This window comes from Streptomyces sp. NPDC101160 (assembly GCF_044768205.1).
Classification (GTDB): Bacteria; Actinomycetota; Actinomycetes; order Streptomycetales; family Streptomycetaceae; genus Streptomyces.
The window spans coordinates 259,798-314,354 of the sequence record NZ_JBIWPJ010000010.1 but is presented as its reverse complement, the minus strand read 5'-3'; the positions used below and the strand labels follow the sequence as shown (position 1 = coordinate 314,354).

General features: G+C 72.3%; 44 protein-coding genes (1 of these 44 running past the window's edge). 28 read left to right on the top strand and 16 right to left on the bottom strand.

Going from position 1 to position 54,557, the window contains the following annotated elements; genetic code table 11:
- The first annotated feature begins 250 nt into the window (after positions 1-250).
- Together ACIRSU_RS31145 and ACIRSU_RS31140 are read left to right on the top strand one after the other, a co-directional pair.
- Positions 251-2,383 (top strand): LamG-like jellyroll fold domain-containing protein, encoded by a 2,133-nt coding sequence (locus tag ACIRSU_RS31145; RefSeq protein ID WP_403799206.1) that lies wholly within the window; start codon positions 251-253, stop codon positions 2,381-2,383.
- A gap of 92 nt (positions 2,384-2,475) precedes the next feature.
- Entirely contained in the window at positions 2,476-2,832 is a 357-nt protein-coding gene (locus ACIRSU_RS31140; protein WP_403799203.1) for a hypothetical protein, read from the top strand.
- Between the two features lie 19 nt (positions 2,833-2,851).
- Here the strand turns inward: ACIRSU_RS31140 and ACIRSU_RS31135 are convergent, their stop codons facing one another.
- Positions 2,852-3,607: an SDR family oxidoreductase gene (locus ACIRSU_RS31135; RefSeq protein WP_403799200.1), complete on the bottom strand. Its 756-nt coding sequence runs from the start codon at positions 3,605-3,607 to the stop codon at positions 2,852-2,854.
- A gap of 152 nt (positions 3,608-3,759) precedes the next feature.
- On the opposite strand from ACIRSU_RS31135, the gene ACIRSU_RS31130 reads away from it, so the two are divergent.
- A complete protein-coding gene (locus tag ACIRSU_RS31130; RefSeq protein ID WP_403799197.1) occupies positions 3,760-4,533 on the top strand; it encodes an SDR family NAD(P)-dependent oxidoreductase in 774 nt (257 codons plus the stop codon).
- A 71-nt stretch (positions 4,534-4,604) separates the two neighbouring features.
- Here the strand turns inward: ACIRSU_RS31130 and ACIRSU_RS31125 are convergent, their stop codons facing one another.
- On the bottom strand, positions 4,605-5,657 hold the full coding sequence (locus tag ACIRSU_RS31125; RefSeq protein ID WP_403799194.1) for a GlxA family transcriptional regulator: 1,053 nt from the start codon (positions 5,655-5,657) through the stop codon (positions 4,605-4,607).
- A 218-nt stretch (positions 5,658-5,875) separates the two neighbouring features.
- On the opposite strand from ACIRSU_RS31125, the gene ACIRSU_RS31120 reads away from it, so the two are divergent.
- The gene (locus ACIRSU_RS31120) at positions 5,876-6,799 is read left to right on the top strand and encodes an NADP-dependent oxidoreductase (RefSeq protein ID WP_403799191.1); all 924 of its coding nucleotides are present in this window, start codon (positions 5,876-5,878) and stop codon (positions 6,797-6,799) included.
- Positions 6,800-6,915: 116 nt separating this feature from the next.
- Here the strand turns inward: ACIRSU_RS31120 and katG are convergent, their stop codons facing one another.
- Positions 6,916-9,147: a catalase/peroxidase HPI gene (katG, locus tag ACIRSU_RS31115; RefSeq protein ID WP_403799188.1), complete on the bottom strand. Its 2,232-nt coding sequence runs from the start codon at positions 9,145-9,147 to the stop codon at positions 6,916-6,918.
- A gap of 174 nt (positions 9,148-9,321) precedes the next feature.
- On the opposite strand from katG, the gene ACIRSU_RS31110 reads away from it, so the two are divergent.
- Positions 9,322-9,759 (top strand): Fur family transcriptional regulator, encoded by a 438-nt coding sequence (locus ACIRSU_RS31110; protein WP_403799184.1) that lies wholly within the window; start codon positions 9,322-9,324, stop codon positions 9,757-9,759.
- A gap of 50 nt (positions 9,760-9,809) precedes the next feature.
- Here ACIRSU_RS31110 and msrB read toward each other — a convergent pair whose 3' ends face one another.
- From msrB to ACIRSU_RS31090, 4 genes are all read right to left on the bottom strand, one after another.
- The gene (gene msrB, locus ACIRSU_RS31105) at positions 9,810-10,217 is read right to left on the bottom strand and encodes a peptide-methionine (R)-S-oxide reductase MsrB (RefSeq protein ID WP_403799181.1); all 408 of its coding nucleotides are present in this window, start codon (positions 10,215-10,217) and stop codon (positions 9,810-9,812) included.
- 10 nt (positions 10,218-10,227) lie between these two features.
- Positions 10,228-11,619 carry a UDP-N-acetylmuramate--L-alanine ligase gene (gene murC, locus ACIRSU_RS31100; protein WP_403799178.1) on the bottom strand — a complete coding sequence of 464 codons (1,392 nt, stop codon included), beginning with the start codon at positions 11,617-11,619 and terminating at the stop codon, positions 10,228-10,230.
- A gap of 127 nt (positions 11,620-11,746) precedes the next feature.
- Entirely contained in the window at positions 11,747-12,217 is a 471-nt protein-coding gene (locus ACIRSU_RS31095; protein ID WP_403799175.1) for an indole-3-glycerol phosphate synthase, read from the bottom strand.
- A gap of 104 nt (positions 12,218-12,321) precedes the next feature.
- A complete protein-coding gene (locus tag ACIRSU_RS31090; protein WP_403799172.1) occupies positions 12,322-13,092 on the bottom strand; it encodes a pyrimidine reductase family protein in 771 nt (256 codons plus the stop codon).
- A 36-nt stretch (positions 13,093-13,128) separates the two neighbouring features.
- On the opposite strand from ACIRSU_RS31090, the gene zapE reads away from it, so the two are divergent.
- Positions 13,129-14,223, top strand: coding sequence for a cell division protein ZapE (zapE, locus tag ACIRSU_RS31085; protein ID WP_403799170.1), 1,095 nt, complete (start codon positions 13,129-13,131; stop codon positions 14,221-14,223).
- A 31-nt stretch (positions 14,224-14,254) separates the two neighbouring features.
- Positions 14,255-14,680, top strand: a complete 426-nt coding sequence (locus ACIRSU_RS31080; protein ID WP_403799168.1) for an OsmC family protein — start codon at positions 14,255-14,257, stop codon at positions 14,678-14,680.
- A gap of 19 nt (positions 14,681-14,699) precedes the next feature.
- Here ACIRSU_RS31080 and ACIRSU_RS31075 read toward each other — a convergent pair whose 3' ends face one another.
- Positions 14,700-15,638: an oxidoreductase gene (locus tag ACIRSU_RS31075; protein ID WP_403799166.1), complete on the bottom strand. Its 939-nt coding sequence runs from the start codon at positions 15,636-15,638 to the stop codon at positions 14,700-14,702.
- Positions 15,639-15,715: 77 nt separating this feature from the next.
- Here ACIRSU_RS31075 and ACIRSU_RS31070 point away from each other — a divergent pair, with 77 nt between their 5' ends.
- From ACIRSU_RS31070 to ACIRSU_RS31060, 3 genes are read left to right on the top strand one after another with little or no spacing between them, the layout of a single operon-like run.
- Complete coding sequence (locus ACIRSU_RS31070) at positions 15,716-16,321, top strand: TetR family transcriptional regulator (protein ID WP_403799163.1); 606 nt, start codon at positions 15,716-15,718, stop codon at positions 16,319-16,321.
- A 23-nt stretch (positions 16,322-16,344) separates the two neighbouring features.
- Positions 16,345-17,292 carry a PPK2 family polyphosphate kinase gene (locus tag ACIRSU_RS31065; protein WP_403799161.1) on the top strand — a complete coding sequence of 316 codons (948 nt, stop codon included), beginning with the start codon at positions 16,345-16,347 and terminating at the stop codon, positions 17,290-17,292.
- Between the two features lie 17 nt (positions 17,293-17,309).
- On the top strand, positions 17,310-18,203 hold the full coding sequence (locus ACIRSU_RS31060; RefSeq protein WP_403799158.1) for a polysaccharide deacetylase family protein: 894 nt from the start codon (positions 17,310-17,312) through the stop codon (positions 18,201-18,203).
- A gap of 23 nt (positions 18,204-18,226) precedes the next feature.
- On the opposite strand, the gene ACIRSU_RS31055 is transcribed toward ACIRSU_RS31060, so the two are convergent.
- The 5 genes from ACIRSU_RS31055 to ACIRSU_RS31035 all read right to left on the bottom strand — a co-directional run bounded on the left by ACIRSU_RS31055 (position 18,227) and on the right by ACIRSU_RS31035 (position 24,082).
- A complete protein-coding gene (locus ACIRSU_RS31055; protein WP_403799156.1) occupies positions 18,227-19,819 on the bottom strand; it encodes a hypothetical protein in 1,593 nt (530 codons plus the stop codon).
- A gap of 236 nt (positions 19,820-20,055) precedes the next feature.
- The gene (locus ACIRSU_RS31050; RefSeq protein WP_403799155.1) at positions 20,056-21,678 is read right to left on the bottom strand and encodes a glycosyltransferase family 2 protein; all 1,623 of its coding nucleotides are present in this window, start codon (positions 21,676-21,678) and stop codon (positions 20,056-20,058) included.
- 180 nt (positions 21,679-21,858) lie between these two features.
- Positions 21,859-22,500, bottom strand: a complete 642-nt coding sequence (locus ACIRSU_RS31045; RefSeq protein WP_403799152.1) for an ABC transporter — start codon at positions 22,498-22,500, stop codon at positions 21,859-21,861.
- Positions 22,497-23,309, bottom strand: a complete 813-nt coding sequence (locus tag ACIRSU_RS31040) for an ATP-binding cassette domain-containing protein (protein WP_403799149.1) — start codon at positions 23,307-23,309, stop codon at positions 22,497-22,499. Before ACIRSU_RS31040 ends, ACIRSU_RS31045 begins: the two co-directional genes overlap by 4 nt.
- Positions 23,310-23,407: 98 nt before the next feature.
- Entirely contained in the window at positions 23,408-24,082 is a 675-nt protein-coding gene (locus ACIRSU_RS31035) for an AIM24 family protein (protein ID WP_403799147.1), read from the bottom strand.
- A 94-nt stretch (positions 24,083-24,176) separates the two neighbouring features.
- Between ACIRSU_RS31035 and ACIRSU_RS31030 the strand changes: the two genes are divergently transcribed.
- The 5 genes from ACIRSU_RS31030 to ACIRSU_RS31010 all read left to right on the top strand — a co-directional run bounded on the left by ACIRSU_RS31030 (position 24,177) and on the right by ACIRSU_RS31010 (position 30,397).
- Positions 24,177-24,878, top strand: coding sequence for an aminoacyl-tRNA hydrolase (locus ACIRSU_RS31030; protein WP_403799144.1), 702 nt, complete (start codon positions 24,177-24,179; stop codon positions 24,876-24,878).
- Between the two features lie 128 nt (positions 24,879-25,006).
- Positions 25,007-26,650 carry a DUF692 domain-containing protein gene (locus ACIRSU_RS31025; RefSeq protein ID WP_403799141.1) on the top strand — a complete coding sequence of 548 codons (1,644 nt, stop codon included), beginning with the start codon at positions 25,007-25,009 and terminating at the stop codon, positions 26,648-26,650.
- Positions 26,647-27,756 carry a TIGR04222 domain-containing membrane protein gene (locus ACIRSU_RS31020; protein WP_403799139.1) on the top strand — a complete coding sequence of 370 codons (1,110 nt, stop codon included), beginning with the start codon at positions 26,647-26,649 and terminating at the stop codon, positions 27,754-27,756. The genes ACIRSU_RS31025 and ACIRSU_RS31020 overlap by 4 nt, the downstream gene beginning before the upstream one ends.
- Positions 27,757-27,815: 59 nt before the next feature.
- Positions 27,816-28,562: a TIGR04222 domain-containing membrane protein gene (locus tag ACIRSU_RS31015; RefSeq protein ID WP_403799311.1), complete on the top strand. Its 747-nt coding sequence runs from the start codon at positions 27,816-27,818 to the stop codon at positions 28,560-28,562.
- Positions 28,563-28,672: 110 nt separating this feature from the next.
- Positions 28,673-30,397: an alpha/beta hydrolase gene (locus ACIRSU_RS31010; protein ID WP_403799138.1), complete on the top strand. Its 1,725-nt coding sequence runs from the start codon at positions 28,673-28,675 to the stop codon at positions 30,395-30,397.
- A 25-nt stretch (positions 30,398-30,422) separates the two neighbouring features.
- Here ACIRSU_RS31010 and hemQ read toward each other — a convergent pair whose 3' ends face one another.
- Positions 30,423-31,136: a hydrogen peroxide-dependent heme synthase gene (hemQ, locus tag ACIRSU_RS31005; RefSeq protein ID WP_403799135.1), complete on the bottom strand. Its 714-nt coding sequence runs from the start codon at positions 31,134-31,136 to the stop codon at positions 30,423-30,425.
- 17 nt (positions 31,137-31,153) lie between these two features.
- Positions 31,154-32,641 (bottom strand): protoporphyrinogen oxidase, encoded by a 1,488-nt coding sequence (hemG, locus tag ACIRSU_RS31000; RefSeq protein ID WP_403799133.1) that lies wholly within the window; start codon positions 32,639-32,641, stop codon positions 31,154-31,156.
- Between the two features lie 138 nt (positions 32,642-32,779).
- On the opposite strand from hemG, the gene ACIRSU_RS30995 reads away from it, so the two are divergent.
- The 3 genes from ACIRSU_RS30995 to ACIRSU_RS30985 all read left to right on the top strand — a co-directional run bounded on the left by ACIRSU_RS30995 (position 32,780) and on the right by ACIRSU_RS30985 (position 35,813).
- On the top strand, positions 32,780-33,835 hold the full coding sequence (locus ACIRSU_RS30995) for a DUF4349 domain-containing protein (protein ID WP_403799130.1): 1,056 nt from the start codon (positions 32,780-32,782) through the stop codon (positions 33,833-33,835).
- A 40-nt stretch (positions 33,836-33,875) separates the two neighbouring features.
- The gene (locus ACIRSU_RS30990) at positions 33,876-35,252 is read left to right on the top strand and encodes an FAD-dependent oxidoreductase (RefSeq protein WP_403799128.1); all 1,377 of its coding nucleotides are present in this window, start codon (positions 33,876-33,878) and stop codon (positions 35,250-35,252) included.
- A gap of 66 nt (positions 35,253-35,318) precedes the next feature.
- Positions 35,319-35,813, top strand: coding sequence for a hypothetical protein (locus ACIRSU_RS30985; RefSeq protein WP_403799125.1), 495 nt, complete (start codon positions 35,319-35,321; stop codon positions 35,811-35,813).
- Positions 35,814-35,850: 37 nt separating this feature from the next.
- On the opposite strand, the gene hemE is transcribed toward ACIRSU_RS30985, so the two are convergent.
- On the bottom strand, positions 35,851-36,936 hold the full coding sequence (hemE, locus tag ACIRSU_RS30980; RefSeq protein ID WP_403799122.1) for a uroporphyrinogen decarboxylase: 1,086 nt from the start codon (positions 36,934-36,936) through the stop codon (positions 35,851-35,853).
- 91 nt (positions 36,937-37,027) lie between these two features.
- On the opposite strand from hemE, the gene ACIRSU_RS30975 reads away from it, so the two are divergent.
- The 10 genes from ACIRSU_RS30975 to ACIRSU_RS30930 form a co-directional block, all read left to right on the top strand.
- Positions 37,028-37,744 carry a DUF3000 domain-containing protein gene (locus ACIRSU_RS30975; protein ID WP_403799120.1) on the top strand — a complete coding sequence of 239 codons (717 nt, stop codon included), beginning with the start codon at positions 37,028-37,030 and terminating at the stop codon, positions 37,742-37,744.
- Between the two features lie 282 nt (positions 37,745-38,026).
- The gene (locus ACIRSU_RS30970; RefSeq protein ID WP_017242457.1) at positions 38,027-38,692 is read left to right on the top strand and encodes a response regulator transcription factor; all 666 of its coding nucleotides are present in this window, start codon (positions 38,027-38,029) and stop codon (positions 38,690-38,692) included.
- Positions 38,693-38,848: 156 nt separating this feature from the next.
- Positions 38,849-40,132 carry a ribonuclease D gene (locus ACIRSU_RS30965; RefSeq protein WP_403799117.1) on the top strand — a complete coding sequence of 428 codons (1,284 nt, stop codon included), beginning with the start codon at positions 38,849-38,851 and terminating at the stop codon, positions 40,130-40,132.
- 725 nt (positions 40,133-40,857) lie between these two features.
- Positions 40,858-44,544, top strand: coding sequence for a helix-turn-helix domain-containing protein (locus tag ACIRSU_RS30960; protein WP_403799114.1), 3,687 nt, complete (start codon positions 40,858-40,860; stop codon positions 44,542-44,544).
- Positions 44,545-44,714: 170 nt separating this feature from the next.
- Positions 44,715-45,941 carry a thiolase family protein gene (locus tag ACIRSU_RS30955; RefSeq protein ID WP_403799111.1) on the top strand — a complete coding sequence of 409 codons (1,227 nt, stop codon included), beginning with the start codon at positions 44,715-44,717 and terminating at the stop codon, positions 45,939-45,941.
- A complete protein-coding gene (locus ACIRSU_RS30950) occupies positions 45,938-48,076 on the top strand; it encodes a 3-hydroxyacyl-CoA dehydrogenase NAD-binding domain-containing protein (RefSeq protein ID WP_403799108.1) in 2,139 nt (712 codons plus the stop codon). The genes ACIRSU_RS30955 and ACIRSU_RS30950 overlap by 4 nt, the downstream gene beginning before the upstream one ends.
- A gap of 169 nt (positions 48,077-48,245) precedes the next feature.
- Entirely contained in the window at positions 48,246-49,292 is a 1,047-nt protein-coding gene (locus ACIRSU_RS30945) for a signaling protein (protein WP_403799105.1), read from the top strand.
- Positions 49,293-49,553: 261 nt separating this feature from the next.
- On the top strand, positions 49,554-51,575 hold the full coding sequence (locus ACIRSU_RS30940) for a hypothetical protein (RefSeq protein ID WP_403799102.1): 2,022 nt from the start codon (positions 49,554-49,556) through the stop codon (positions 51,573-51,575).
- Positions 51,572-53,065, top strand: a complete 1,494-nt coding sequence (locus ACIRSU_RS30935) for an SDR family NAD(P)-dependent oxidoreductase (protein WP_403799099.1) — start codon at positions 51,572-51,574, stop codon at positions 53,063-53,065. The genes ACIRSU_RS30940 and ACIRSU_RS30935 overlap by 4 nt, the downstream gene beginning before the upstream one ends.
- Positions 53,066-53,168: 103 nt before the next feature.
- Positions 53,169-54,557, top strand: the 5' portion of a protein-coding gene (locus tag ACIRSU_RS30930; RefSeq protein ID WP_403799096.1) for a glycosyltransferase. Its footprint extends 618 nt past the window's final position; only the first 1,389 of its 2,007 coding nucleotides appear in the window; it begins with the start codon at positions 53,169-53,171; the stop codon falls past the right edge of the window.

The following is a 54,557-nucleotide window of genomic DNA, read 5'->3' as shown; positions in this document are numbered from 1 at the left end:
CGCCGGCCCGCCCCGGGCCGGCGGGCCCCCCCCCCCCCCCAGCCCCGCCCGCTGGCCCTGCCCCCCCCCCCCCCGGGCGGGGCGCCCCCCCCCCCGGGGGGGGGCCCCCCCCCCGCGGCTCGGCCCGGGCGGGGGCGCCCAGAACTGCCTCGACCTGCGCCGATGCGGATGGCAGAGTCGTGACCGCTGCCCCGGACTCGGGGCGGGGGGAGGCGCGGACCCCCACAGGTCCGCCGGTAAGTGACGACACATGAGAAGAATCGCGGCCCGTGGGCTGCACCTCCTGACGGCCCTCCTCGCGGCCGTCGTCCTGCTCGGGGGACAGACGGCACCCGCCGCGGCGGTCACGACGACACCGGGGGACGCGGCGGGCACGGCCCACACCCGGGAGTCGGTCCGGGCGATGACCTGGAACCTGTGCGGCGAGGCGGGCGGCCGGGTGGCCTCGGACGCCGGCTACTGCCCGTACCGCAACGTGCCCGGCAAGAAGATCGAGGGCATCGCCCAGCTGGTCAAGGACCGTGACCTCAACGTGGTCATGCTCCAGGAGGTGTGCTCGGTCAGCCACCTGGCCCCGCTGGAGGCGAAGCTGGAGGCCGACGATCCCGGCTCCGACTGGACGTTCGCGCTCGCCGGCGTGACGCGCCCCGGGGACGCGTACCAGACCGAGCAGCCGGGAATCGAGTTCATCGACTCGCAGGGCTCGAAGTGCCGCGGCTCGCTGACCGGCACGCTGGGTGTGGCCATCGGCGTCAAGGGCCGGATGACGTGGAAGACCGAGACGGACTTCACCACTCCGCTCGGTCTGTCGATGGACCGCGGCACCGTGCTGTGCGTGGAGGTGGCCGGATGGGAGAACCACGTGTGCACGACGCACGTCTCCAACTTCGGCGCGGACGTCCCGGCGAAACTGACCCAGGCGCAGGCCGACCAGTACTACAGCGACCAGATCGCGACGATCGCGGGCGTGGTCGGGAAGTTCCCGTCCGTCGTGCTCGGCGGTGACTTCAACACCCGGCTCCAGGACCGGCTCCAGCCGCTCTACAGCCTGATGTCGGAGTGCGACCAGCGGTCGTACTACCCCGGCGACGCCTCCAACGAGCCCACGAAGTTCACGCTCGACGGCGTGACGACCGACGCGAACGGCGGGATCCTGTCGTACGCCGGATACCTCACCTCGAAGATCGACTACCTCTTCGCCACCGACGGCTTCACCGGCTGTGACTCCCGGACCGACTTCTCCGACCAGACGGACTACCGTCTCTCGGTCCAGCCGACCTGTACGAACGCGACACCGACGACCGTCACCAACCCCTGCACGCCCGGCGCGACCGGCTACTCCGACCACACCCCGCTGTACGGCTACACGCAGGGCGGCGCCGCGCTGTCGTGGCGGCTCGACGGCAGCCCGGAAGGATCCGGCGGCGGGGCGCTGTCGGGCGGTGCCTCCTGGGCGCCGGGCGAGCACGGCGGGGCGCTGGCGCTGGACGGTTCGACCGGCGCCGTGACCGCGTCCGGCCCCGCCGTGGACACCACCCGCGGCTTCACCGTCTCCGCCTGGGCGAAGGTGAACCCGGGCGCGGGCACGGGGGTCGTGCTGTCCCAGGACGGGACGACGATCAGCGGGATGATGCTCTTCTACAACGCGGGCGACGGCACCTGGCGCTTCGCCCTGCCGAAGGCCGACAGCGCCACCTGGAGCGTCGACCAGGCCATCGCCCCCGCCGCCGCGACCGGCACGTGGACGCAGCTCACGGGCGTGTACGACGCGACCGCGGGCACGGTCGCCCTCTACGTCGACGGCGTGAAGAAGGCCACGGCCGTCCACGCCGAAGCCGACCGCTGGGCCGCCACGGGCCCGTTCGTCGTGGGCCGCGACAAGGTGAAGGGGGCGGGCAACGCGTTCTTCAACGGTTTCGTGCAGCGCGCGGCGGCGTTCGACCACCCGCTGCGCGACGACCAGATCGCCTCGTACGCCGTCGGGCTGACGGCCCCCACCGGCCGGAACACGGCGCTGCGGGGCGTCCCCGGCGAGCCGTCCTCGCAGGGCTGCCACCAGAACGTCGACCCCTTCGGCGCCGACTACGGCACGGCGACCACGCTCACCCCGACACTGACGGCCACGGTCAGGCACCCGGACCCGTCGAAGGAGGTCTGGGCCGAGTTCTCGATCTGGGACAACACGGACAGCACCCGGCCGCAGCCCATCACCATGGGCGAGGCGGGCTCGGCCAGCACGAAGGTCCGCGGCCAGGGCACCGTCTCCGTCCCGGTCCCCCAGCTCGTCCCGGGCCACGACTACGGCTGGCGCGTCCGCACCACGGACGGCACGACCACGTCTCCGATCTCGACGAACTGCCACTTCAGGGCGCCGGCGGCGTAAGCGTGAAACCCGGTGGCCGCCACGCCGACCCCAGGGGTACGGTCGGCGGCCACCGCCTTCACAGGCACACGGACCCGAGAGAGAGCGAAACCATGACCAGCCGCCGACGCGCGACCACCACCCTCTGGCGCCCCACGGGCCCTGAGGAGCTGGAGCTCGTGCGCGCGTCGGGATGGCGGGCGTGGCCGCCGCGGCTGCCGGAGCAGCCGATCTTCTACCCCGTCCTGAACGAGGACTACGCGATCCGCATCGCGCGGGACTGGAACGTCCCGCACAGCGGCGTCGGTTACGTGACGCGGTTCGAGGTCGACAGCGACTTCCTGGCCCGCTACCCGGTCCGGCAGGCCGGGGGCGAGACGATCCTGGAGCTGTGGGTGCCGGCGGAGGAGCTGGAGGAGTTCAACGCGCACATCGTGGGCGCGATCGAGGTCGTACGCGAGTTCCGCTGAGGCCGGGGCCCGGTCCGCGCTAGCGGGCCGTCTTCGCGCCCGGTCGCGTCGCCAGGAACTCCTCGAAGGTGACGCGGCCGTCGGCCCGGTCGGGCGCGAGGTGGCCGCCGGCCCGGAAGGCGCGGTAGGTCCGGCCCGCGAGCGGGGCGTTCAGGACGGTACGGCGCTTGCCGCTCGCGCGCAGGTAGGCGGCGGCCAGGTCGCGGAAGGTACGCACCTCGGGGCCGCCCATGTCCGGGACGCGGCCCGCGGGCTCGGCTTCCGCCAGCGCGGCGAGGCGGTCGGCGACCTCGGCCACCTCGATGGGCTGGTCGGGGACGTCCGCCGGGAGCAGCATCACGGGAAGCTTGGCCGACATCTCCAGGACTCGCAGGACGAGGTCGTGGAACTGGGTCGTGCGCAGGATCGTGTACCCGAGCCCGGACTCCTCGACGATCCGTTCGACGGCGAGCTTGGCCTTGTAGTACCGGAACGGCACCCGGTCGACGCCGACGATCGAGATGTAGAGCAGGTGCCGCACCCCGGCCCGCCGCGCCGCGTCGACGAGATGCCGCGCGGCCTTCTCGTCGCCACCCGTCTGGGTGCTGGCACAGTGCACGACGGTGTCCACGCCCGTGAGCGCCGCGTCCAGACCGGGCCCGCCCTCGCGCAGGTCGACGGCGTACGGCTGGGAGCGGCGACTCAGTACGCGCACCTCGTGGCCCTCGGCGCGCAGCCGCGCGGTGACGAGCCGCCCGAGGGTACCGGTCCCGCCGGTCACCAGGATCGTGGTCATGGCCGTGCCTTTCGTTCGTGTCGGCCTTCCGACATGTCGTCCGACATCTAGAGGACGGACCACCGTTCGGGAACGTGACATCGCCGCGAACACCTCGGACGGCGGCATCATGCGGTGTGCCAGGATGCGAACATCACTGCGAGGAGATCCGAATGACGTACCTGGACGACCTGTTCTCCCTCTCCGGCCGCACCGCCCTTGTCACCGGCGGCAGTTCCGGCATCGGCAAGGCCATGGCGCGGGCCCTCGCGGGCGCCGGTGCGCATGTCGTGATCGTGGCGCGGCGCGAGGCGGAGCTGAAGGCGGCCGTCGACGAGCTGACGGCCCTGGGCGGCCGGGCGGACTGGGTGAGCGGGGATCTCGGCACGCGCGAGGGCGTGCGGGCGGCGGCCGAGGATGCCGTACGGGCGCTGGGCGCCGAGCCGGACATCGTCGTCAACTCGGCCGGGATCAACCTGCGTCCGCCGCTGTCGGAGCTGAGCGACGAGGTCTGGGACCGGACCATGGCGGTGAACCTGGACGCGCCGTTCCTGCTCGGGCAGCGCTTCGGTCCCGGCATGGCCGAGCGCGGCTTCGGGCGGTTCATCCACATCACGTCCCAGCAGGCGCACAGGGCCTTCGTGAACTCGGGCGCGTACGGGGTGTCGAAGGGCGGCCTGGAGGCGCTCGCGCGTTCGCAGGCCGAGGCGTGGTCCCCGTACGGCGTGACCGCCAACACCCTGGTCCCGGGCTTCGTGATGACGCCGCTGAACCAGCGGCTCTCCTCCGACCCGGAGAAGGTCGCGGCGCTGGCCGCCCGCACGATGGTCGGCCGCAACGGGCTGGCCGAGGACTTCGAGGGCGCGGCCGTGTTCCTGGCGAGCCGGGCCTCCGCCTACGTGACCGGGCAGGCGATCTTCGTGGACGGCGGCTTCTCCGTCCACTGACCCGCACCCGTAACGCGTCACGCGTACCCGCAACCCGTACCCGTCCCCGTACCCCTGCCCCCCTGGCCGGATCAGGCGCTCTCTGGCGCCTCGGCGACGTCATGGGGGCTGAAGGTACGACGGTAGGCGGCGGGTGAGACGCCGAAGGCCGTTCTCATGTGGGCGCGCAGGGAGTTCGCGGAGCCGAAACCGGCTCGGTGCGCGACCAGGTCGATCGGCAGGTCGGTGGTCTCAAGCAGCTGCTTGGCCAGTTCCAGGCGTTGCGCGGTGAGCCACTGCACCGGCGTCATGCCGACCTCGTCGCGGAATCGCCTGGTGAAGGACCGCAGACTCATCCGGGCGTGCTCGGCGAGCTGGGCGAGGGAGAGCGGTTCGCCCAGGTGTTCCAGGGCCCAGGCGCGGGTGGCCGTGGTGCTGGCCACCGTGGGGTCGGGGACCGGACGGTCGATGTACTGGGCCTGCCCGCCGTCCCGCCAGGGCGGCACGACGCACATGCGGGCGGCCCGGTTCGCGGCCGCCGCTCCGTGGTCACGGCGGATCATGTGCAGGCACAGATCGACGCCGGCGGCCACGCCCGCGGAGGTGAGCACGTCGCCGTCGTCGACGAAGAGGACGTCCTCGTCGACCTTGACCTCGGGGTAGGCGCGGCGGAACTCGGGGGCCAGGTTCCAGTGGGTGGTGGCCGGCCGGCCGTCGAGCAGCCCCGCCGCGGCGAGCACGTAGGACCCGGTGCAGATGGAGACCAGGCGGGCGCCGGGCCGGACGCCGGCGATGGCCGCGGCGACGTCGGGGGGCAGGGGTCCGCCACGGCCCAGCTCGGGCATGGCGTGCGTGGGCGGGACGATCACGGTGTCGGCGGAGGCCAGGGCCTCGGGGCCGGCCGCGGGCTGCACGGTGAAGCCGGCGTCGCTGAGCACGGGGCCGCCGTCCGCGGTGCAGACGGTGACGTCGTAGAGCGGACGGCCCTCGGCGTCCTCCACGCTGGCGAAGACCCGGGAGGGGATGCCGAGCTCGAAGGGCGGCACCCCGGGCAGGGCGAGCACGGCGATCCGGTGCCGCCGGGGTGTCCCCGGGGTCCGGTCCCGGCCGTCGTCGGCCGCCGGGCGCCGTCGCCTGCCGGTCATGCCCAGATCCTCATCACCCAGATCCTCACGCCCAGATCGTCATGGCCACATCCTCATGGCCGACATCCCCCTGGCCAGATCCTGACACATCCTGGCCAGACGGCCAACACCGTCGTGGGCGCGGATGCCGCACCGTGGACTGCGTCGCGCCGGAACTCCCGGCGACGAGCTGATCGAGATGATCCAGCCGATCGAGACGAAGGACTTGGCGGAACAGCATGCGTGCGATGGTCGTGGAGCAGTGGGGCGGACCCGAAAACCTCGTCGAGCGTGAGGTCGAGCGCCCGCAGCCGGGACTGAACGAGGTCCTGGTGCGGGTGCACGCGGCCGGGGTGAACCCGGTGGACTGGAAGACCCGCGCCGGCGGAGCGCTCATCGAGTGGGGCACCGTGCCCGCGGTGGGCTGGGACGTGTCCGGCACGGTCGAGGCCGTCGGGCCGGGGGTGGGAGTGTTCCGTCCCGGCGACGAGGTCTTCGGGATGCCGCTGTTCCCGCGCCAGGCGGGCGGCTACGCCGAGTACGTCGTGGCGCCGGCCCGGCACCTCGCGCCGAAGCCGGCGGGCCTGACGCACGTGGAGGCGGCGGCGCTGCCGCTCGCGGCGCTGACCGCCTGGCAGGCCCTGGTGGACACGGCGGCCGTGCGGCCCGGCGAGCGGGTGCTGGTGCACGCGGCGGCCGGCGGAGTCGGCCACTTCGCGGTGCAGATCGCCAAGGCCCGCGGCGCGTACGTCATCGGCACGGCCAGCGCCGGCAAGCACGACCTGGTGCGGCGGCTGGGCGCGGACGAGGTGATCGACTACCGCTCGGTGCGGTTCGAGGACGTCGTGACCGACGTCGACGTCGTCCTGGACGGACTCGGCGGCGAGACGGCCGAGCGTTCCCTGAAGGTGCTCCGGGACGGCGGCCGGCTGATCACCCTGCCCGGCCCGGACGACGTGCCCGCCGCGCAGGACGGGGTGCGGGCGGTGTGGGTGCTGGTCGAGCCGGATCACCTGGGCCTGCGTGAGATCGCCCGGCTGGTGGAGCAGGGCGCGCTGAGGCCTGTCGTGGAGACGGTCCTTCCGCTGGCCGAGGCCGCGCGCGCTCACGAGATCGGCGAGCAGGGCCGTACCACCGGCAAGATCGTCCTGACGGTCGGCTGATCCGGGGCCGGGCCCGCACGGGGGGCGAAGGAGTTGGCTGCCCGCAGCGCCGAAGGCCCCAGGCGGTTTCCCGCCCGGGGCCTTCTCATGCACTGGTCAGGCGATCAAACAGGCGATCAGCGCAGGTCGAACCGGTCCAGGTCCATGACCTTGGTCCATGCCGCGACGAAGTCCTTCACGAACTTCTCCTTCGCGTCGTCCGAGGCGTAGACCTCGGCCACCGCGCGCAGCTCGGCGTTGGCGCCGAAGACCAGGTCGGCGCGGGTGCCGGTCCACTTGACGGTGCCGGCCGCGTCGCGGGCCTCGAACGTGGTCTGGTCGTCGGAGGTGGACGTCCAGTTCGTGTCGAGGTCCAGCAGGTTGACGAAGAAGTCGTTCGTCAGCTTGCCCGGCGTCTCGGTGAGGACACCGTGCTGCGTCTGCGGCTGGGTCACGCCGAGGACGCGCAGGCCGCCGACGAGGACCGTCATCTCCGGGGCGGAGAGGTTCAGCAGGTTCGCCTTGTCGACGAGGAGGTACTCGGCGGGGAGGCGCTGGCCCTTGCCCACGTAGTTGCGGAAGCCGTCCGCCTTCGGCTCCAGGGCGGCGAAGGACTCGACGTCCGTCTGCTCGGCGGTGGCGTCGACACGGCCGGCCGAGAACGGGACCTCGACGGCGAAGCCGGCGTCCTTGGCGGCCTTCTCGACGGCCGCGGTGCCCGCGAGGACGACCAGGTCGGCGATGGAGACCTTCTTGCCGCCGGTCTGGGCGGAGTTGAAGGACTCCTGCACGCCCTCCAGGACGCGGAGGACCTGGGCGAGCTCGTCGGGGTTGTTGACCTCCCAGTTGCGCTGCGGCTCCAGGCGGATACGGCCACCGTTGGCGCCACCACGCTTGTCGCTGCCGCGGAAGGAGCTGGCGGCGGCCCAGGCGGCACCCACGAGCTGGGTGACGGTCAGGCCGGAGCCGAGGATCTGCTCCTTGAGGGAGGCCAGGTCGGCGGCGTCGACCAGCTCGCCGTCACGCGCCGGCAGCGGGTCCTGCCAGAGCAGCTCCTCGCTCGGGACCTCGGGGCCGAGGTAGCGCACGACGGGGCCCATGTCGCGGTGGGTGAGCTTGTACCAGGCGCGGGCGAAGGCGTCCTGGAACTGCTCCGGGTTCTCGTAGAAACGGCGCGAGATCGGCCCGTAGATCGGGTCGAGCTTGAGCGACAGGTCGGTGGTGAGCATCGTCGGGCGGTGCTTCTTCGACGAGTCGAACGCGTCCGGGATGACCTCCGGGGCGTCCTTGGCGATCCACTGGTGGGCGCCGGCCGGGCTCTTGCTGAGCTCGTACTCGTACTCGAAGAGGTTCTTGAAGAACCCGTTGCCCCACTGGGTCGGGGTCTCGGTCCAGGTGACCTCGAGGCCGGACGTGATGGCGTCCTTGCCGACGCCCGTGCCGTAGCTGCTCTTCCAGCCGAGGCCGAGCTGCTCGATCGGCGCGGCCTCGGGGTCGGCGCCGACGTGGTCGGCCGGGCCGGCACCGTGGGTCTTGCCGAAGGTGTGGCCACCCGCGATGAGGGCGACGGTCTCCTCGTCGTTCATCGCCATCCGGCCGAAGGTCTCGCGGATGTCGCGGGCCGCGGCGATCGGGTCCGGGTTGCCGTTGGGGCCCTCGGGGTTGACGTAGATGAGGCCCATCTGGACCGCGGCGAGCGGGTTCTCCAGCTCGCGGTCGCCGCTGTAGCGCTCGTCGGCGAGCCACTCGGTCTCGGGGCCCCAGTAGACGTCCTCGTCCGGCTCCCACTCGTCGACGCGGCCGCCGCCGAAGCCGAAGGTCTTGAAGCCCATCGTCTCCAGGGCCACGTTGCCGGTGAGGATCATCAGGTCGGCCCAGGAGATGGCCTTGCCGTACTTCTTCTTGACCGGCCACAGCAGACGGCGGGCCTTGTCCAGGCTCGCGTTGTCCGGCCAGCTGTTCAGCGGCGCGAAGCGCTGCTGGCCGCCGCCGGCGCCGCCGCGGCCGTCGCTGATGCGGTAGGTGCCGGCGCTGTGCCAGGCCATGCGGATCATCAGCGGGCCGTAGTTGCCGAAGTCGGCCGGCCACCACTCCTGCGAGGTGGTGAGCACCTCGGCGATGTCCCGCTTCACGGCCGCGAGGTCGAGGGCCTCGAACGCGGCGGCGTAGTCGAACTCCTCACCGAGCGGGTTCGCCACGGCGGGGTTCTTGGCGAGGATCTTCAGATTGAGCCGGTCCGGCCACCACTGGCGGTTGCCGCCGCCCTGCGTCGGGTGCGGGGCGCGGCCGTGCGCGACCGGGCAGCCGCCGGTGCTCTCCGTCGCCGCCTCGTCCTCGGTGACAAGTGGATCGTGCTTCTGCTCAGACATCGGTGTTTCCTTCCGAACCATTCGGATCACGGAGCTCGGGAACTGCTGAGGCGTCGGTGCGGACGCACCCTCTTGCTCTTGGCTACTACTGGAGTCGATCCTATTGTGGACACAGTCCAAGTCAATATGACAGCCGGACTCATACGGATTACTCACACAGCAAGGCTGGTGACCATGAGCAACCTGCTGGAACGGCTTCGCGGTCGTGGCTGGCGGATGACCGCCCAGCGGCGCGTGGTCGCCGAGGTCCTCGACGGCGAGCACATCCACCTCACCGCGGACGAGGTGCTCGCGCGCGCCACCGAGAGACTGCCGGAGATCTCGCGCGCGACGGTGTACAACACGCTGGGCGAACTCGTCGCGCTCGGCGAGGTGATCGAGGTCTCCGGCGTCGGCCGGGCCAAGCGCTACGACCCCAACGCGCACCGCGAGCACCAGCACCTGGTCTGCGCCGGCTGCGGGACCGTACGGGACGTGCATCCGGCGGGCGACCCGCTGGACGGACTGCCGGAGGCGGAGCGGTTCGGCTTCACGGTGACGGAGGCCGAGGTCACCTACCGCGGGCTGTGCCCGGAGTGCGAGGCCGCCGGCGCCGTGGCTGAAAACAGCTGAGCCGACCGGCGCGCGTGGCGCCGGTCGGCTCAGGTGATGGGGCATGGTTGTCAGCTCTCGTCCGGCTCCAGCCGGAGCGAGATCGAGTTGATGCAGTACCGCTGGTCGGTCGGGGTCGGATACCCCTCGCCCTCGAAGACATGGCCCAGATGGGACCCGCAGCGGGCGCAGCGCACCTCGGTGCGGATCATGCCGTGGGACGTGTCGGCGAGCAGCTCGACGGCGTCGCTGTCCTTCGGGTCGTAGAAGGACGGCCAGCCGCAGTGCGACTCGAACTTCTCGTTCGACGTGAAGAGCTCCGCGCCGCAGGCCCGGCAGGAGTAGACGCCCTTGGTCTTGGTGTCCGTGTACTCCCCGCGGAACGCCGGCTCGGTGCCGGCGAGCCGGAGCACCTGGTATTCCGACGGAGTCAGCTCGGCCTGCCACTCCTCGTCGGTCTTCTCGACCTCGTACGCCATGAGTCGCTCCCTACTGCGAAAGCCGGTCCAGGATCCTCGGGCCCAGGTCGGTGACGTCACCCGCGCCCATGGTCAGAACCAGGTCGCCCGGCTTCGCCATTCCCGCGATCACGTCCGGCACGGTGGCCTTGTCGTGCACGGCGGTGACGTCGGCGCCCGCCGCACGGGCCGCGGCGATGATCAGCTCGCTGGTGACGCCGGGGATCGGGTCCTCGCGGGCCGGGTAGATGTCCAGGACCACGGACGCGTCGGCGAGCGCGAGCGCGTCGCCCATCTCGCGGCCCAGCTCCTGGGTGCGCGAGAAGAGGTGCGGCTGGAAGACGACCAGCAGGCGGGAGGCCCCGGCGGCGCCGCGCATGGCCTCCAGGTCGGCGGTCATCTCGGTGGGGTGGTGCGCGTACGAGTCGATGACCTGGACGCCCGCGGCCTCGCCCTTGAGCTGGAGGCGGCGGCCGACGCCGGTGTAGGCGGTGAGCGCCTGGGCCAGCCCGGCCGGGTCGATGCCCACGCGGGAACCGGCGGCGAGGGCGGCGGCGGCGTTGTGCGCGTAGTGGCGGCCCGGGACGGAGACGGTGAAGGTGTGCTCGGTGCCGTCGAGGGCGACGGTGACCTCGCTCTTCATCCCGTTCGGGACGATCTTCAGGATGCGGGCGTCGGAGTCCGCGGACTCGCCGACCGTGAGCACGGTCAGACCCTCGCGGCCGGCGACCCGGCGGGCCAGCTCGCGCGCGCCCTGGTGCTCGCCGACGACCAGCGTGCCGCCGGGGCGGATCTTGGCGGCGAACGCCTCGAAGGACTCGTAGATCTCGTCCATGTTCGCGTAGTTGGCGTGGTGGTCCAGCTCGACGTTGAGGACGATCGCCACGGTCGGGTCGTACTTCTGGAAGCTGCGGTCGCTTTCGTCGGCCTCGGCGACGAAGACCTCGCCCTCGCCGTGCCGGGCGTTGGTGCCCGGGCCGGCCAGGTCGCCGCCGATGGCGTACGAGGGGTCGAGGCCCAGCTCGGTGAGGGCGACGGCCAGCATGGAGGTGGTCGTGGTCTTGCCGTGCGTGCCGGCGACGGCGATCGCGCTCAGGCCGTCCATGAGGGAGGCGAGCGCGTCGGAGCGGTGCACGACCGGGATGCCCAGCTCGGCGGCGCGGGCCAGCTCGGGGTTGTCGGCGCGGATGGCGCTGGAGACGACGACGGCGGAGGCGTCGTCGGCGAGGTGCTCGGCGGCGTGGCCGATGTGCACGGTGGCACCCAGGGCGCGCAGCGCCTCGGCCGTCGCGGACTCCTTGGCATCGCTGCCGGCGACCTTGGCGCCGCGCTGGGCGAGGATCTTCGCGATGCCCGACATTCCGGCACCGCCGATGCCGATGAAGTGCGGCCGTTCCATGGCGGCAGGGATGGCGGGTGCCATGCGGTTCTCTCCCCTGGGTGTAACGGATGCGTGTGACGGATGCGTGCAACCTGGAAGTGCCAAGCCTAGTGGTTCGGGCCGGCCGGCCCGGGCGGGGCCGCCCGGGCCGGCCGTCGCCTCGCGGCCCCTACTCGCTGTGCGCGAAGAGCTTGAGGACGGGGACCCCGACCTTGTGCCGGGCACGGGAGGCCCAGTCGCGGTGGAAGAACTCCTCCACGTAGTGCGGGGCGGTCAGCACGATCACCTCGTCGGCAGCGGACTCCTCGACCACGGTCTTCATCTTGTCCAGGGGGTGGTTCTCGACCACCTGTCCGACCGCCTCGCAGCCGGCCGCTCTCAGCGCCTGCAGCGAGACCTCCAGGGCCTGCTCGGCCACCGGCCGCGCCTCCTTGCCCTCCGGCTTGTCGCCCTCGCGGGTCGCCTCCTTGAGCTCACCCATGGCGACGTCGTCGATGGCGCGCAGCAGTACATCGGCCTGGTCACCACGCGGCTGCATCAGAACGATGAACGACACGCCCTCGTCGCCGTGCAGGGTGGTGACGAAATCCACGTCGACGGACGTGAGGGGCTTCTCGATCATCAGAACGCTTGTGAACACCTCAGGAGCCCTTCTGCGGAAACCATCCTTCCCCGTGCCCGCACGGGGACTGCGAAGTGATTGTGCCCAGCGAACGCTAAGCGGAACGACAAATTCCGCGATTGTCAGATCCGAAGGTAGCGGGTGAAGAGGAAGCCGTCCTGCTCCAGCACCGCCGCCACGGCGAAGCGTTTCGGAACGGCGACCGGGGGCCCTCCGGCGATCCGCTGCGCGGTGCCGGCGGTCATGGTCGGCGAGACGCTCAGGCACAGCTCGTCGAGCACCCCGGCGGCCACGAACTGGCCGAGCAGGCGCGGGCCGCCCTCGGTCAGCTGGCGCCGCAGCCCGCGCTCCGCGAGCGCCGCGACCACCCGCTCCGGCTCGACCCCGGGCCCGTCGCCCGCGATCACCACCTCGGCGCCCGCCCGCTCGGCCTCGGCCCGGCGCTCCGCCGAGGACTCGGCACCGGTCAGGATCAGGGTCGGGACGAGGGGCTCGGTGAAAAGCGGAAGCGAGAAATCCAGGTCCAGGGAGGCCGTCACGACGGCGATCACCGGGGCCGGACCCTGCCCGGCCGCCGCCCGGCGGGCCGCGAAGACCTCCCGCGCCCGGGCCGGCCGGTAACCCTCGGACCGTACGGTCTCGGCGCCGACCACCACGACGTCGGCGAGGCCGCGCAGCGTCCCGAAGATCTGCATGTCGGTCTCGGAGGAGAGCGGCTGGGAGCGCCCTTCGTGCTGGCCGGCCCCGTCGAGCGAGGAGACCATGTTGGCGCGCAGCCAGGGGCGGGCGGCGGCTTCCGCCGGATACGCGTAGGCGTCGGCGAGCTCGTCGAGGGACCACTCCCTGTCCGACTCGCTGGCTGTCATGTCCGTCACAGGGAACAGGCGTCGCATCCTCGCAGTCTGACATGGCGCTTACAGTGGAGAACTGTGTCGACCCGTGCCATAACCGAAGCCTCTTCCACCACAGCGGCCCCGCTCTCGCTGTGCTCGCGAGAGCCGCATGTCCCCGCCGACCGCCTGGTGGCGGAGATGGTGCCGCCGCCGCGGTTCGACTCGGTGCGCTTCGACACGTACATACCGGACCCGAACCAGCCCAGCCAGATCGAGGCGGTCAAGGTCCTCGCCGACTTCGCCGAGGGGCTCGGCGGCGCCCACGCCTCCGGCGCCGGCAAGCGCCGCTGGTTCTCCAGGGCGCCGAAGAAGCAGGCCCCGGCGGCCGGCTCGCGCGGGGTCTATCTGGACGGCGGCTACGGCGTCGGCAAGACGCACCTGCTCGCCTCCCTCTGGCACGCCACCCCGGCCGAGCCGGCGCTCAAGGCGTTCGGCACCTTCGTGGAGCTGACGAACCTGGTGGGCGCGCTCGGCTTCCAGCAGACCGTGCAGACGCTTAGCGGACACCGGCTGCTGTGCATCGACGAGTTCGAGCTGGACGACCCGGGCGACACGGTCCTGGTCTCCTCGCTCCTCAGCCGCCTCGTGGAGCACGGCGTGGCGCTCGCCGCCACCTCCAACACCCTGCCCGGCAAGCTCGGCGAGGGCCGCTTCGCCGCCGCCGACTTCCTGCGCGAGATCCAGGGCCTGTCGGCGCACTTCCGCCCGCTGCGGATCGACGGCGAGGACTACCGCCACCGCGGCCTGCCCGAGGCCCCCGCCCCGTACTCCGACGAGGTCGTCACGAAGACCGCGTACGCGACCCCGGGCGCCTCCCTCGACGACTTCCCCCACCTGCTCGAACACCTGGCCAGGGTTCACCCGAGCCGGTACGGCGCGCTGACCGACGAGCTCACGGCCGTCTGCCTCACCGACGTCCAGCCGGTCCCCGACCAGTCGACCGCGCTGCGGCTCGTGGTCCTGGCCGACCGGCTCTACGACCGCGAGATACCCGTGCTCGCCTCCGGACTCCCCTTCGACAAGCTGTTCAGCGACGACATGCTGAACGGCGGGTACAAGAAGAAGTACTTCCGGGCGATCTCCCGGCTCACCGCGCTCGCGCGGGACGCGAAGGGGCTCGTGGCGCAGTAGCTTGGGGCCATACCCCAGCGAAAGGGATCACATGGCCACCGTGCGTCACGCCCACACCGTCTGGCAGGGCGACCTCCTCAAGGGTTCCGGTGTCGTCACCCTCGACTCCTCCAAGCTCGGCTCGTACGACGTCACCTGGGCGTCCCGTGCCGAACAGCCGGACGGCCGGACCAGCCCCGAGGAGCTGATCGCCGCCGCGCACTCGTCCTGCTTCTCGATGGCCTTCTCCAACGGCCTGGCCAAGGCCGGCAACCCACCGACCCGCCTGGAGACCAAGGCGGACGTCACCTTCCAGCCCGGCGAGGGCATCACGGGCATCCATCTGACCGTGCGCGGCGAGGTGCCGGGCCTGGACGAGGAGAAGTTCCAGGCGCTGGCGGAGGACGCGAAGAAGAACTGCCCGGTGAGCCAGGCGCTGACCGGGACGACGATCACACTGACGGCGGAGCTGGCGTAACCCCTGCGGACAACGGGGCTCAGCCCAGCCCGTAGCGCACCTCGGTGAGGCGCTCCGACAACTCCCACAGACGGCGACCGGTCTCCTGATCGGTCGCCGTCGGCGCGAGCGCGACCCGCTTGGGCGCGCCGCGCAGCTCACCGGGTCCGTCCGGCCCGACGAACGCGCCCCCCTCGACGCCGGGCGCGGTCGCCGCGTAGAGCTGCGGCAGGGCGCCGGTCTCGGGCGACTGGGCGAGCAGCGGCCCGAGGATCCGGCCGAAGACGAGCCGTACGAGGGCCACCGGGGTGTCGTTCTGGAGGTTGGTGGCGGTGTAGCCGGGGTGAGCGAGGACGCTGCGCACGGGGCTGCCGGCGGCGGTCAGGCGGCGGTGCAGCTCGTGGCCGAAGACGGCGTTGGCGAGCTTGGACTGGTTGTAGAAGCCCATGGGCGAGTAGCCGCGCTCACCGTCGATGTCGTCGAAGTGGATGGTCCCCTTGCGGTGCTGGAGCGAGCTGACCGTGACGACCCGGGGCTCGCGCCCGGCGGCCAGGCGGTCGAGCAGCAGCCCGGTGAGGGCGAAGTGACCCAGGTGGTTGGCGGCGAACTGGAGCTCGTGGCCCTGGGCGCTGAGGGTGCGCGGCGGCGCCATCACGCCCGCGTTGTTGACCAGCACGTCGAGGTGCCGGTGGTCCGCGCGGAGCTTCGCGGCGAACTCCCGTACGGAGGCGAGGTCGGCCAGGTCGACCCGCCGCACGTCGAGGCGGGCGCCCGGCACGCGGCCGGCGATGTCGAGCGCGGCGTCGCGGCCCTTGCGCTCGTCGCGGACGGCGAGGACGACATGGGCGCCGTGGCGGGCGAGGGCGCGGGTGGTGGCGAGGCCGAGGCCGCTGTTGGCGCCGGTGACGACGAAGACGCGTCCACTGAGGTCGGGGATGTGGTCGGCGTTCCACTTCTGGGTGTCCAGCTGCGTATCCATGTGACACACGCTGCCTCTGGTGTCACTCGGTGTCAAGTTTTTCATTCGGTGCCACTTCTCGGACTACGATGGGCGGCATGAGCCTCGCCGCACGCAAACGCCAGCTCGTCGCCACCGAACTCACCGAGTCCGCCCTCCAGCTCCTCGCCCTGAGGGGCTTCGACGGGGTCACGGTGGACGAGATCGCGGCCGCCGCCGGGGTGTCGAAGCGGACCTTCTTCCGCTACTTCGCGTCCAAGGAGGACGTGGTCGTCCAGTTCCTGTCCGGCATGGGCACCGACATCGCCTCGGCGCTCGCCGCCCGGCCGGCCGGCGAGCCGGCCTCCGTCTCGCTCCGCCACGCCGTCGCCGTGCCGCTCGCCGCCTGCACCGACGAGCACCCCGACCACGCGGCCCGCGCGCTGCGCGTGGTCCAGCTGGTCCTCCGCACCCCGGCCCTCCTCGCCCGCCTGCTGGAGCGGCAGGCGGAGTGGCGCGAAGCGCTCGCGGCGGAGCTGGCCCGGCGCCGGGACGTGGACCCGGTGGCCGACCTGTACCCGCGGCTCGCCGCCGGCACGGCGCTGGTCGCCTTCCACACGGCGCTCGAGCGGTGGAGCGACAGCGAGGCGGCGGAGGACCCGCTGGAGCTGCTCGACCGGGCGTTCGGGGTGGTGGCACCGGCGCTGGACGCGCAGGATCGGTAGGAGGCGGGCCGCCGGAAGGAAGGATGGACGGACGAGTGCCGAAGAGGAAGACGAGCGCGGAGTCGAAGGCGGAGTCGAGGGCAGAGTCGGAGGCAGAGGGGGCAGAGACGAGGGCGGGGTCGAGGGCGGAGACGAAGAGGCCGGGTGCCGTACTGAGGCTGCCGGTGGGCGAGCGGATCGACCTCTCCTCGTACGACGCCTCCGCGACCCCGGTCGGCCCCGCCGACAAGAGGGCCGGCCGCACTGCCACCGCCGCCCTCGCCCCGCGCCTCGCCGAACTCCAGGAACGCCTCTACGCGGCGAGCACCGCCGGCGACCGGCGGCGCCTCCTCCTCGTCCTCCAGGGCATGGACACCAGCGGCAAGGGCGGCACGCTCAAGCACGTCATCAGCCACTTCAACCCCGCCGGCTGCCGCGTCCACGCCTTCAAGGCCCCCACCCCGGAGGAAAGCGCCCACCCCTTCCTCTGGCGCGTCACCCAGGCCCTCCCCCACCCCGGCGAGATCGGCATCTTCGACCGCTCCCACTACGAGGACGTCCTCGTCGCCCGCGTCCGCGCCCTGGCCCCGCCGGCGGAGATCGACGACCGCTATGCCGACATCGCCGGCTTCGAGAAGTCCCTCGTCGACAACGGCGTCACCCTCGTCAAGGTCTTCCTGCACATCTCCTACGAGGAACAGCGCGCCCGCCTCCTCGCCCGCCTCGACAACCCCGCCAAGCACTGGAAGTTCAGCCCCGGCGACATCGACGACCGCGCCCTCTGGCCGGCCTACCAGAAGGCGTACGAGGTCGCGATGGAGCGCTGCGCCACCGACCGCACACCGTGGTACCTGGTCCCGGCGGACCGCAAGTGGTACCGCAACTGGGCGATCAGCAGGCTGCTCCTGGAGCATCTGGAGGAACTGGACCCGCAGTATCCGAAGGGGGACTTCGACATGGCGGAGTGCCGGAGGCGCCTGCTCACCGAATGATCGGTTAATTTCCGTAGGTGACCATTTCTGCACGAAAGCTGTCGGCGCTGGCTCTTCTGGGCGCCGTACTCGTCGGCTGCGGCGGGGGCGCGGCCGACTCCCCCGCGCACCCCGCGCATGCCGCGCCGCCCTCGCGCCCCACGGCGGCGTCCCCCGGCACCAAGGCCGCGGCGCCCGCTCCCGACCACCCCGCCGCGCCCGTCCGCAAGGTGCCGCCCACGCTCCCGCCGGCGGCCGGCGGGCTCACGCCCGTCTACACGCACCGGGCCAAGAGCACGGAGAAGGTCGTCGCGCTCACCTTCGACGCGGACATGACGGCCGACCAGGGGCCGCGGGCGGCCCGGGGCGAGCACTTCGACAACCCGGAGCTGATCGCGACCCTGCGCCGGCTCAAGGTGGACTCGACCGTGTTCATGACGGGGCGCTGGGCCGAGGAGTACCCGGACGAGGCGAAGTCGATCGGCAACGATCCGCGCTTCGAGATCGCCAACCACTCCTTCAGCCACTACGCCTTCGCGAGCCCCTGCTACGGCCTGCCGACCGTCGCCGGGCCCGACATGGCCTCCGACGTCCAGCGCGCCTTCGACGCCTTCCGCGACGCCGGCGCCACCAACGTCGTCCCGTACTTCCGCTTCCCCGGCGGCTGTTACGACGACGAGGCACTCCGCGCCCTCGCCCCGCTCGGCGTCACCGCCATCCAGTGGGACGTCGTCAGCGGCGACGCCTTCGCCAAGGACGCCGACGCCGTCGCCGAGCAGGTGCTCTCGGGGGTGAAGCCGGGCTCGCTGGTCGTCATGCACTGCACCCGCAGCGCGGCCCCGGTCACCGAGCAGGCGGTCCGCCGGATCGTGCCGGAGCTGCGGGCGAAGGGCTACCGCTTCGTGAAGGTGTCGGAGCTGATGAGCCGTTAGCGCTCCCGTAGGGCGCAACGCCGTCAGGGCCGGCTCAGCAGCTTCACCATGATCGAGCCGTCGCGGCGGACCTTGCGCCAGGGGTACTCGCAGTTCATGTGCTTCACCTCGACCGGCTGCTCCACGAACGTCCGCGCCGGGAACGGCTTGCACGTGCCGCGGTCGGCGTACTTCGGGCAGTGGCCGTCCGGCTTGGTGAACTGGTGGGCGCGCCAGGCCAGGGTGCCCGCGAGCTTCTCGTCGGGGTGGGTCGGCAGGTACTGGTTGGTGAAGAACGAGCCGATCATGCCGCCCGCAAGGGCCATGGCGAGCAGCACGCCCACCGCCGTGAAGCGCTGCTGCCGCTGCCCCGTCCCCTCCCCCTGCCCTTCGCGGAGCCGCTTCAGCAGCGGGACGAGCCGCTGGGCCGCCACGACGCAGGCGAGGACGGTGAGTGCGGTGAGGGTGACCTGGATCTGGATCATGGTGCGGGGGAAGAGCTGCACCTGCTGGTCGGCCTCCATGCGGCCGGCCAGATAGAAGCGGATCAGCCACGCGCTGCCGAAGCAGGCGAGCGGCGCGACCACGATCGCCTTGCGCAGGCCGAGCGCCACGGCGATGCCGAGGCCGATGAGCACGACGACCGCGTACACGTGCAGTCCGGAGAACTCGCCAACGCCCGGGTACTCGCCCGGCTCGTCCCAGGCCAGGCTGGTCAGCGGGGTGGTGCCGATGTACGCGGGTTCGGTGAGCGTGTAGCCCGAGCACCACTGGTCACGGGTGCCGGTCGCGCCGAGCAGCACCCGCAGGTACACGCCTGCCACCAGCAGGAAGCCGAGCAGCGAGCTGCCGAGGAAGAGCAGGCCGCGCAGCCGACCCGTACGGCCCGTACGCCACGGATAGAAGAAGAGGACGGCGACGAGCACCCCGGGCAGCGACCACAGGTGCCAGCCCGAGTAGACGAGGAACAGCAGCCCGAACAGCAGCCCGAGGAAGCCGCCGCGCAGCACGGTGCCGCGCGCGCTGAAGGCCGGCGAGGCGCGCAGCCACATCAGCAGCTTCGCGATCAGCGGCAGGAGCAGGACGAGGACGAAGGGGCTGTACGGCTTGTGCGGCAGCGTCTGCTGAAGCGCGGGCAGCAGGCCGACGGCGAGGGCGGGCAGCGGCCTCAGACACATCCGCCAGAAGAGATACGCCGCGGGCCCGGTCAGCGCCACGAAGGCGATGAACACCCACTTGATGGCAAGCGCCGGCTCACCGCCGAAGAAGCCCAGCTTGGCCAGATACCCGAGGGTGTACGGCACGGCCGGCGGGTAGAAGGCGTCCATCGCACCGTTGTGCAGCACCTCCTCGCCCCAGCCGATGATGCGGTTGTTGTCGCCGTAGGGCCCGTTGAGTACCCAGGGCGTGCCACGCAGCGCGAAGACCTGCCCCGCGCCGAGGAAACCGGTGGACAGACCGGCGACGGCCGCCGCGGCGAGCCGCGTCGTGAGACTCCGTACGCGCACGGTGCCACGGACGTTCGCCCAGCCGACCACCGCCAGCACGATCAAGGCGATGCAGGCGAACCGGAGCTGGAGGTCCGACAGGCCGCTGATCTGGCCGACCCGGGTGATCGGACTGTGGTCGACGCTCAAGCCCCACACGGTGAAGCCCAGCGCGGTCACGACTGACACAAGGATCTCGCCACTGGTCGGGGAACAGCGGCTCAACTCCCGCAGGAGGAGTTCACGGGGCCCTCTCGGCCCTACCTTCGGAACAGGGGTGGCGATTGTCGTCAACTGTCTGTCTCTTCCGGAAAGCGGAACGCCTGGGAAGATTCAGATGCGCCAGCACCGGCCTGAGGTTGGCCGCCACCAGAGTGAAGCCGTTCTCAGCGTGCCAGACGGCGGAGCTTGCGCTTGACCCGGGTGAGGAACGAGGGCGGGACCGGCGGCGCCGGCGGGGCCGGCTGCTGCTTCAGACGGAGAGTCAGCTGAGGGCCTTCGGGACCGAGGCTCACGTCGTACGGGCGGCTGCCCTCGGGGCCGAGGGGGAGCGTACGGCGTTCAATACGGCGGGGGATGTCCGGGGCGAGCGGGCCGCCGAGCCGTCCTTCGGCGGTGAGGTCACGGGCCGAGCAGCGCAGACTGATGTCCCAGGCACCCTCGGCAAGGGTGGCGACGTCGATTCGGATCCGGAATCCGGCGCGCCCGTAGTCGTACGTCTCTCGGCCGCGGCTCACCGTGAGGTGCGGGGTCGTCTCGTACGTCACCGGGAGCACCGTCTCACGCCCGCTGTCGCGGTGGCGCAGCACGGTCTCGATGGTCAGCTCGTCGGTGTCGATCTGGTCGAGGTAGGCGTAGCCGGCGAGTTCGACGACGTTCCCCTCCCAGCTCAGCTCGTCGACGCGGCGGCGCGGGCTGGCGCCGAGGGCCTCGTCGGTGACGTCGCACAACTCCGGCGCCCCGGTGTACGGCGCCGCCGCGTACAGGCGCCCGTCGCGGACGACCGTCTTGCCGGGCCGGCCCGCCAGGTCCCACTCCACGACGGCCGCCAGCTCGTCGAGCAGGCCCTCCTTGATGCAGTGGACGCGCAGCCGCTCGGACACGTCGAGGCGGGCGAGGACGCCCGGGGTCACCCAGCGTTCGGCGTGCGGGCGGGCGAGTTCGGCGACCGTCTTGCGTTCGGCCTCGGAGTCGTTCAGGAAGCGGCGGTCGAAGCGGCGCAGCAGCTCGACCTTGACGTGCCGGGTGATCAGCCGGTCGCGCAGCTCGCCGGGTTCGGTGAGCTCCTCGACGATGTCGACCAGCTCGTCCGCCTGCGCCACCATCGTCGCGTAGTCGAGGCCGCCGTGGGTGATGTTGCCCTGGTCCTGGCGGCCCACGAGGTAGTAGCAGTCGTAGTCGCCGACGACGGATATCACCGAGCTGTGCAGATAGGCGCGGGCGACGAAGTGCTGGTCCTCGCTGATCCGCATGTGCTCGGGGAAGCGCAGTCCGTGCGCCTCGATCATCGCGCGGCGGAACAGCTTGAACGGCATCAGCGTCCAGTACACGACCGCCGGGTCGGCGCGGTCGACGTTCTTCGCGAAGACGTCCCTGGCCGTCGGTGAGATGGCCCGGCCGGCTCCGACGAGCTTGGCGAGCACGGTGTCCGCGCCGTTCTTCTCGGCCATCGCCACCAGGCGCTCCAGCGCCTGCGGCCCGAGGCAGTCGTCCCCGTCCAGGAAGAAGACGTACGTCCCGGTGGCGTGGTCGAGCCCGACGTTCCGCGGCCGGCTCGGCCCGCCGGACGCCTCCTGGTGAATCACCGTCATCGCCCCGGCATAACGCTCCGCCCACGCGTCCAGGAACTCCCCGCCCCCGTCCGTGCTGCCGTCGTCCACGGCGACGATCTCGACGGCGTCCGCCCCGATGCTCTGCCGCGCGACCGAGGCGAGCGTCTGCTCCAGGTACGGCATCGCGTTGTAGACCGGGATGACCACGGAGACGGTGGGCGTGGGGGGTGTGGTCATGAGGCGGTGGCTCCCGTGCGGACGTACGGACCAGGGGACGTAAGGAAACAGTGAAGAGCGAGCCAACGGTACGGCACGCTCGCCCGGTCGCGCAGGTGGTGGTCCCGCGCTGGTTCGGTGCCGGTTCGGTGCTGGGTCAGTGCTGGGTCAGTGCTGGTTCCGTGCCGGTTCGGTGCCGGGTCAGCCCGAGCGGGCCGTGAGCCGGCAGGCCGCGGCCGTCGCCGCTGTCATGAGTGCCAGGGCTGTGGCGACGGCCGGCCAGGGGAGGGAGAGGGGCGCTGTGGCGTGGGAGGCGGTGAAGAGGGTGGTGAGGGCTGACTTGGCCGGGGAGCCCGGGGTGACCAGGGCCAGGAGGGAGCCGAGGAGGAGGGCGCTGAGGGACCAGCCGCGGGAGGGGACGAGGGGGCGGGTGGTGAGGGCGCCGACGGTCGCGCCCGTGAGGGTGCAGGCGGTCGCGGCGAGCAGGCCCGCGACGGCCCCGCCCGGGTGGGGGTTGCTGATGGCGGTGACGGCGAGGACGGTGACCCAGGCGACGAGGAGGACGGCCGTGGTGGCGGTGACGATCGCCGCCAGGTGGGCGCGGGCCGGGCCGGCGGCCGCGGCGACGACCGTACGGGCGGCGGGCGGCTCCTGGTCGAGACAGATGCGTACCGCCCAGGCGGCCACCGGGACCAGGGCCGTCGCCGCGTAGCCCAGCGAACCGGGCAGGGGTTCGCCGGGGCGGACGCCGACGCCGACGTAGGCCGCGTAGAGGAGGAAGGGGGCGAGCCAGCGCTGGGAGCGCAGGAGGAGGGCCGCCTGGTAACGGAGGAGCGCGGTCACACCCGTACGCCTTCGGTGCCGAGGTGGTCGATGTGCCAGCCCGCGTCGAGCAGGGCGCGCAGGACGGCGTCGGAGCGGTCCGCCTCGACGGTGAGGGTGACGACACGGCCCTCGGTCCGTACGGCTCGCAGGTCCGCCGGGAGCTCCGTGCCGCCCGACGCGGTGATGCGCGTACGGGCGCGCGGGGCTGGGGACGACTCCGCCCGCGTCACCCGGCCCGCCGCCACCGCGTACACCGCGTCCGCCTCCCCCGCCAGCCGTCGCGGGTCGTGGTCGACGAAGACGACCCGGCCGCCCGCCGCGACCCGTTCGCGCACCGCGCGGTCGAGTTCGGCGCGGGCGGCGGTGTCGAGACCGGTCCACGCCTCGTCGAGGACGAGCAGACCGGGCTCGGCAAGCAGGGCCTGGGCGACGGCCACCTTCTGGCTGGTGCCCTTGGAGAGTTCGCCGAACGGGGTGTCCCGGTACGCGGCGGCGCCGAAGCGTTCCAGCCACGCCCCCGCCCTCGCCCGGGCCACCGCGCCGCCGAGGCCCTGGATCCGGCCGAGGTGGATCAGGTAGCCGGCCGCGGTGAGCGGCAGGGCGGCGGGGAAGCGCTCGGGGACGTACGCGGTGCGGGCCGGACGGCCGGTGACGCGACCCGCGCTCGGCGCGTCGATGCCCGCGACGAGCCGCAGCAGCGTCGACTTGCCGGAGCCGTTGGTGCCGGTGAACCGGGCCAGAGTGCCGGCGGGCAGGGCGAACCCCACCTCGCGCAGCACCCAGGGCCCGCGCGCCCCATAGCGACGCCCGACGTCCTCGAACCTCACCCCGTCACCCCGTCAGCTCGTCGCCCGGTCAGCTCGTCACCGCGTCGGCTCCTCACCGCGTCGGCTCGTCGCCCAGTCAGCTCGCCCCCTTGGTCGGCCTAGTTGGCGACCTTCTGCGGGACCGCCTCGCTCGGGCGCACGATGACGAAGCCCTGACCCTCCAGCTTCAGCTGGATCGCCTCGCCCGAGCCGCCGCGGATCATCGAGCCGAAGGACTGCGAGCGGTGCAGCGAGGTGTGCAGCTGCTCGCTCCAGCCGACGACCGCGTCGGTGTCCACGTACACCGGGGCCTCGGGGGTGACGGGGATGACGATCGGGTTGCCCTCGCACATCAGGGCGATCTTGCCGTAGCCGGTGAAGACGCTGTTGAACAGGCCGCCGCCGGTCATGCCGGCACCCTTCACCGTCCTGATCTCGTAGTGCAGCGTGGCGTCGAAGCAGAGCACGTTGCGGCCGTTCACGGTCAGGGCGTCGCCCTGCTCGACCTCCACGATGAAACAGTTCTGCGCCTCGTGGGCGAACCACGCCTCGCCCTGGCCGCGCACGGCCATCAGCGCCAGGCCCTCCCCGGTGACCGCCCGCTTGAGCAGGCCGCCCAGGCCCTGGCTCTTGTGCTCGAACTGGAGGTTCCCCCGGAAGGCGATCATCGAGCCCTGTCGGGCGTGCATCTCCCCGTTGACGGTGTACTTGACCGACTTGGCGTTCTGGAGGGTCATCCCCGGATACGTCGCGGCCTCGGCGAGGTGCTCACTGGCGAAAAGATCACTCTTCATGGCGGCATCCTGTCCCGGAAGCACTCATTCCTACAAGAAACGTGTGTTCGGAACGCGTGCTCGACGGCGGGAAGCGCGGTGGCAGACTTGCCGGGTGAGCAGCAACGACCACCGCGACCACCGCGACGAGAAGCCTCAGTTCGTCCTCCCCCTCGTCGTCCGCATCGAGCGCGCCGAGCCCCCGGCCCGTACCGACGCCCTGGAGACGGCCGCCCGCGCGGTCCTCACGATCCTCGCCGACGAGCGTTCGCTCGGCGACGGCGAGTGGGCGCAGGCGATGACGGACTGGCAGGACGCCCGTATCCGCAAGGTGGTGCGCCGGGCGCGCGGCGCGGAGTGGCGCCGGGCGGAGGCGCTGCCGGGCATCACGGTCGCGAGTGCGCAGGGCACGGAGGTACGGGTCTTCCCGCCGGTCCCGCTGGACGGCTGGCCCAAGGAGCTGGCCCGCCTCCAGGTGTCGGGCACCGACCTGGACGACCCGGCCGCGCCGGGGCCGGTACCGGAGGGCGGGGCCGTGCTGTGGCTCAACCCGGAGCTGGACATGTCCGCCGGCAAGACGATGGCGCAGGCCGGGCACGGTGCCCAGCTGCTGTGGTGGGAGCTCTCCGACGCCGACCGCAAGAGCTGGCGCGAGGCCGGTTTCCCGCTCTCCGTGCGCACGGCCGACCCGGAGCGCTGGGCGCGGCTGACGTCGGGCGGGCTTCCGGTCGTCAGGGACGCCGGGTTCACCGAGATCGCGCCAGGCTCGTGCACGGTGGTGTCGGAGTTCCCGGCGCTGGGCTTCCGCGCGAGATGAGCGGTTCAGCAGGCCGCGGCAGGCCGTCACCAGCGGTTCCCAACCTCAAATCAACCTCTGAACGTTCCCTCCGGCGGATTCGAACCGCCCCTTCCGGGCCATCAGCTCAGGGACCGAAGGAGGGGGACATGGGGGACCTGAAGAATTCCGGCGCGCTCGGTGTCGGCATCGGCTGGCGGCCGGAGATCGCCGAGGCGGTGGAGGCGCTGCCGGGGGTCGACTGGGTGGAGGTCGTCGCCGAGAACCTGTGCGCCGATCATCTGCCGGACTCGCTGGAGCGGCTGCGGGCGCGCGGGGTGACCGTCGTGCCGCACGGGGTGTCGCTGGGGCTCGGCGGGGCCGACCGGCCGGACGCGGGGCGGCTCGCGGCGCTCGCGCGGAAGGCCGAGGTGCTCGGCGCGCCGCTGGTGACGGAGCACGTCGCGTTCGTCAGGGCCGGGGGGCCGCTGACCGCGACGCCGCAGCTGGAGGCCGGGCATCTGCTGCCGGTGCCGCGCACCTGGGACGCGCTCGACGTGCTGTGCGAGAACATACGGACCGCGCAGGACGCGCTGCCGGTGCCGCTGGCCCTGGAGAACATCGCCGCGCTCGTCTCCTGGCCCGGCGAGGAGCTGACGGAGGGCCAGTTCCTGACCGAGCTGGTGGAGCGCACGGGGGTGCGGCTCCTGATCGACGTGGCGAACCTGCACACCAACCACGTCAACCGGGGCGAGGACCCCGCGGAGGCGCTGTCCTCGCTGCCGGTCGAGGCGATCGCGTACGTGCACGTGGCGGGCGGTCTGGAACGGGACGGGGTCTGGCACGACACCCACGCCCACCCGGTGCCCCGGCCCGTCCTGGACATCCTGGCGGACCTGGCCTCACGGGTCTCCCCGCCGGGCGTGCTCCTCGAACGCGACGACCACTTCCCGGAGCCGCGGGAACTCGCCGCCGAGCTCACCGCGATCCGTACGACGGTGGAGGCGGGCCTGGCGGCCGCCTCGCGCCGCCCGCTGCTGATCGGCGCGGGCGCCCGGGCCTCGGGCGGCGCGATGCCGCTCGCCACCCCATGGACCGCTCCCATGACCCAGTCCCGTACGGCCGACGCGACGGACGCGGCCGACAGGGCCGACAGGGCCGACGCGGCCGACTCGGCCGACACGGCGGACAGGAGCGACAGGGCCGACTCGGGCAACACGGGCGACACGGCCCACACCGCCCGCATGGGCAACACGGCCGACACCGGCAACACCCGCGACACGGCCCACACGGCCGGCATGGGCAACACGGCCGACACCGGCAACACCCGCCACACGGCCCACACCGCCGGCACCCGCAACACCCGCGACACCGCCGGCACCGCCACCGACCGCGCCCGGCAGCGCCTCGGCCTCGCGCAGGCCGCGTTGCTCTCCGCCCTGGTCGCCGGGACGCCCGCGCCCGAGGGTTTCGACGTGCGGCGGCTCGGGGTGCAGAGCCGGGCGCTCGCGGCCAAGCGCGCGGACGTCGTGGCCAAGGTGGCGCCCGAGCTGCCCGAGATCCTCGGCGCCGGCTACCGGCCGGCCTTCCTCTCGTACGCCCGGACCCGGCCCATGACGGACGGCTACCGGCACGACGCCCTCGACTTCGTCGAGGCGCTGCTCGTCGCCGGGCGCCCCGAGGACCCGGAGGCGCACCGGCGGCTCACCGCGTGGTGGCGCGACCGGGCGGGCATCCGGCCGCCGGGGCCGGTGGCGCGGCTCGCGCACCGGATGCGCACCGCGCTGGGCAGGACGGGGGTGGCGGCGCAGTGAACGTGCTCGCGATCATCTACGACGTGCTCGGCGCGGGCGCCATCGCGCTGCTGCTGGTCCTGCTGCACCGGGCCCGGCGCGGGTCCGGCGGGGCGGTGCACGACCGGTACGAGGCCGCGTTCCTGAACGGCGGGCCGGCCCGGGTCGTCGACTCGGCGCTCGCCTCGCTGCACGGGGACGGGCGGCTCAACGTGAGCGACCCGGGGATCGTGTGGCTGACCCGCTCGGACGCCCGGGCGCACGACCCGGTGGAGCGGGCCGTGCTCGGCACGCACGTGGCCGGGCAGGGCGCGCTCGCGCCGCTGCGGCTCGACGTGATGCGGCACCCGGCGGTGCAGGAGATCGGCGACGGGCTCGCGGCCCGGGGGCTGATCATGACGCCCCGGGCCCGCCGGTCCGTGCTGGTCTGGAGCTGGGCGCTGGGTGGGGCGGTGCTCCTGTCGGTTCCGGTCGTGCTGTTCCTGACCGTGGCGGCGCTGATGGACACGGACGATTCCGTGCCGTTCGTGGTGAAGGTGGCGCCCGCGCTGCTCGGCGTGCCCCTCACGGCGGTGGCGTGCGGCGTGGCGGCCTCGGGCCGGGTCACGCCGGCGGGGCGGGCCGCGCTCGCGTCGTACGGGCGGGAGCTCGCGCACGTCGCCGAGCCGGGCCTGCTCGTCGCGCTCCACGGGCTCGGCGCGCTGCCGGACCCGCTGCTGCGGGCGCACCTGGTCATGGCGGCCCGTACCCGGGTGCGGGCGCGGCCGATGTCCCCTGCGCGCTCGTCGCACTCCGCCTCCGCCCACGGTTCGTCCTCCCGTCACTCCTCCCACCACTCCTCGAACGACGACGCGTTCCTGCCGGTGATGTGGTGCGCGGCGGCGGCCGGGGGCGGTGGGGGCGGGTGCGGTGGCGGCAGCTCGTGCGGGAGCGGCGGGAGTTCGTGCTCCGGCGGAGGCTCGTGCTCGGGAGGGAGTTCCTGTTCCTCGTCGTCGAGTTCCTGTTCCTCGTCGTCGAGTTCGTGCTCCTCCTCGTCGAGCTCCTGCTCCTCCTCGTCGAGTTCGTGCTCGTCGTCGTCCAGCTCCTGTTCCTCCAGCAGCAGTTCCTGCTCGTCGTCCTCGATGTGAGCCGAGCCGGGCCCGGTATTCCGGTGGCGGCCCCGGTCCCCGTCCCGTACAACCAGGGCATGGTCTGGGTCCCCCTCCTCCTCGTCGCCTTCGTGGTGTCCGCCCTCGCGTGTGCGCGGGTGTGCCGCGACGCCATCGCCGTCGACACGGCCGAGCGGCGCCGCGCGGACGGCGCCGGGCTCACGGTGCCGGAGGCGGCGTACCTGGCGGGCGGGCCGCTGCGGGTCGTCGATCTCACGCTGGTCGGTCTGCACCGCTCGCGGGCCGTGCTGCTCGCCCACACCGGCTGGGCGACCGCCGTGGACCCGGGCGCCGGGCGGGACGAGCTCGAGCGGGCCGTGCTCGGCGCGATCGGGCCCGCGGGTCAGTCGCCGATCCCGGCGGTACGGCCGCTGGCCGCGGAGACGGAGTGCGTACGGGCGCTGGGCGACGGCCTGGTGGCGCGCGGGCTCGCGCTGCCGGAGCCGGTGCGGCGCACCTCGGCGGCGGGTGTCCGGGCGCTGCGGGGCGCGTTCCTGCTGACGCTCGCCCTGGGGACGGCGGCCGTGCTGCTCGTGCCGGCGGGCGAGCGCACCCCGGTCCTCGCCTGGTTCTCGCTGCCGCTCGTGGCGGTCGGGCTGTGCCTGGTCATCGCCCGCACCGACGACCCCGGCCTCGGCTGCTGGGCCTCCCCGGCCGGCCGCCGGCTGCTCGCCGCGCTCTCCCCGGCCGATCCTCTGACGGCGCTGGCCCGGCGCGGCACGCAGGTGCTCGAACCCGAGCTCCGTGCCGCCTTTCGGGTACATGACAGCCGACACCTGGCGTAGATCCTTTACAAGCGCGGCGCCCCGCGGTCCCCTCTTGTCGTCTTTGTCGTCCGTGCCACCGCGCTCCACGGCACCGGGACGCTCCACGGCACCGAGAAGGGGATGCGCAGATGAGGTCCGTCGCGCTGTTGCTGTCCGCTCTCCTCGCCCCCACCGCCGTCGCACTCCCCCGCGCCGGCGCCGCCGACGCCCCGCCTGCCGAGAGCCGCGGCGTCGCGGTCGCCGCGCGGGCCGCCGCGGCCGGGGGGATCCGGTTCGGGCCGTGCCCGGCGGTGGAGAAGCTGCCCGCGCCGGTGGAGTGCGGCACCTTCCGGGTGCCGCTCGACTACGCCGCCCCGAAGGGCGCCCAGATCCCGCTCACCGTGAGCCGGGTGAAGGCGTCGGGACCGGCGTCCGGGCGGCAGGGCGCGCTGGTCTACAACCCGGGCGGGCCGGGCGCCTCGTCGACGTACTTCCCGCTCGCGGCCGGGCTGCCCGCCTGGAAGCGGATCTCCGCCGCGTACGACCTGGTCGGTTACGCGCCGCGCGGCGTCGGCCGGTCCGCGCCCGTCTCCTGCCAGGACCCGGCCGACCGCACCCAGGGGCCGACGCTCGCGCCGACCGTGCCCTCGGAGGTCTTCAAGAAGGAGCGCATCGCCCGCGCCCGCACCTACGCGCAGGGCTGCGCCCGCCGCACGGGCGCGGCGCTGCGGCACTACCACTCGCTCAACAACGCCCGTGACCTGGAGGTGCTGCGGGCGGCGCTCGGCGAGCGGCGGCTGACGTTCATGGGCGCGTCCTACGGCGCGTACTTCGGCGCCCTCTACGCCACGCTGTTCCCGCACCGGGTGCGCCGGATGGTCTTCGACGCGCCCGTGAACCCGGCGCCGACGCGGGTCTGGTACGTCAACAACCTCGACCAGTCGGCGGCGTTCGAGCGCCGCTGGGCCGACTTCCGTGCGTGGGCGGCGAAGCACGACAAGGTGTACGGGCTGGGCACGACGGCCACCGAGGTCGCGGAGAACTACGAGAAGGTACGCGCCGAGCTGGCCGCCGCCCCGGCGGGCGGCAAGGTCGGACCGGGGCAGCTGCACGGCGCGATGCTCCAGGCGCTGTACGACGACCGGTTCTGGGCGGCGCGGGCGGGCGCGCTCGGGGCGTACCTGAAGGGCGACGCGAAGCCGCTGATCGCCCAGGCCGGGCCGGCCGAGGCGCCGCGCAGCGGGGCGGCGGAGGCCGGCGATCCGGGGAACGCGGGCGCCGTCTACACGGCGGTGGAGTGCAACGACGCGCCCTGGCCGCACGACTTCGCGGTGTGGGACCGGGACAACACCCGGCTCGCGGCGCTCGCGCCGTTCGAGACCTGGGACAACGTGTGGGCGAACCTGCCCTGCGCGTACTGGACGGCACCGAGCCAGAAGCCGCTGGACGTGCGCACCGGACCGAGCGTGCTGCCGCCGGTGCTGATCCTGGCGGCCGAGCGGGACGCGGCCGCGCCGTACGCGGGGGCCCTGGAGCTGCAGCGGAGGCTGGGGGGCGCGGCGCTCGTGACCGAGCGGGGCGCGGGAACGCACGGCATCGGGGGCGGCCCGAACGCCTGCGTGAACGCCTATCTGGAGCGCTATCTGCTCACCGGAGCCGTACCGGACGTGACCATGAGCGCGGGAGACCCGGGAAGCCCCGGAAGCCCGGAAGGCGCGGCGGGAGGCGCGGAGGAGATGACGCCGGTGCGGCGCGCTTCGTGCGCGCCGCACCCGGAGCCGGACCCGGTGTCGCTGGAGCGGCAGGCGGAGCTCCGCCGGCCGTCTGATCTTCCGGGTCAAGGGATCACCGCCCGGCTGGGCGCCGGGCGGTGACCGGGTCGGTGGTGCCGGGGGGCCGTCAGGCCAGGCCCGCCACCAGGTCGGCGACGCTCTTGCGGCGGCCGGTGTAGAACGGGACCTCCTCGCGGACGTGCATCCGCGCCTCGGAGGCCCGCAGGTGACGCATGAGGTCGACGATGCGGTACAGCTCGTCGGCCTCGAAGGCGAGGATCCACTCGTAGTCGCCGAGCGAGAAGGAGGCGACCGTGTTGGCGCGCACGTCCGGGAAGCCGCGGGCCATCTTGCCGTGGTCGGCGAGCATCCGGCGGCGGTCCTCGTCCGGCAGCAGGTACCAGTCGTAGGAGCGCACGAACGGGTAGACCGAGACGTAGTCGCGCGGGGTCTCGTCGGCCAGGAAGGCCGGAATGTGCGACTTGTTGAACTCGGCGGGGCGGTGCAGCGCCATGTTCGACCAGACCGGCTCCAGGGCGCGGCCCAGGCGGGTGCGGCGGAAGAGGTTGTACGCCTCCTGGAGCTCGTCGCTGGTCTCGGCGTGCCACCAGATCATGACGTCGGCGTCGGCGCGCAGACCGGACAGGTCGTACGTGCCGCGGATCGTGATGTCCTTGGCGGCGAGCTGGTCGAAGAGCTCCTGGACCTCGTCGGCGTAGCCGGCCCGGTCCTCGGGCAGATTGTCGCGCAGCTTGAAGACGGACCACAGGGTGTAGCGGATGACCTCGTTGAGGTCCTTCGCCTTCTTACCGGCGTTCGGGATCTTTTCGGGCGCACTCATACGCCTATTCTCGCCCGTCACGAAGAGTGCCCTGCACCGGGGTGGGTGGTTTTCGACGTGGCGATGATCTCGTCGGCGGCGCGGTCGCCCGAGGCGATGCACGCGGGGATGCCCACGCCCCCGTACGCGGCGCCCGCGAGGGCGAGGCCGGGCAGCCCGGCGACGGCGGCGCGGACGCGCTCCACCCGGGCGAGGTGGCCGACCGGGTACTGGGGCAGGCCGTCGATCCAGCGGGTCACGGTGGCGGCGACGGGCCGGGCGGCGAGGCCGGTGGCGGCGGCCAGGTCCTTGAGCGAGACGCCGACGAGGTCGGCGTCCTCGCGGTGCACCTGCTCCTCCTCGCCGTACCGGCCGACGGAGGTGCGCAGCACGAAGAGGTCGGGGGCGGAGTCGGTCACCCACTGCCACTTCTGACTGGAGAAGGTGGACGCCTTGATGGTGTGGCCGTCGACGGGCGGGACGAGGAACCCCGAGCCGGGCAGGCCGGGGCCGGGGACGCCCTGGACGTCGCTGCGGCGGAAGGCGAGGGTGACCAGGGCCATGGAGGCGTACTCGACGGCGGCGAGCTCGGCGGCCGCGGCCGGCGCGTGGCCGGCGAGCAGCGCGGCGGCGGGCCCGGCGGGGGTGGCGAGGACGACGGCGTCGGCCGCGTACGTACGCTCCGCGGTCACGACCTGCCAGCCGGTGGCGCCGGTGCGGTGCAGTGCGGTGACCGGGGTACGGGTCAGGATCGTGCCGCCCGCGGCCCGGATCGCGTCGGCGACCGCACCGGGCAGGGTGCCGACGCCGCCCCGGATGCCGGCGAACACGGCCCCGCCGAGCCCCGTCGCGGCGCCGGCCACATCGGCCGGCGTGGCCGCGCCGGCCTGCTGCACGGCGCGGACGGCCTCGGTGAGCGTCGGCGCGCGGCGCGCGGCGGCGAAGAGCGCGGGCACGGCGGCCTTCATCGAGATGCGGTAGGCGTCGCCCGCGTAGACCCCGCCGAGGAGGGGCTCCACGAGCCGGTCGACCACCTCGTGGCCCATGCGCTCGGCCACGTACGCGCCGATGGCGATGTCCTCGCCGATCTCGGTCGGCGGGAGGTCCCGGTCGCGGCCGATCCGCGCCACGGCCTCGGCGGACAGCAGGCCCTCGACGGCGTGACCGTCGCCGGGGACGCCCATGACGTGGCCCTTGGGCATGGGGACGAGTTCGCCGCGCGACCACACGGAGGCGGTGGTGGCGGCGGGGGCCTGGAGGCGGTCGGCGAGGCCGACCCGTTCGGCGAGCGCGACGGCCTCGGGGCGGCGGGCGAGCAGCGACTCGGCGCCGAGGTCGACGGGGGCGCCCGCGATCTCCCCGGCGAGCAGCTTGCCGCCGAGCCGCTCGCCGCCCTCCAGGAGGGTGACCCGCGCGCCGGCCGTGACCAGGCGGTGGGCGGCGGCGAGGCCCGCGATGCCGCCGCCGATGACGACGACGTCCGGTCCGGGTGCGGTGTGCGACTTCGCGTTCGTGGGGCCGTTCATGGGACCACTCTCTCAAATCGCCCCGGCGCTCCCGATCCGAGGCCGGACCGTGACCGCTTCGCGATCGCGGAACGGCAACCCGCTCCGTGGCCGGGACGTCCAACCGGCACCACGACACCATCACCTTGGGGGGTACGGATGCGAGGAACGCGTACGGCGAGAAGGCGCGCGGCCGTGGCGGCGGCGCTGCTGACCGCGTCGCTCGTCCTGACGGGCTGCGGCTCGGGGGACGGCGGCGCGGACGCGGCGGGCGACGGCAAGCGGGACATGAGCGCGGCGAAGCCGGCGTACGGAGGGCCCGAGGCGGCGGCGGACGGGTCCGGGACGGCGGACGGGTCCGGCACGGCGGGCGCGAGCGGGGCGAAGGGCCGGGCCCCGGCCCGTACTCCCGCGGTCGCCCAGCACGTCATCCGCACCGCCGAGCTGTCCGTCGAGGTCAAGGACGCGGCGAAGGCGACGGCCGCGGCCCGGCAGGTGGCCACGCGTGCGGGCGGGCACGTCGAGAACGAGTCGACGGAGCGGGTCGACGACACGCACGTCGTCTCCCGGATCGTCCTGCGCGTCCCGCAGGAGCGTTACGACTCCGTCCTCGCCGAACTCGCGGGCGCGGGCAGGCTGCTGTCCCGCAAGGCGAACGCCAAGGACGTCACCGACCAGGTCGTGGACGTCGACAGCCGTATCGCCACCCAGCGGGCGAGCGTGGCGCGGGTGCGGACCCTGATGGACCGGGCGACGAAGCTGGCCGACGTGGTCACCCTGGAGGGCGAGCTGAGCCGCCGTCAGGCCGACCTGGAGGCGCTGCTCGCCCAGCAGGCGGCACTGAAGGACCAGACGACACTGGCGACCGTCACCCTCGAACTCACGGAGCCGGAGTCCGCCCCGGCGGACGACGACAGCGACCGCCCCGGCTTCCTCGACGCCCTGGCCGGCGGCTGGAACGCCCTGGTGTCGGCGGCCGCCTGGCTCCTCGTCGTACTCGCCGCGCTCGCGCCGTGGCTGGCGGTGGCGGCGCTTGCGTACGCGCTGTGGCGGTGGCTGGTCCGCCCGCGGCTGCGGCGCCGCCGTCCGCAGCCGGCGCCGCGGCCGCGCCCCTGGACGGTCAACGCGGCGGGCGTCCCGGCCCAGCAGACGGCCCCCGAGGGCGAGCGGGCGGCCGGACCGGTGGCCGGACCGGTGGCCGAACAGGAGGACTGAAATCGCCCGGAAGCTCGTGAAGCCCTGAAAGATGGCTTCCATGAGCGAACGACTGGTGGTCATCGGTGGTGACGCGGCCGGCATGTCCGCCGCGTCGCAGGCGCGCAGGCTCAAGAAGCCCGGGGAGCTGGAGATCGTCGCCTTCGAGCGGGGGCACTTCAGTTCGTACTCGGCCTGCGGGATCCCGTACTGGGTCGGCGGCGGGGTCGGGGCCCGGGACGAGCTGATCGCCCGGAGTCCCGAGGAGCACCGGGCACGGGAGATCGATCTGCGGATGCGGACCGAGGTGACCGAGCTGGACCTGCCCGGGCAGCGCGTGCGGACCCGGGACCTGGAGTCGGGCGCGGAGGGCTGGACCGGCTTCGACAAGCTGGTGATCGCGACGGGGGCGCGGCCGTCGCGGCCGCCGCTGCCGGGGATCGACGCGCCGGGTGTGCACGGGGTGCAGACGCTGGACGACGGCCAGGCGCTGCTCGACTCGCTGGGCCGGGCGCCGGGGCGGCGGGCCGTGGTGGTCGGCGCCGGGTACATCGGCGTGGAGATGGCGGAGGCGCTGCTCGGCCACGGCTTCGAGGTGACGGTCCTGAACCGGAGCGAGCAGCCGATGGCGACGCTCGATCCGGACATGGGGCGCCTGGTGCACGAGGCGATGGACGGGCTCGGCATCACGACGGTCGGGTCCGCTGCCGTGGCGGAGGTCCGCGGGGGCGCGGACGGGCGGGTGCGCGCGGTGGTCACCGAGTCGGGTGACGAGTATCCGGCGGACGTGGTGGTGCTCGGCATGGGCGTGGTGCCGGAGACCTCGCTGGCGCGGGCGGCGGGGCTGCCGATCGGCACGTACGGCGGTCTGCTGACCGACCTGTCGATGCGGGTGCGCGGCCACGAGAACGTGTGGGCGGGCGGGGACTGCGTGGAGGTCCTCGACCTGGTGTCGGGACGGGAGCGGCATGTGCCGCTCGGTACGCACGCGAACAAGCACGGCCAGGTGATCGGCTCCAACGTGGGCGGCGACTACGCGACGTTCCCGGGCGTGGTGGGGACGGCGGTGTCGAAGGTGTGCGACCTGGAGATCGCGCGGACCGGGCTGCGCGAGAAGGACGCCCGGGACGTCGGGCTGCGGTACGTGACGGTGACGATCGAGTCGACCAGCCGGGCGGGCTACTACCCGGGGGCGGCGCCGATGACGGTGAAGATGCTGGCGGAGCGGCGCACCGGACGGCTGCTCGGGGTGCAGATCGTGGGCCGCGAGGGCGCCGGGAAGCGGGTCGACATCGCGGCGGTGGCGCTGACGGCGGGCATGACGGTGGAGCAGATGGTCGCCCTCGACCTGGGCTACGCGCCGCCGTTCTCGCCGGTGTGGGACCCGGTCCTGGTGGCGGCGCGGAAGGCGGTGGCGGCCGTTCGGGCGGCGGGCTGACCCGAGCGGCAGAGCGTCGTCCGGTGACGAATTGCGACCACGAGGGCACCGTGAGTGACTCGTCGCATGATCAGACACAACGTCGTGCGCGCGCTCTGCGCCACCTCACTCGCCCTCGCCCCGCTCGCCCTGGCCGCCACTCCGGCGTACGCCGTGACCTCGTGCACGGTCAACGGCAAGCCCGTCCCCGGCGACACCGTGAACGGGACGGCCGGGCCCGACTACATCGTGTGCTCCCGGGTCGAGGCCGGGGGCGTCGTCCACGGCCTCGGCGGCTCCGACTCCATCATCCTCACCGGCCCGATGAACGGTGTCGTGATCGGCGGCACCGGCGGCGACAGCATCACCGTGTCGTCGGGCGTCACCGTGAACGGGATCATCGACGGCAGCGACGACGCCGACTTCATCCGGATCCCCGGCACGCTGAACGGCATCGCGGCCGGCGGCGCCGGGAACGACTACCTGCAGGTGGGCAGGAACAACAACGTCGTGGACGGCGGCCCCGGCCTCGACTTCTGCAAGGTCGGCTCGGGCAACCCGCCGAACAACTGCGAGGGCTGAGCCCAGCCCTCGCAGGCCCCGCGCGGGCGGGCGGTCGTCAGCGGGCCGTCCGCGTGTGCACGTAGTCGACCAGGCGGGTCAGCGCCTCCGGATCGGTCGTCGGCAGCACCCCGTGACCGAGGTTGAAGACATGGCCCTCCAGGTCCTTCGCGGCGGCCAGGACCTCGTCCGTCTTGGCCTCCACGGCCTCCCGCGAGGAGAAGAGGACGGCCGGGTCGAGGTTGCCCTGGAGCGCCTTGCCCGGGCCGACACGGCGGGCGGCCTCGTCGAGCGGGACGCGCCAGTCGACGCCGACCACGTCGGCGCCCGCCTCGCCCATGAGGCCGAGCAGCTCGCCCGTACCGACACCGAAGTGGATGCGCGGGACGCCGTACGAGGCGACCGCGTCGAAGACCTTGGCGGAGGCCGGCATCACGGAGCGGCGGTAGTCGGCGGGGGCGAGGGCGCCCACCCAGGAGTCGAAGAGCTGGACGGCGGAGGCGCCGGCCTCGATCTGCACCTTGAGGAAGGCCGAGGTGATCTCGGCGAGGCGGTCGAGCAGGTCGGCCCACAGCTGCGGGTCGCCGTACATGAGCGCCTTGGTGTGCTCGTGGTTGCGGGACGGGCCGCCCTCGACGAGGTAGCTCGCGAGGGTGAACGGAGCGCCGGCGAAGCCGATGAGCGGGGTGGACCCCAGTTCGGCGGTGAGCATCCCGATCGCCTCGGTGACGTAGTGGACGTCCTCCGGGGTCAGGTCGCGCAGCCGGGCCAGGTCGGCGCGGCTGCGGATGGGCTCGGCGACGACGGGGCCGACGCCGGGCTTGATGTCGAGGTCGACGCCGATGGCCTTGAGCGGGACGACGATGTCGCTGAAGTAGATGGCGGCGTCCACCTTGTGCCGGCGGACCGGCTGCAGCGTGATCTCGGTGACCAGCTCGGGCCGCATGCACGACTCGAGCATGGGGATGCCCTCGCGGACCTTGAGGTACTCGGGCAGGGACCGCCCGGCCTGCCGCATGAACCAGACGGGCGTGTGGGGCACGGCCTCACGCCGGCACGCCTTCAGGAACGCGGAGTCGTACGTCTGCGGCTGGTGCTTCGTCTGGTTCGTCTGGTTGCCCTCGGGGCTGTGGTTGGCGCTCACGCCCAGAATCTTCGCATGTGGCGAGAAGCCGCTCGCCCGGCCCGGGTGTCCCTCCCTGCGCGCGGGCCCCGTTCCGCCTACTCTTCCCCGCATGGCTGCGGCTCAGGGACATTCTTCCGATCATTCCGACGGCATTCGAGGGACGGAGAAGACGGCGGGCGACAGGGTGGACCCCACGGACACGAACCCGCTGCCGCCCGCGTTCCGGCGGGCGGTCGAGGGGCTGCGCGCGGTCCGGCTGCGGCCGGAGATCGAGGCGGACCCGACCCGGCCGCCGCAGCGGCTCGCCCCGTACGCGTACGCCCTGGAGGCGGCGGTCGTGGCGGGCGAGGAGGACCTGGCGGACGGGCGGCTCGTGCTGCTGCACGACCCGGCCGGGCACGACGCCTGGAAGGGCGCCTTCCGACTGGTCACGCTGGTACGGGCGGAGCTGGAGCCGGAGATGGCGGCGGACCCGCTGCTGCCGGAGGTCTGCTGGTCGTGGCTGACCGGGGCGTTCGAGGCGCGCGGGCTCGCGTACGAGGAGGCGAGCGGCACCGTCACGATGGCGGGCTCCCACTATTTCGGGGGACTCGCGGAGCGGCGGCCGGCGACGCAGATCGAGATCCGGGCGTCGTGGACGCCGCGGGAGGGTCCGGCGGGGGTGCCGGACACGGGGACGCACCTGGCGGCCTGGTGCGATCTGCTGTGCCAGGTCGCGGGGCTGCCGCCGTCACCGGCCGAGCCGGGGGCCGGGCCGGGGGCGGGGACGACGTCGGGCGCGGGGGTCGTCTCGCTGCCGCAGCGCCGGGGCCCGCAGCACCCGTAGCCGCGCGGAGAGTGCGGCGAGGGCCGGCGAGGGTCGGAGAGGGTCGGAGAGGGTCGTTTTTCGGACACTTTCGAGTGGGGCGGGGCCCCGGATCGCATGAGGCTCGTACGATGATCGATCGCGCGTCCGAATTGCCCCAATTGTTACTCACTAAATCGTGATCTTTCCCTAAAGGCGGGCGGCCCTGCTGCCGAAGGACTCAGTGACCCCTTCAAAGCAACGGGTTCGCCCCCGGCTTCTTCCCCGAGCCGGCTCCGTCCCCCACCTTCCCCAGGAGGCCTGGTGTCCGTTCTCCTCGAGCAGCCCGCAAGCCTGGTCGCCTACCGCCCGAACAAGCCGACGGCCATGGTCGTCGTGGCCGACCCGCGCGTCCGCTCCACCGTCACCCGCCACCTGTGGGCGCTCGGGGTGCGCGACGTCATCGAGGCGTCGTCCATCGCGGAGGCCCGTCCCCGCGTCGGCAACCCGCGCGACATCTGCGTGGCCGACGTCCACCTCCCCGACGGCAGCGGCCTGACCCTGCTGTCCGAGACCCGCGCCGCGGGCTGGCCCAACGGCCTCGCCCTCTCGGCCGCCGACGACATCGGCGCGGTACGCAACGCCCTGGCCGGCGGTGTCAAGGGCTACGTCGTCACCGGCACCCGTACGAACATCGGGCACCCCACCCGCCCCGGCGCCGCCCCCATCGGCTCCGCGGCCGCCCGCCTCGGCCACCGCCGCCCCCCGGGCGCCCCGAGCCACCCGGGCGGCTACCGCGAGCTCTCCGGCCGCGAGGTCGAGGTGCTGCGACTCGTCGCGGAGGGCCAGTCGAACAAGGCCATCGGCGTCTCCATGGGCCTCTCGGCCCTCACCGTGAAGTCCCACCTCGCCCGCATCGCCCGCAAGCTGGGCACCGGCGACCGCGCCGGCATGGTCGCGGTGGCGCTGCGCACCGGGATCATCCACTGAGCGGCGCGCCGCGAGGCGTGATCCACCCCCTCGCCGTCCCTTCGGTGTGACGGCTGTCGAGCGCCTGTCGACGGAACGTTCCCTCTGTGTCCGGCCAGTCGGCCGTTCCGAGCGTTCCTTCGATGGGCGCTTGCCATTGACGGATACCCTTGACAGGTGACCGACGCCCAAGACACCGCGAGTGACACCGCACTGCGAACCACCGGGGGCGCCCCCTCGGACGACGACGTCCCTGCGCATGGGCTGCCGATCCCGCTGCTCGAACCGCGCGAGGGCATTCCGCCCGTCGTCGCGACCGAGGACGCCCTCGCCGAGGTGATCGCCGCCTTCGCCGCAGGCCGCGGCCCGGTCGCCGTCGACGCCGAGCGCGCGTCCGGCTACCGCTACGGGCAGCGCGCCTATCTCGTCCAGCTGCGCCGCGAGGGCGCGGGCACCGCGCTGATCGATCCGGTGGGCTGCCCCGATCTGTCCGGTCTCGGCGAGGCGCTCGCCGGCACCGAATGGATCCTGCACGCCGCGACCCAGGACCTGCCGTGCCTGCGCGACATAGGCATGGTGCCGACGCGGCTCTTCGACACCGAGCTGGCCGGCCGGCTCGCGGGCTTCCCCCGGGTGGGTCTGGGCGCGATGGTCGAGTCGGTCCTCGGGTACGCCCTGGAGAAGGGCCACTCCGCCGTCGACTGGTCCACCCGGCCGCTGCCCGAGCCCTGGCTGCGGTACGCCGCGCTCGACGTGGAGCTGCTCGTCGACCTGCGCGACGAGCTGGAGAAGGAGCTGGACCGGCAGGGCAAGCTGGAGTGGGCCCTGGAGGAGTTCGACGCCATCGCCTCGGCGCCCCCCGCCCCGCCGCGCAAGGACCCCTGGCGCCGTACCTCCGGGATGCACAAGGTGCGCCGGCGCCGTCAGATGGCGGTGGTACGGGAGCTGTGGACGGCCCGTGACCGCGTGGCGCAGCGGCGCGACGTCTCCCCCGGCAAGGTGCTGAGCGACTCGGCGATCGTGGAGGCGGCGCTCGCGCTGCCCCCGAACGCGGGCGCGCTCTCGGCGCTGCCGGGCTTCGGGCAGCGGATGGGCCGCCGCCAGCTGGAGCAGTGGCAGGCGGCCGTGGACCGGGCGAAGGACCTGCCGGACGCCGAGCTGCCGCAGCCGGGCCAGCCCGTGGCGGGCCCGCCCCCGCCGCGCGCCTGGGCCGACAAGGACCCGGCCGCGGCCGCCCGGCTCGCCGCGGCCCGCACGGCGGTGTCGGCGCTCGCGGAGGAGCTGAACCTCCCCCAGGAGAACCTGATCACGCCCGACACGGTCCGCCGGGTCTGCTGGGAACCGCCGGCCCCGGTCAACCCGGACACGGTCGCGGCGGCCCTGACCGGCTACGGCGCGCGGGCGTGGCAGGTGGGCCTGGTGACACCGCTGCTGGTCAAGGCGCTGGCGGCGAAGGGCTGAGCGGGAGACGTCCGGAAGAGACAGGTGTGGCGAAGCCCCCGGTGCGATGCCCCGGGGGCTTCGCCATGCGGTTCTGTCACGCTCGGCTAAAGCGCTCTTGGCACCCTAGCCTCGGGGTAGGCGCGATCGCCGGCCTGCCGCACCTCCGCCCTGAGCTGGGCGCCCATCCCCGTCCTCACCAACCTGGAGGCGCCGGATGTTACGTATCAGCGCGTCCGGCAGCCGGGCCCGCCCCCACCTGATGGTGGCCGAGGCGGTGGCACTCCGTTGGCGGGACCCGCTACCGCGCCGCTGATCACCCTGCCGGCGGCTCGGGCATCCGGCCCTACACGTAAATGAACCCTACGTGGGGGCGCGGATCCATCACCACCGGCGGGCGGCCCGGGATCGCGACTGCCCGGCACCCAACAGCTGCGCGAGCACGCCGACGGCGGCCCGACGACGTGCCGGCCGAGAGGACCAGACCGCGGGCAGTGCGACCGCGGCCAGGAGAGCCAGGGGACCGAGCCCGACCAGGCTCACCGAAAGCGCCATGGGCCAGGACGTCATGTGGACTTCCTTCCGTCATGCGGTGGTCCTGCACCACCGCCGGACCGACTGTGGGACACCGGCCGACCGGGTTGGTCCTTTACCGAAGATTTCCAAAGCACCGGGCGGTCGTGGCAGGTCAGGCCTACGCTGCTGCCTCTGGGGCCGAAGTCGTACGAATGTCGGGGGGCCAGTTCGTGACCGATGCTCCAAGCGCTGTCGCCCACTTCTGCGCCGCACTGCGGCATCTCGTGCAGGCGCACCACGTGCCCCAGACGGCGCTGGCCCGTGCCCTCGGCCGGAGCGAGTCGACCATCTCGGAACTGCTGAGCGGGCGGCGCACCGCTCCTCCGCGAGTGGAGGACGTCCTGCGGATCGTCGAATACTGCCGCCGACACACGAAGACGCCCGATCTGCCCGGGCTCCCGCTCGACTCTGTTTACTGGCGTCGACGCCACGGGGAGCTGGAGGTGATCGGTGGCGCCGAAGGCGTCGAGAAGCCCCGGCAGCGCCCGCGGCGCCCCGACGTCGACGGGCGGGCATGGCTCGAAGACGGGGGTGACTTTGCCGGCGCGGTGGCCGTCCTGGCCGGGAGACGTGCGCGGCTCGAGGACTTCGCCGAGGACGTGCTCGCACCGCTGGCACTGGACGGATCGCCGTCAGCGGAACTCCCCGCGCTCCTCGCCCATTACCCGGGACGGGTCCGCTCCGCACAGGGCCTGGACCGGACGGTCCTGCTGTGTGCGGCCGACGTCGTTCTGCACGTCGCCGCGTTCTGCGAGACGGTCGCTCGCGCCGGCCTCACTCCCATGGAGGACTGGGGTGCCGGTCCGGCCGACGTCACGACCGATGTCCTCCACGAACTCGCCCAGATCGAGCTTGGTTCGTTCCGCGTCCGTGAGCCGGCAGAGTTACGGGCCGAGTTGATCGCCTCGTACGTGGCCGCGGGCGACGTCGTCAGTCGCTCCGCCACCCCGGGGAGTTCACCGCCGGAACGGCTCGCCCGGGAGGCGATGCGGAAGTACGACCAATTGGTCTCCGAGGTCTCATGGAGCTGTCCGGAGTTCCGCCTGACGTCCGACAGCGTGGTCATCCCCCCAGACGAGGACGAACCGCCCGCCCCGGCGGACCGCACCGGCCTGGGCAGGCTGGGCTCGTTGCTGAGCGAGTTCGCCGACGGGGGGAAGGCACCACCTCGTTCACGCGCGCGTCTCCGGGCCCCCATCGCCTCGGTCGATGGCTCCGACCTCGTGATTCCCACGCTCGCCGAAGGATACGTGGCGCCCTCCTTCCGATTCGCCCCACGCCCGGTGGACCGCCATCTGGCCAGCGACGACTGGTGGGAGCGGCAGCCGCTCCGTCACGACCTGGCCACGTTCTTGGCCGCCTATCTGCTCACCGCACGGGCCACGCGGGCACCCCTGCTCGTGCTCGGGCATCCGGGGTCGGGCAAGTCGCTCCTGACCCGTCTGTTGGAGGCACGCCTGCCGGAGCGGGAGTTCTTCTGCGTCCGTGTGGAGCTACGGCATGTGTCGGCCGACGTCGACGTACAGGAGCAGATCGAGGAGGCCTTGCTGCGGAACACGGGCAGACGGACACCGTGGCCCGAGGTGGTGGACGAGGCGTCGGGCGTCGTACGCGTGGTCCTCCTCGACGGTTTCGACGAGCTCCTCCAAGCCGGCGCACAGGGACGGGGCCATCAGCGCCTGTGGGGGTATCTGGACGAGATCGAGCGGCTGCAGGCCCGGGAGGCGGAGTGGGGACGCCCGACGGTGGTCGTGGTCACGAGCCGGACCGTGGTCGCCGACCGGGCACACCTCCCCGGCACCGCCACCGTCATGCGGCTGGAGCCGTTCGGCGAGCGGCACATCACCCGGTGGCTCGCGATCTGGCGTGAGGCGAACCGCCGGTACTTCGCGGAACAGGGGCTCGAACCGCTCACCTGGGAAGTGCTGCGGCCGCATGAGGAGCTCGCCACGCAGCCGCTTCTGCTGCTCATGCTCGCGCTGTACGACGCGGTGGGCAATGCGCTGCGCCTGCGGCGCGGGGTCGGCGGGGGACGGGCGGGACTCTACGAGACGCTGCTGAGCGAGTTCGTCCGCCGGGAAGTCGTGAAGCAGACGGGCGTGCTGCCGGAGGCTGCCGAGGCCGAGGCCGTGGCTGACGAATTGCGGCGTCTCGGAGTGATCGCGACCGGAATGTTCCATCGCGGCAGCCAGAGCATCATGGCGACCGATGCCGAACGGGATCTCGCGCATCTGCTGGAAGGGGAGACCCCGCCGCTGGTCTTCGGGCGCTTCTTCTTCGTCCACGAGTCGCAGGCTGTGGTGGCGGAGGAGAACCTCCGGTGCTACGAATTCCTCCACGCGACTTTCGGCGAACACCTGGTGGCGCGGCTGATCCGCTGCGAACTGGACGACGTGCTCTGCGCACACGGTCCTGCCAAGCGCGAGCCGGACGACCGGCGCCTGCGCGCCCTGCTGTCGGTCGTCCCCCTCACCGACCGTGCGGAAGTGGTGCGCAACGTTCGCGAGCTGCTGGCATCGGGTGACGAGGAGTACCGCCGGTCCTTGGCGCGGCTGCTGCGGGTGCTCTTCGCAGGGGCGGAAAGGGACGATTCTCGGGGTGCGGACCTCGCGTACCGGCCGGTCGTCCAGAGCGCCGTGGAGCGCGACGCGGTCTACGGCGCCAATCTCCTGCTGATCGCCGTCGCGGTGGAGGGGGTCCTCGACCTCGACGCGTTCCTGTCCGGGTCCCGCGAGGTCGAGGACGCCTGGTCGCGCTGCGCCCACCTGTGGCGCTCGCAGTTCAGCGACGCCTCGTGGACCTCGTTCACCGGATTCCTCTCGCTGAGCCATCAGAAATACGGCAGCCCGGACTCCGCGCGCCATGGTCTGCGGATCGCCCTGAGGTCGGACGACGCACACGAGGAAGATCGGGCCTGGTCCGCCCCCATCCGGGCGCCGAGGCCCGGCGGCTTCCATTCAGACGACGAGAGGCACTCCGTGGCGGAGCTCGTGCGCCGCATGTCGTTCCTGGGCGACGCGGACTCGGCGGAGCTGCTTCACGTCCTGGTCCCACTGCTTACGCGCTTGTCCGGCACGCTGCGGACGTACCGCGCCGACGGAGAGGGAGCGGTCCGCTCGTCGGCCCATACGCTGATGGCTGTCCTGAGCGGAGACCGTCAAGCGGCTGCCGGTGTCGCGGACGCCTACGCCGATCTCGCGGTGATGCTGCCGTACGTGCCCGAGGCGGATCTGCCGACCATGCGGGACGTCCTGGCACGGCTGTTGGCGCGAGACGCCGCCGATCTGCCGGGGCCCATCGTGGTGGAGACACTCAAGGCCTTGACGCTGTCCGCAAGGGCGGATTCCGATCCGGGTCGGCACGCGAGCACCTGGAGGGCGCTGATCGACTGCGTCCACGGGCAGGTGGGGCGCCCCGATGTGGCCCACGCCGAGCTGGACACGATCATCTCCCGGCTGGGCACCCTCCTGCGGGCGGCCGACAGTCACGCGCGGCTTGCGGCGGCCCTCGGGCAGGCGGAGACCACGCACGTATGGCACCGAGTCACGCCGAGTCCGGCGGACGAGATCCTTGACCGTCATGCGGCAGCACTTCCCGACGTGCCGTCCGTCGAGCGCCCCAGGCTCACGGTCGAGCTCCTGCGGCTGGCACGTGAGCTGGGCCGCGTGGACTGGCTGGCCGAGCACGCCGAGCCTCTGCTCCTGACACTGGACCTCGCGGCCCTGGGCCGGTTGCGGCCCACCGACGTCGATGCGTTGATGCCCCTCGTTCATGACACGGCGCTGGTTCACCTGTTGGACCGCATCAGGGTCGTGTGGCGCGGCAGGCCGATGCCGCCTCCGGACGTCGATATGTGACCGCTCCGGGCGCCCAGCCGGGTGTGACGTTCGCCGCTCCCGGCCCGGGGACTGGGCAGCTTGGTTACTCGTAAGTAGCATGGGGGTAGCAAGCGCGCGCTTAGCCGCGTGCCGGGCGCCGCGCGCCCGAGCAGCAGCAGTGCCATCCCGCACCCTGGAGGAGAGCCATCGTGCCTCGTACCGTCAGGGACGTCGTCTTCGTCGACGGCGTCCGTACCCCGTTCGGCAAGGCGGGCCCGAAGGGCATCTACCACGAGACCCGCGCCGACGACCTCGTCGTCAAGGCCATCCGGGAGCTGCTGCGCCGCAACCCGGCTCTCGACCCGGCGAAGATCGACGAGGTCGCCATCGCCGCGACCACGCAGATCGGCGACCAGGGCCTGACCCTCGGCCGTACCGCCGGCATCCTGGCGGGTCTGCCGCAGTCCGTGCCGGGCTACTCCATCGACCGCATGTGCGCCGGCGCGCTGACCGCCGTGACGTCGGTGGCCGGTTCGATCGCTTTCGGCGCGTACGACGCCGTCATCGCCGGTGGTGTCGAGCACATGGGCCGCCACCCCATGGGCGAGGGCGTGGACCCGAACCCGCGCTTCGTCAGCGAGAAGCTGGTCGACGAGTCCGCCCTCTTCATGGGCATGACGGCGGAGAACCTGCACGACCGCTACCCGAGCATCACCAAGCAGCGCGCCGACGAGTACGCCGTGCGCTCGCAGGAGAAGGCCGCCAAGGCGTACGCCGACGGCAAGATCCAGCAGGACCTGGTGCCGATCTCGGTCCGCCGCACCGACCCCGCCGGTGGCGAGACGGGCTGGGGCCTGGTCACCGCCGACGAGCCGATGCGCCCGGGCACCACCCTGGAGTCGCTGGCGAACCTGAAGACGCCGTTCCGCGTCCACGGCAACGTGACCGCGGGCAACGCGGCCGGCCTGAACGACGGCGCCACCGCCTCGATCATCGCCTCCGAGGACTTCGCCCGCGAGAACAACCTCCCGGTGAAGATGCGCCTGGTCTCGTACGCCTTCGCCGGCGTCGAGCCCGAGGTCATGGGCTACGGCCCGATCCCGGCCACCGAGAAGGCGCTGGCCAAGGCCGGCCTGTCCATCTCGGACATCGGTCTCTTCGAGATCAACGAGGCGTTCGCCGTCCAGGTCCTCGCGTTCCTGGAGCACTACGGCATCGCCGACGACGACGCGCGCGTCAACCAGTACGGCGGCGCCATCGCGTACGGCCACCCGCTCGCCTCCTCCGGCGTCCGTCTGATGACGCAGCTGGCCCGCCAGTTCGAGGAGCAGCCGGAGGTCCGCTACGGCCTCACCACCATGTGCGTCGGCTTCGGCATGGGCGCCACGGTCATCTGGGAGAACCCGAACCACAAGGACGCCGGAGGCAGCAAGTGAGCACCACCGCAGAGCTTCTGAAGGGCGCCGCCGAGCTCTTCCCGGACGAGGTCGTCACCTCCGCCCACGTACGGCACTTCGAACTCCCCGCGGGCGCGGGCCGGTTCGCGCTGATCACGCTGGACAACGGCTTCGACCACACCAAGCCGACCACCTTCGGCCCCGCGTCGCTCGCCAACCTCAACACCGCGATCGACCAGGTCGAGGCGGAGGCCGCGAACGGTGAGATCGTCGGCGTCGGCATCACCGGCAAGCCGTTCATCTTCGCCGTCGGCGCCGACCTCAAGGGCGTCGAGCTGCTGAAGAAGCACGAGGAGGCCCTGGCCATCGGCAAGGGCGGCCACGACGTCTTCAAGCGCCTCGCGGGCCTGGCCGTCCCCACCTTCGCGTACTACAACGGCGCGGCGATGGGCGGCGGTGTCGAGGTCGGTCTGCACTGCACCTACCGCACCGTCTCCAAGGCGCTGCCGGCCTTCTCGCTGCCCGAGGTCTTCCTCGGTCTGGTGCCCGGCTGGGGCGGCTGCACGATCCTGCCGAACCTGATCGGCGCGGAGAAGGCCGTCCAGGTCATCATCGAGAACTCGCTGAACCAGAACCGCCAGCTCAAGGGCAAGCAGGTCTTCGAGCTCGGCATCGCCGACGCGATCTTCGAGGGCGCCGACTTCCTGGAGCAGTCCCTCATCTGGACCGCGTCCGTCCTCAAGGGCGACGTGTCCGTCGAGCGCCCGGAGATCGACCGCGGCGAGGGCTGGGACCAGGCCGTCGCCAAGGGCCGTGCCGTCGCCGACTCCAAGGTGCACGGCGCCGCCCCGGCCGCCTACCGCGCCCTCGACATCATCGAGGCGTCGAAGGACGGCGACCTGCAGAAGGGCTTCGACGCCGAGGACCAGGCCCTCGCGGACCTGATCATGGGCGGCGAGCTGCGCTCCGGCATCTACGCCTTCAACCTGGTGCAGAAGCGCGGCAAGCGCCCGGCCGGCGCGCCGGACAAGTCGCTGGCCCGCCCCGTCACCAAGGTCGGTGTCGTCGGCGCCGGTCTGATGGCCTCCCAGCTGGCCCTGCTCTTCCTGCGCCGCCTCGAGGTGCCGGTCGTCCTGACCGACATCGACCAGGAGCGCGTCGACAAGGGCGTCGGCTACGTGCACGGCGAGATCGACAAGCTGCTCGGCAAGGGCCGGATCAACCAGGACAAGGCCAACCGCCTCAAGGGCCTGGTCTCCGGTGTCCTGGACAAGGCCGAGGGCTTCGCGGACGCGGACTTCATCATCGAGGCCGTCTTCGAGGAGATGTCCGTCAAGCAGACGGTGTTCGCCGAGGTCGAGGCCGTCGCCCCGGCGCACGCGATCCTCGCCACCAACACCTCCTCGCTCTCCGTCAGCGAGATGGCGTCCAAGCTGAAGCACCCCGAGCGCGTGGTCGGCTTCCACTTCTTCAACCCGGTCGCGATCCTCCCGCTCCTGGAGATCGTGCGCGGCGAGCAGACGGACGACGCCTCGCTCGCCACCGCCTTCGGTGTCGCGAAGAAGCTGAAGAAGACGGCCGTTCTGACGAAGGACGCCCCGGCGTTCGTCGTGAACCGCATCCTGACCCGCTTCATGGGCGAGATCCAGAACGTCATCGACGAGGGCACCTCCGTCGAGACGGCGGAGAAGGCGGTCGAGCCGCTCGGCCTGCCGATGTCCCCGCTCGTCCTCCTGGAGCTGGTCGGCCCGGCGATCGGTCTGCACGTCTCCGAGACCCTGAACCGCGCCTTCCCGGAGCGCTTCAAGGTCTCCCCCAACCTGAAGGCCGTCGTCGAGGCCGGCAAGCGCGGCTTCTACGTCTACAACGCGGAGAACGGCTTCAAGCCGGAGCTCGACCCCGAGGTCGCCGCGCTCCTCAAGCAGGGCGACGTCGTCCTGACGGAGGAGCAGGTCCGCGACCGCGTCCTGGACGCGGTGGCCCAGGAGATCGGTCTGATGCTGGAGGAGGGTGTCGTCGCCGAGGCGCAGGACATCGACCTCTGCCTCATCACCGGCGCGGGCTGGCCCTTCCACCTGGGCGGCATCACGCCGTACCTGGACCGCGAGGGCGTCTCGGAGCGCGTCAACGGCAAGCGGTTCCTGGCGCAGGGCGTGGCGAGCGTCCCGGCGTAAGGCACTGCCGGAGCAGGAGCGGCGCAAGGCAGTCGCCGCGTGACTGCGAGGCGGACAAAGGCGGATGCCCGTCCCTCGACGAGGGGCGGGCATCCGCCTTTTGATCATCTTTGATCGTCTTTGACACAATGGATGGCTCCCGTCGCTCCCGAGAAGGGTCAACCGCCGCATGCCCTCAGCCCGTCCGCCCGTCAGCCGCAGGACCCTGCTCCTCACCGGGGGCACCGCCACGGTCTCGCTGACGGTGGGTGGGGTGGCCGGGTTCGCGCTGGGCCGCGGCGAGCGGCCGGCCGCGGGCCCTTCGGAGCCGGCCGGGGAGTTCGACATCGACCGGGCCGCCCGGCTGTGGTCTCCGACGCCCCTGCGCGACACCACCGGGCCCCAGTCGCTGGCGTTCGACGACGCACGGGACGAGGTGTACGCGCTCCAGCTGGTCCAGGGCGGCCGGCGGCTGCCCGGCGAGGACGAGCCGCTGGACGCCGACGACCGCAAGCGCGCCGGCGACCTGTGCGTCACCCGGTACGCGGTCTCGGGCCGGCGGCTCGGGCACATGTACCTGCGCGGCTTCGGGCACGGCATCTCGCTGGGCGTGGAGCCGACGGACGACGGGGCCCGGCTCTGGGTGGAGTCGCGCCCCCATCCCGAGACGGGGTACGGGCGGGCGGTGACCCGGGTACGCTTCCGCGCCGGAAGCGTGCTGGACGGTGACGATCCGTCGGTCGTCCACCTGCGGGCAGCGCCGCCCGGCAGCACACGGGTGCACCCGGCGCTCGACGCGGCCGCGGGGAAGGTGCTCGTCAGCTATCTGGCCGACGGCGAGCACCGCTACGCCGTGCACCGGATGCGGGACCTGCTGGCCGGGGGCCGCGAGCCGCTGCGGGACCTGCGGGTGCCGCCGGCGCTCGAACGGGAGACGTTCCAGGGCTGCGCGCTGCACGGGAATTACGTGTACCACCTGACCGGAAATCCCTACAGCAAATCGTCGGGGAGAAACCCGCGCGGCACCGGCGGAAATACCTTCGTCACGGCCCTCGACGTGACGTCGGGGAAATTGGCGGGCCGTGGCCGGGTGACCGCCGACCCCGACCTTCCTTTTCGGGAGCCGGAAGGAATATCAGTGCGAAACACCCCGGATCCGCTCCTCTGCGTCGGCTTCTCGGTCACCGCACCGGGCCGCCGGAAACTCGCGGTCTACGGCTTCGACCGCAGGTCGTAACCACTTTGCGCGAGACCTTGGGGACGCTGCGTGAGGGTTGTACGGAAAACGAGCACGCTTCGGGCAGCGTTGCATAACTATTTCGCATACTTGTGACCGACTGTTCGAACCAACTCCACAGTTCGTTCATCCGCCGTCCACCCCTGCATATACTTTCGCCTCTCAGCGTCTTCATAGGTCGACCAGTCACGCCCCCACCGTGGCGCAGTTTCGGCGCAAGTGACACGCGTCACGGCATCGGCAAGGAGGGGCCGCCCGGCCATGAACAAGCAGAAGCGTCAAGCCCTTCTTGGCGTGCTCATATCGAGCGCACTGGTGCTGAGCTTCCTCGGCATGATGGTCGCGGTGGTGATGCCGTCCCTCAAGGTCTTCGCCGCCTCCGCCGCCGTCAGCTACCTCGCCGACCTGATGCTGCACAGCGCCCAGTCCTCCACCCTGGACCGGCTGCGCGACTCCCGCTTCGGTCTGACCATCCGCTTCATCATCCGTCAGTTCCTGCTGCTGGCACTGTGCGGCGCGATCGCGGACATCGACTCCTTCGTCGTCCAGATGACCTCGGTCGGGCTCATCCTGCTCTTCGTGCTCCAGCTCGCCTACGGCGCGGTGCTCAAGCACGTCCGCAAGAAGCGCGCGGAACTGCCGTACACCACCCGCGGCCTCGACATGGAGGTCCTGGGCATCCGGCGCATGCCGCACCCGTTCCTGATGAACAAGCACGTCCGCAAGACGCTGCACCTGGACGTCCCGCTCTTCGCCGGCGCGCTCGGCACCATCGCCACCGACAACTGGCGGTTCGTCACCTACGGCGGCATCCTCTCCGTCTCGGTCGCCTACCTGGCCCTCCTCGTCCTGCTGCCCGGCGCCCGCAACGCGCTGATCCTGCCCGACACCGACGAGGCCATCGACCTGCTCAACGAGGAGCTGTCCCGGTACCGTCCCCAGGTCGCCCTGTACTTCACCTTCGCGGCGATCTCCAAGGACTTCATGTACCAGGTGAACATGTGGCTGGAGTCGCTGGAGGCGATGGAGCTGCGGCCCGTCATCGTGCTGCGCGAGCGGGCCACCCTGCGCTACCTGGACGCCACCGCCGTCCCCGTCGTCTGCGTCCCGAAGGCCGAGTACCTGGCCCGGGTCGAGATGCCCGAGCTGCGCGTGTGCCTCTACCCCGGCAACGCCGGCAAGAACGTGCACATGCTGCAGCGCCATGACGTCAAGCACGTGTTCATCGGTCACGGCGACAGCGACAAGGCCGCCAGCAGCAACCGCGTCAGCAAGGTCTTCGACGAGATCTGGGTGGCCGGCCGGGCCGGCCGCGACCGCTACGAACGCATCAAGCACGCCGTCCGCCCCGAGCAGATCGTCGAGGTCGGCCGCCCCCAGCTGATGCCCGTGCGGCGCTGGTCGGGCTCGGTCGAGCAGTCCACGCCGACCGTCATCTACGCCCCCACCTGGGAGGGCTGGACCGACGACGCCTGCTACACCTCGGTCATCCCGGCCGGCGAGAAGCTGATCCGCACCCTGCTCGACTACGAGCGCCCCCTGCGCATCATCTACAAGCCGCACCCGCTCACCGGCTCCCGCTCACCCGCCGCGGCCGCCGCGCACCGGCGCGTCATCGCGCTCCTCCAGGAGGACAACGCGCGCCGCTTCGGCAAGAAGGTCCTCGACTCCAAGACCGCGGCCCGCAAGTTGGCCCGGATCGACAAGAAGCTCGCCGACCTGCAGGAGCGCGGCGTGCGCTCCAAGTACCCGGACCTCACCGAGGACGAGCGGACCGGCCGGATCCGCAGGCTCCGCGAGCAGGCCGGCGCCCTCTACTGGGAGTCCCTGCCGGACAGCGCCCACCACGTGGTGATCGAGCGGATCCCCTCGCTGTACGACTGCTTCAACCACTCCGACCTGCTCATCGGCGACATGTCGAGCGTGGTCTCCGACTTCGTGGCGAGCCGCAAGCCGTACGCGATCTTCAACCTCGAGGGCCTGCCGGACGACCAGTTCCGCAACGAGCAGCGCACGGCGTACGCCTCGTACCTCCTCGACACCGACTGCGGGGGTCTGGAGACCGCTCTGGAGGCGATGTTCTCGCGGGACCAGGACGTCATGGCCCCGTACCGGGAACAGCTCAAGGAGTACCTCCTGGGCACGGACCACCCGCCGTCCTCCTATCGCTTCGCCAAGGCCGCGAGCGACCTGTACCGGCGGGGACTCCAGGACTTCCCCATCGAGTACCCGGAGCTGCCCGAGCAGCCGCACCAGCCCTTTCAGGAAGCAGGAAGATCTTGACCACGCGCGTCAACCGCCGCCGCACCGTCGCCGTTGTCCTCGCCGGGGGCACCGGTCAGCGCATCGGGCTCTCGATACCCAAGCAGCTGTTGAAGATCGCGGGTAAGTCCATCCTGGAACACACCCTGCACATCTTCGAGAACGCGCCGGACATCGACGACGTCCTCGTCCTGATGACGCCCAGCCACCTGGCCGAGGCCGAGCAGATCGTGGCCCGCAGTGGACTCGGCAAGGTCTCCCGGGTCCTGGCCGGCGGCAACACCCGCAGCGAGACGACGAACATCGCGATCCGCGCGGTCTCCGAACAGCTCGGCGAGGGCGAGGACTGCAACCTGCTCTTCCACGACGCGGTGCGCCCGCTGCTCTCGCAGCGCGTGGTCAAGGAGTGCGTGACGGCCCTCGACCGCTACTCCGCCGTCGACGTGGCCATCCCCTCGTCCGACACCATCATCGTGACCCGGACGCACGGCGCCGACGGCGAGTTCATCACCGAGGTCCCGGACCGCTCCCGGCTGCGCCGCGGCCAGACCCCGCAGGGCTTCCGGCTCTCCACCATCCGCGAGGCCTACGAGCGGGCGGCCGGCGATCCGTTCTTCCAGGCCACGGACGACTGCTCGGTGGTCGTGAAGTACCTGCCCGACGTGCCCGTGCACGTCGTCATGGGCGACGAGTACAACATGAAGGTCACCCAGCCGGTCGACGTCTTCATCGCCGACAAGCTGTTCCAGCTCGCCTCCGCCACCGCCCCGACGCACGGCGCCGACGAGTTCTACCGGGAGCGGCTGGCCGGCAAGACCCTGCTGGTCTTCGGCGGCTCGTACGGCATCGGCGCCGACATCGCGCGGATCGCGGAGGGGTACGGGGCCAAGGTCTACGCCCTGGGCCGCTCCACCACCGGCACCCACGTGGAGAACCCCGACGACGTCGAGGAGGCGCTGGCCGCCGCGTACGCCGAGACCGGCCGGATCGACTACATCGTGAACACGGCCGGCGTGCTGCGGGTCGGTCCGCTGCACGAGGCTGACAACGCGACCGTGCGCGAGGCGCTCGAGGTCAACTACCTCGCGCCGGTGAACATCGCCCGCGCCTCGTACAAGTACCTGGCGGAGACCGCCGGCCAGCTGCTGCTGTTCACCTCCAGCAGCTACACCCGCGGCCGCGCCGAGTACAGCCTGTACTCCTCCACCAAGGCCGCCATGGTGAACCTCACCCAGGCGCTGTCGGACGAGTGGGCCGAGGACCGCATCCGGGTCAACTGCGTGAACCCGGAGCGGACCGCCACGCCGATGCGGACGAAGGCGTTCGGGCAGGAGCCGGCCGGCTCCCTCCTGTCCTCCGAGGAGGTCGCGCGCAGCTCGCTCGACGTGCTGCTGTCCGGCATGACCGGTCATGTGATCGATGTGCGCCGTCAGGACCCGACGGCGACCACCTCGGCTTTCGAGTCGGCCCTGACCCAGGTGCTGAACAGCTCCGAGAGCCAGGCTCTCTGAGCCGGAAGCCGGGCCGGGACCGTTCCCGGCCCGGCTTCGGCATTTTCCGCCCCCGGCCCGGGACCCGGGCCGTTCTTCCCCGGCCCACCACCCCGGAGACCTCGTGAAGATCGACTTCCTGATGTACAGCGCCTACGGTCAGGCCGGTACGTCCGTCGCCACCCAGACGCTCGCCAACGCGCTCGCCGCCCGAGGGCACGACGTCCAGCTGGTGAGCTGCTTCCAGTACCACGACCGGCCGCCGCTGAGCTTCGCGCCGGACGTCCGGCTGCGCACGCTGGTGGACACCAGGAGCGGGTCGGCGGATCTGAAGGACCCGCTGCACGAGGTCCCTTCCGAGGTCTGCACCGGGTTCAAGGCCGACGACAAGAACCGCTACAGCAAGCTGCTCGACGAGCGCGCCGCCGCGCATCTGCGGGGCACCGACGCCGACGTGGTCATCGCCACCGCGCCCAACACGATCGCGCTGCTCGCCGCGTCGGGCACTGGACGGTACGTCACCCTGGGCCAGGCCCACACGCACTACCACCACCAGACCGCCGCGTCCCGGAAGATGCTGGACGCCGCGATCCCGAACCTCGACGCCTTCGTCACGGTCACCGCCCGGGACGCCCAGACTCACCGGGACGCCTACGGCGCGGTCGGCACCGTCTTCCATGCCATCCCGAACGCCGTCACCAGCACCTTCATGCGCGCGGACGTGGGCAACTCGCGGATCGTCACCGCGTCGGGCCGCTTCGTCGACTGGAAGCGCTTCGACCTGCTGATCAATGCCTTCGCGCAGCTCGGTACCCGGCACCCCGACTGGACGCTGCGGATCTACGGCAACGGCGCGGAGCGGGGCAACCTGCGCAAGCTCATCGACACGCTCGGCGCCAACGAGCGCATCCAGCTGATGGGCCACACCCAGCATCTGCGCGAGGAGCTGGCCAAGGCCGCCCTGCACACCTCGACGTCCACGGACGAGACCTTCGGCCTCACCATCGTGGAGGCCATGACCTGCGGGGTCCCTGTACTCAGCACGGCCGGCCCGCACGGCCCCTCGGAGATCGTCTCCGACGGCATCGACGGCGTGCTCTCCCCCGTCGGTGACGTGGACGCGTTCGCCAAGAACCTCGACCTGCTGATGAGCGACGCCGAGCTGCGCGTACGGCTCGGCGCGGGCGCCCTGGAGAAGGCCCGCGCGTACAGCAGCGAGGCGCAGGCCGAGACCTACGAGGTGTTCCTCCACCAGCTCGCCGCAGGCCGCGACTTCCGGCCGGAGGCGCTGTGCCGGGCCACCGCCGCCGGAGACCTGGAGTTCGTCCTCGACCCGGCCAGCGCGCCCGGCGGCCGCTTCTCGGTCCTGTGCGTCAACGCTGCGGACGGCCGGCAGGCGATGATGGTCGGGCCCGTGGAGCAGACCGCGAACGGGCATCTGTACGCGACCGTCCCGGCCCGGATCCGGCTCGCCACCGGCGCCTGGAACGTGCTGCTGCGCCGCGAGGACGAC

Coding starts and splice junctions, on each gene's coding strand:
- ACIRSU_RS31090 (WP_403799172.1), bottom strand. CDS start 13,092: ATGCGACGCCTGTTCCCTGTGACGGACATGACAGCCAGCGAGTCGGAC.
- ACIRSU_RS31065 (WP_403799161.1), top strand. CDS start 16,345: ATGGACGGACGAGTGCCGAAGAGGAAGACGAGCGCGGAGTCGAAGGCG.
- ACIRSU_RS31135 (WP_403799200.1), bottom strand. CDS start 3,607: ATGACCACGATCCTGGTGACCGGCGGGACCGGTACCCTCGGGCGGCTC.
- ACIRSU_RS31070 (WP_403799163.1), top strand. CDS start 15,716: ATGAGCCTCGCCGCACGCAAACGCCAGCTCGTCGCCACCGAACTCACC.
- ACIRSU_RS31125 (WP_403799194.1), bottom strand. CDS start 5,657: ATGACCGGCAGGCGACGGCGCCCGGCGGCCGACGACGGCCGGGACCGG.
- ACIRSU_RS30995 (WP_403799130.1), top strand. CDS start 32,780: ATGCGAGGAACGCGTACGGCGAGAAGGCGCGCGGCCGTGGCGGCGGCG.
- ACIRSU_RS30975 (WP_403799120.1), top strand. CDS start 37,028: ATGGCTGCGGCTCAGGGACATTCTTCCGATCATTCCGACGGCATTCGA.
- ACIRSU_RS31035 (WP_403799147.1), bottom strand. CDS start 24,082: ATGAAGAGTGATCTTTTCGCCAGTGAGCACCTCGCCGAGGCCGCGACG.
- ACIRSU_RS31140 (WP_403799203.1), top strand. CDS start 2,476: ATGACCAGCCGCCGACGCGCGACCACCACCCTCTGGCGCCCCACGGGC.
- ACIRSU_RS30945 (WP_403799105.1), top strand. CDS start 48,246: ATGCCCTCAGCCCGTCCGCCCGTCAGCCGCAGGACCCTGCTCCTCACC.
- ACIRSU_RS30985 (WP_403799125.1), top strand. CDS start 35,319: ATGATCAGACACAACGTCGTGCGCGCGCTCTGCGCCACCTCACTCGCC.
- ACIRSU_RS31025 (WP_403799141.1), top strand. CDS start 25,007: ATGGGGGACCTGAAGAATTCCGGCGCGCTCGGTGTCGGCATCGGCTGG.
- ACIRSU_RS31080 (WP_403799168.1), top strand. CDS start 14,255: ATGGCCACCGTGCGTCACGCCCACACCGTCTGGCAGGGCGACCTCCTC.
- hemG (WP_403799133.1), bottom strand. CDS start 32,641: ATGAACGGCCCCACGAACGCGAAGTCGCACACCGCACCCGGACCGGAC.
- ACIRSU_RS31110 (WP_403799184.1), top strand. CDS start 9,322: ATGAGCAACCTGCTGGAACGGCTTCGCGGTCGTGGCTGGCGGATGACC.
- ACIRSU_RS30940 (WP_403799102.1), top strand. CDS start 49,554: ATGAACAAGCAGAAGCGTCAAGCCCTTCTTGGCGTGCTCATATCGAGC.
- msrB (WP_403799181.1), bottom strand. CDS start 10,217: ATGGCGTACGAGGTCGAGAAGACCGACGAGGAGTGGCAGGCCGAGCTG.
- murC (WP_403799178.1), bottom strand. CDS start 11,619: ATGGCACCCGCCATCCCTGCCGCCATGGAACGGCCGCACTTCATCGGC.
- ACIRSU_RS31075 (WP_403799166.1), bottom strand. CDS start 15,638: ATGGATACGCAGCTGGACACCCAGAAGTGGAACGCCGACCACATCCCC.
- katG (WP_403799188.1), bottom strand. CDS start 9,147: ATGTCTGAGCAGAAGCACGATCCACTTGTCACCGAGGACGAGGCGGCG.
- ACIRSU_RS31120 (WP_403799191.1), top strand. CDS start 5,876: ATGCGTGCGATGGTCGTGGAGCAGTGGGGCGGACCCGAAAACCTCGTC.
- ACIRSU_RS31015 (WP_403799311.1), top strand. CDS start 27,816: ATGGTCTGGGTCCCCCTCCTCCTCGTCGCCTTCGTGGTGTCCGCCCTC.
- ACIRSU_RS31130 (WP_403799197.1), top strand. CDS start 3,760: ATGACGTACCTGGACGACCTGTTCTCCCTCTCCGGCCGCACCGCCCTT.
- ACIRSU_RS31010 (WP_403799138.1), top strand. CDS start 28,673: ATGAGGTCCGTCGCGCTGTTGCTGTCCGCTCTCCTCGCCCCCACCGCC.
- ACIRSU_RS31050 (WP_403799155.1), bottom strand. CDS start 21,678: ATGACCACACCCCCCACGCCCACCGTCTCCGTGGTCATCCCGGTCTAC.
- ACIRSU_RS31145 (WP_403799206.1), top strand. CDS start 251: ATGAGAAGAATCGCGGCCCGTGGGCTGCACCTCCTGACGGCCCTCCTC.
- hemQ (WP_403799135.1), bottom strand. CDS start 31,136: ATGAGTGCGCCCGAAAAGATCCCGAACGCCGGTAAGAAGGCGAAGGAC.
- ACIRSU_RS30990 (WP_403799128.1), top strand. CDS start 33,876: ATGAGCGAACGACTGGTGGTCATCGGTGGTGACGCGGCCGGCATGTCC.